The organism is Bacteroidota bacterium, from assembly GCA_020402865.1.
Taxonomy (GTDB): domain Bacteria; phylum Bacteroidota; class Bacteroidia; order Palsa-965; family Palsa-965.
In genome coordinates, this window is record JADBYT010000013.1 from 1 (window position 1) to 57671 (window position 57671).

Annotated in this window: 41 protein-coding genes and 1 tRNA gene (1 of these 42 running past the window's edge); 15 read left to right on the plus strand and 27 right to left on the minus strand. The window is 49.9% G+C overall.

The genetic code is table 11. The features are described 5' to 3' along the window. Positions 1-122: 122 nt before the first annotated feature. The 3 genes from recR to IM638_10420 all read right to left on the minus strand — a co-directional run bounded on the left by recR (position 123) and on the right by IM638_10420 (position 2105). Positions 123-746 carry a recombination protein RecR gene (gene recR / locus IM638_10410; GenBank protein MCA6363440.1) on the minus strand — a complete coding sequence of 208 codons (624 nt, stop codon included), beginning with the start codon at positions 744-746 and terminating at the stop codon, positions 123-125. Positions 747-1308: 562 nt separating this feature from the next. Beyond that, positions 1309-1842: a hypothetical protein gene (locus IM638_10415; GenBank protein MCA6363441.1), complete on the minus strand. Its 534-nt coding sequence runs from the start codon at positions 1840-1842 to the stop codon at positions 1309-1311. Between the two features lie 2 nt (positions 1843-1844). Beyond that, entirely contained in the window at positions 1845-2105 is a 261-nt protein-coding gene (locus IM638_10420; protein ID MCA6363442.1) for a hypothetical protein, read from the minus strand. A gap of 305 nt (positions 2106-2410) precedes the next feature. Between IM638_10420 and IM638_10425 the strand changes: the two genes are divergently transcribed. From IM638_10425 to IM638_10440, 4 genes are all read left to right on the plus strand, one after another. After that, positions 2411-2725: a hypothetical protein gene (locus tag IM638_10425; protein ID MCA6363443.1), complete on the plus strand. Its 315-nt coding sequence runs from the start codon at positions 2411-2413 to the stop codon at positions 2723-2725. A gap of 162 nt (positions 2726-2887) precedes the next feature. After that, on the plus strand, positions 2888-3583 hold the full coding sequence (locus IM638_10430; protein MCA6363444.1) for a hypothetical protein: 696 nt from the start codon (positions 2888-2890) through the stop codon (positions 3581-3583). Continuing rightward, entirely contained in the window at positions 3511-6003 is a 2493-nt protein-coding gene (gene hrpB, locus IM638_10435) for an ATP-dependent helicase HrpB (protein ID MCA6363445.1), read from the plus strand. Before IM638_10430 ends, hrpB begins: the two co-directional genes overlap by 73 nt. 45 nt (positions 6004-6048) lie before the next feature. Next, entirely contained in the window at positions 6049-6513 is a 465-nt protein-coding gene (locus tag IM638_10440) for a hypothetical protein (GenBank protein ID MCA6363446.1), read from the plus strand. 48 nt (positions 6514-6561) lie between these two features. Here IM638_10440 and IM638_10445 read toward each other — a convergent pair whose 3' ends face one another. From IM638_10445 to IM638_10455, 3 genes are all read right to left on the minus strand, one after another. After that, positions 6562-6894, minus strand: coding sequence for a hypothetical protein (locus IM638_10445; protein MCA6363447.1), 333 nt, complete (start codon positions 6892-6894; stop codon positions 6562-6564). 201 nt (positions 6895-7095) lie between these two features. Then, entirely contained in the window at positions 7096-10110 is a 3015-nt protein-coding gene (locus IM638_10450; protein ID MCA6363448.1) for a hypothetical protein, read from the minus strand. A 491-nt stretch (positions 10111-10601) separates the two neighbouring features. Then, positions 10602-10674 (minus strand) — tRNA-Lys (locus IM638_10455). A 209-nt stretch (positions 10675-10883) separates the two neighbouring features. On the opposite strand from IM638_10455, the gene IM638_10460 reads away from it, so the two are divergent. Together IM638_10460 and IM638_10465 are read left to right on the plus strand one after the other, a co-directional pair. After that, the gene (locus IM638_10460) at positions 10884-11342 is read left to right on the plus strand and encodes a hypothetical protein (protein ID MCA6363449.1); all 459 of its coding nucleotides are present in this window, start codon (positions 10884-10886) and stop codon (positions 11340-11342) included. Positions 11343-11372: 30 nt separating this feature from the next. Beyond that, complete coding sequence (locus IM638_10465; GenBank protein MCA6363450.1) at positions 11373-11930, plus strand: shikimate kinase; 558 nt, start codon at positions 11373-11375, stop codon at positions 11928-11930. 73 nt (positions 11931-12003) lie between these two features. On the opposite strand, the gene IM638_10470 is transcribed toward IM638_10465, so the two are convergent. After that, on the minus strand, positions 12004-12513 hold the full coding sequence (locus IM638_10470) for a phosphoribosyltransferase (GenBank protein MCA6363451.1): 510 nt from the start codon (positions 12511-12513) through the stop codon (positions 12004-12006). A gap of 114 nt (positions 12514-12627) precedes the next feature. Here IM638_10470 and IM638_10475 point away from each other — a divergent pair, with 114 nt between their 5' ends. The 6 genes from IM638_10475 (at position 12628) to IM638_10500 (ending at position 17539) form a co-directional block, all read left to right on the plus strand. Beyond that, entirely contained in the window at positions 12628-13611 is a 984-nt protein-coding gene (locus tag IM638_10475) for an MCE family protein (GenBank protein MCA6363452.1), read from the plus strand. A gap of 66 nt (positions 13612-13677) precedes the next feature. After that, positions 13678-14997, plus strand: a complete 1320-nt coding sequence (locus tag IM638_10480; protein MCA6363453.1) for a (Fe-S)-binding protein — start codon at positions 13678-13680, stop codon at positions 14995-14997. 18 nt (positions 14998-15015) lie between these two features. After that, positions 15016-15441: a phosphoheptose isomerase gene (locus IM638_10485; GenBank protein MCA6363454.1), complete on the plus strand. Its 426-nt coding sequence runs from the start codon at positions 15016-15018 to the stop codon at positions 15439-15441. A 6-nt stretch (positions 15442-15447) separates the two neighbouring features. Then, a complete protein-coding gene (locus IM638_10490; GenBank protein ID MCA6363455.1) occupies positions 15448-16242 on the plus strand; it encodes a (Fe-S)-binding protein in 795 nt (264 codons plus the stop codon). 28 nt (positions 16243-16270) lie between these two features. Then, the gene (locus IM638_10495) at positions 16271-16762 is read left to right on the plus strand and encodes an ABC transporter ATPase (protein ID MCA6363456.1); all 492 of its coding nucleotides are present in this window, start codon (positions 16271-16273) and stop codon (positions 16760-16762) included. Between the two features lie 252 nt (positions 16763-17014). Continuing rightward, positions 17015-17539 carry a hypothetical protein gene (locus tag IM638_10500; GenBank protein ID MCA6363457.1) on the plus strand — a complete coding sequence of 175 codons (525 nt, stop codon included), beginning with the start codon at positions 17015-17017 and terminating at the stop codon, positions 17537-17539. 8 nt (positions 17540-17547) lie between these two features. On the opposite strand, the gene IM638_10505 is transcribed toward IM638_10500, so the two are convergent. Next, a complete protein-coding gene (locus IM638_10505) occupies positions 17548-18696 on the minus strand; it encodes a hypothetical protein (protein MCA6363458.1) in 1149 nt (382 codons plus the stop codon). Positions 18697-18771: 75 nt separating this feature from the next. Further along, positions 18772-20490: a peptide MFS transporter gene (locus IM638_10510; protein ID MCA6363459.1), complete on the minus strand. Its 1719-nt coding sequence runs from the start codon at positions 20488-20490 to the stop codon at positions 18772-18774. Positions 20491-20634: 144 nt separating this feature from the next. Here IM638_10510 and IM638_10515 point away from each other — a divergent pair, with 144 nt between their 5' ends. Continuing rightward, a complete protein-coding gene (locus IM638_10515; GenBank protein ID MCA6363460.1) occupies positions 20635-22575 on the plus strand; it encodes a hypothetical protein in 1941 nt (646 codons plus the stop codon). Between the two features lie 174 nt (positions 22576-22749). Here IM638_10515 and IM638_10520 read toward each other — a convergent pair whose 3' ends face one another. The 12 genes from IM638_10520 to acs all read right to left on the minus strand — a co-directional run bounded on the left by IM638_10520 (position 22750) and on the right by acs (position 43261). Beyond that, positions 22750-23949 (minus strand): hypothetical protein, encoded by a 1200-nt coding sequence (locus tag IM638_10520; protein ID MCA6363461.1) that lies wholly within the window; start codon positions 23947-23949, stop codon positions 22750-22752. Positions 23950-24074: 125 nt separating this feature from the next. After that, positions 24075-25382 carry a hypothetical protein gene (locus IM638_10525; GenBank protein ID MCA6363462.1) on the minus strand — a complete coding sequence of 436 codons (1308 nt, stop codon included), beginning with the start codon at positions 25380-25382 and terminating at the stop codon, positions 24075-24077. Positions 25383-25425: 43 nt separating this feature from the next. After that, the gene (locus IM638_10530; GenBank protein ID MCA6363463.1) at positions 25426-27258 is read right to left on the minus strand and encodes a hypothetical protein; all 1833 of its coding nucleotides are present in this window, start codon (positions 27256-27258) and stop codon (positions 25426-25428) included. A 38-nt stretch (positions 27259-27296) separates the two neighbouring features. After that, a complete protein-coding gene (locus IM638_10535) occupies positions 27297-31553 on the minus strand; it encodes a hypothetical protein (GenBank protein ID MCA6363464.1) in 4257 nt (1418 codons plus the stop codon). Then, complete coding sequence (locus tag IM638_10540; protein MCA6363465.1) at positions 31550-32458, minus strand: hypothetical protein; 909 nt, start codon at positions 32456-32458, stop codon at positions 31550-31552. Before IM638_10540 ends, IM638_10535 begins: the two co-directional genes overlap by 4 nt. Next, on the minus strand, positions 32455-33945 hold the full coding sequence (locus IM638_10545) for a hypothetical protein (protein MCA6363466.1): 1491 nt from the start codon (positions 33943-33945) through the stop codon (positions 32455-32457). Before IM638_10545 ends, IM638_10540 begins: the two co-directional genes overlap by 4 nt. Positions 33946-33969: 24 nt before the next feature. Next, the gene (locus IM638_10550) at positions 33970-37140 is read right to left on the minus strand and encodes a hypothetical protein (GenBank protein ID MCA6363467.1); all 3171 of its coding nucleotides are present in this window, start codon (positions 37138-37140) and stop codon (positions 33970-33972) included. 12 nt (positions 37141-37152) lie between these two features. Beyond that, on the minus strand, positions 37153-37647 hold the full coding sequence (locus IM638_10555; GenBank protein MCA6363468.1) for a hypothetical protein: 495 nt from the start codon (positions 37645-37647) through the stop codon (positions 37153-37155). 5 nt (positions 37648-37652) lie between these two features. Beyond that, the gene (locus tag IM638_10560; protein MCA6363469.1) at positions 37653-38807 is read right to left on the minus strand and encodes a hypothetical protein; all 1155 of its coding nucleotides are present in this window, start codon (positions 38805-38807) and stop codon (positions 37653-37655) included. Between the two features lie 165 nt (positions 38808-38972). Continuing rightward, positions 38973-40061, minus strand: a complete 1089-nt coding sequence (locus IM638_10565) for a hypothetical protein (protein MCA6363470.1) — start codon at positions 40059-40061, stop codon at positions 38973-38975. Between the two features lie 44 nt (positions 40062-40105). Further along, the gene (locus IM638_10570; GenBank protein MCA6363471.1) at positions 40106-41164 is read right to left on the minus strand and encodes a hypothetical protein; all 1059 of its coding nucleotides are present in this window, start codon (positions 41162-41164) and stop codon (positions 40106-40108) included. 180 nt (positions 41165-41344) lie between these two features. Then, entirely contained in the window at positions 41345-43261 is a 1917-nt protein-coding gene (gene acs, locus IM638_10575; GenBank protein MCA6363472.1) for an acetate--CoA ligase, read from the minus strand. A gap of 151 nt (positions 43262-43412) precedes the next feature. Here acs and IM638_10580 point away from each other — a divergent pair, with 151 nt between their 5' ends. Both IM638_10580 and IM638_10585 read left to right on the plus strand, forming a co-directional pair. Then, positions 43413-44948: an MHS family MFS transporter gene (locus IM638_10580; GenBank protein MCA6363473.1), complete on the plus strand. Its 1536-nt coding sequence runs from the start codon at positions 43413-43415 to the stop codon at positions 44946-44948. Between the two features lie 22 nt (positions 44949-44970). Beyond that, positions 44971-45210, plus strand: coding sequence for a hypothetical protein (locus IM638_10585; GenBank protein ID MCA6363474.1), 240 nt, complete (start codon positions 44971-44973; stop codon positions 45208-45210). Between the two features lie 9 nt (positions 45211-45219). Here the strand turns inward: IM638_10585 and IM638_10590 are convergent, their stop codons facing one another. The 6 genes from IM638_10590 to IM638_10615 all read right to left on the minus strand — a co-directional run. After that, the gene (locus tag IM638_10590) at positions 45220-45603 is read right to left on the minus strand and encodes a DUF3037 domain-containing protein (protein ID MCA6363475.1); all 384 of its coding nucleotides are present in this window, start codon (positions 45601-45603) and stop codon (positions 45220-45222) included. Continuing rightward, positions 45581-46369 (minus strand): aminotransferase class I and II, encoded by a 789-nt coding sequence (locus IM638_10595; protein MCA6363476.1) that lies wholly within the window; start codon positions 46367-46369, stop codon positions 45581-45583. The genes IM638_10590 and IM638_10595 overlap by 23 nt, the downstream gene beginning before the upstream one ends. A 134-nt stretch (positions 46370-46503) precedes the next feature. Next, positions 46504-47484: a DUF1016 family protein gene (locus IM638_10600; protein MCA6363477.1), complete on the minus strand. Its 981-nt coding sequence runs from the start codon at positions 47482-47484 to the stop codon at positions 46504-46506. A 178-nt stretch (positions 47485-47662) separates the two neighbouring features. Next, a complete protein-coding gene (locus tag IM638_10605) occupies positions 47663-49432 on the minus strand; it encodes a hypothetical protein (protein MCA6363478.1) in 1770 nt (589 codons plus the stop codon). Further along, positions 49432-54774: a hypothetical protein gene (locus IM638_10610; GenBank protein ID MCA6363479.1), complete on the minus strand. Its 5343-nt coding sequence runs from the start codon at positions 54772-54774 to the stop codon at positions 49432-49434. The genes IM638_10605 and IM638_10610 overlap by 1 nt, the downstream gene beginning before the upstream one ends. A gap of 13 nt (positions 54775-54787) precedes the next feature. Continuing rightward, positions 54788-57671, minus strand: partial view of a hypothetical protein gene (locus tag IM638_10615; GenBank protein MCA6363480.1) — the 3' portion only. The gene runs 377 nt beyond the window's last position; only the last 2884 of its 3261 coding nucleotides appear in the window; the start codon falls outside the window, past its right edge; the stop codon is at positions 54788-54790.

The following is a 57671-nucleotide window of genomic DNA, read 5'->3' on the forward strand; positions in this document are numbered from 1 at the left end:
AACGGCCAGCGGGGATTTTCTGCACTGGTCGTTTCGGCGGGCTCAACGGCCAGCGGGGCTTTCTGCACTGGTCGTTTCGGCGGGCTCAACGGCCAGAAAAGAGGCACCGGAATGTACAATGGCTATTTCACCTGAAACGTGCGCTCGTAGGGCACGCGGTTTACGATGGAGCGGCCGAGCGTCACTTCATCGGCATATTCCAGCTCGTCGCCGATGGCGATGCCGCGGGCGATGGTGCTGACGGGAATGTTGAAATCCTTGAGGCGGCGATAGATGTAGAAGTTGGTAGTATCGCCTTCCATGGTGGTGCTGAGCGCCATTACAATTTCGTGTACGGTGCCGCTTTGCACGCGCTCTACGAGCGAATCAATATGCAAATCGTTGGGGCCGATGCCGTCCATGGGTGAAATGATGCCGCCGAGCACGTGATAGACGCCGGTATATTGCTGTGTGTTTTCGATGGCCATTACATCGCGCACATCTTCCACCACGCAAATGAGGCCATGATCGCGTTTGGTATTGGCGCAGATGCTGCATTGATCGGTATCACTGATGTTGTGGCAGGTGCGGCAATACTTGAGTTCTTCGCGCAGGCGGATGAATGTGTTACCGAATTTGCGCACGGCCTCTGTATCCTGCCGGAGCAGATGCAACACATAACGCAGCGCCGTTTTGCGCCCCACGCCCGGCAAGGAGGCCAATGCCTCTACCGCTTCTTCCACCAGCTTCGACGGGTAATTGATCATGACGTGTAAAGATAAGACATACCCGTTTAGCGGCACGTGCCAAAGATCATGAGTTCTGAACAGCCGGGCTGTGAATTGCGGGCTTAGCGTGCATGTTTACGGCGATGCCGAGAACACAGGCAAAGGCGCAGCTGCGTGAGGGATGGAGGCGGCAGCTTTTGTGGCGCACGGCGATGTGATGCCATAGCGAGGAGGCGGTAGCCCCCGCAGCATGAGCAGCACACGCCGGGCGGCGCAAAACTATAGCCGACAGCCCGGTGCTGTTTGCGGTGCACATTGCCTTTGATGCAGCATGCAAACAGCACACGCCCCCCATCCCCGCAACAGCGCGATGCTCGCGCTGCGCGACCCAATCCCGCGCTGCGCGACCCAATCCCGCGCTGCGCGACAAAATCCCGCGCTGCGCGACCCAATCCCGCGCTGCGTTAAGCAGCCGCCGCATCAGCACGATACTCGCGCAGCAGTACCTACGCTCCGGTAACTATGAAGGAATTCCTGCTCTGTCACATCAAGCAGAGCTCTGTCACATCGAGCCCCCGCAAACGTTGCGGGAGGAGATGTGTCAGAGCTTCCCCAGCAACAATTTAAGATGCGCCGCATCTTCCACTTCGGCCACCGGCGAAAGCTCAAGTTGCGCGCGCACAGCATTGAGCGCATGCGTATCGGGCAATGCCGTGCTGTGCGAAGTGGCGCGCCAAAGCAACGCCGTTTTAAGCACATTGGCTTTGGCACGAAACGTAAACGCCGCACCGCGCCCGGGATGGATGTGGATGTAACGCTCATACGTATCGCCCGGACGAAGCACCCAGCGCGATTTATCGGTGAGCGTAAGCTCGCGGTAGCCGGCGGTGCCAATCCACGCCATAAATTCGGGCCGGCCGAAATGGCCTGCTGCAGTGAGCTGCGACTGAATTCCGGCTGCAATTTCGGAAGGTGAAAATTGCCCTTCATACACATCCATTACCGATGTGCCCAGCTGCAGGAGTTCGTGGAGCTGCGCCGCGGCATTGGTGAACTGTGCAATCCACGCACGCTGCACCTGCACATGATGCTTGAGCGCATTGTAGCGAAACGGAACAGGAACAGACTCGCTCATATTCAGGACAATTCAGTAAGGCGGATGAAACGCTGACCCAGCCAGCGGTCGAGATCCTTTTCGTTTTGAATAATACGCATTACGAGCGGTTCATCGTCGGGATTGGGATATTCGAGCTGAAGTGTATTGTCCATTCGCAACTCATACCGCATGGTGGAAATGGCAGCCTGCAAACGCTGAAGCGCACCTGCATCGTTGCGGGTGAAGGCCTGACGGTAATCATCTTCGAGCTGTGCAAGGTCTTTGCGGACGGGTGTTGCCATACTGCGCTAAGGTCGGGAATTCTCTTAGAAACTGTCCAAATTTTATCCTTCGGTTTTGTTATGGCCCATTTTCCTTCATACTTCGTTGGTCTTTTTGCCCGTATCTATCTCCGATATGGGCTGCAAAAACCGCCTCGTCTGAAGAAAAATGGACGCATAACAAAATTCAAAAACAAAATTTGGACAGTTTCTAAAACAAAAACAAAATTTGTGTGGGTTAAGACCTGCGAGGTCTTTGAGACCTCGCAGGTCTGGCTGTAGTATAATTTTGTTTTTGTTTTACGGCAAGTGATTAATTTTAGCTGATGGATGTATGCAACAATAACCCCAACAGCCGCCGCTGGTGTGAAATGATGCAAAGGAATTGCAGCGATGATTACAACAATGCAGATACACCGATTTATATCAGCTATAAGTTCAATGAGTTTGGATTGAAAATAATGGATGGCGGCTCATCCTACATTCTGATAAGTCATTGTCCGTTTTGCGGGACAAAGTTGCCGGAATCGTTGCGGGATAAATGGTATGCTGAAATGGATAAACGTGGAATTGATACGTGGGCGGATGAGATACCGGAGGCGTATAAGACGGATGCGTGGTACCGCAATGAAGCAGAATAATTTTTGGTTTATTAAAATTGGTTTATTAATTTATCAGATCTTAATCGTTGTGTTGGAATTTATTTCAGCTCAAAGGTTGTTTTGATAGAAGAATTAACATGAAGGCTGTTTATCCCAATTGACGAATTTTCTATCTGTTGAATTTTATTCAACGAAATTTTCATGATGAAGAAATATAGTTTGCTGGCTTTTTTGCTATTTATTGGGTTTGAAGTTAAAGCCATTGGTGATACTGTTATTGCAGTTATTTCTCATCAACAATTTAAACGACACATTATAGATGAAATAGGCGGTATTTCTAATTTTTATTTAAAGGGAGATACTTTAGTTTGGGGGCAAAAAATTTACTTAGCACCTCGTGACACCGGCTTAGTTCGCAGAACAGAATTATTTCACAAGTCTTGTTTTGGTAAATATTTTATTTTTAAAACACGCTCTGGAATTAAAGTAGCAGAAGGGCGCTGGTTTATAGAGTCATTTATTGGTCCGTTTAAAGCATATCATAAAAACGGTAAAATTAAAGAAGAGGGCACTTTTAGCGCTGACACTGCGCGTAAACCGATTGGTATTTGGCATTACTATTCGAGAAAAGGTGTAAGGTACAAATCGGTTAATTTTTCAAGTGTAAATACGTTCTCGAAGTATAATCGATCTTTTGTCAATCGCGCTTTTGAGACAAGTAATAAAAATCTGTGCTACTTCACTCACATTGATATAAAACTTTTTTTAACCAGAGAGGCATTCCCTGTTTTCATCATTTCTCCCGATCTTCGCCCCACACTGCAATGGCCACCGATTTCCCGATACACGATATACTGCCCGAAGTACTTGAGGCTTTGGAGAAACACCGCACCGTAATTTTGCAGGCACCTCCGGGCGCAGGAAAAAGTACGGTGCTGCCACTGCATTTACTGAAAGCCGACTGGTTAGGCACACAGAAAATACTGATGCTTGAACCGCGCCGCCTTGCTGCGCGCGGCGTGGCGCAGCGGCTTGCGGCACAGCTTGATGAACATGTGGGTGAGACGGTTGGCTTTCGGGTGCGGTTTGAAAATCAGGTGTCGGCGCGGACGCAGTTGGAGGTGCTTACCGAAGGAATTTTAACGCGAAGGCTGCAAACCGATTCATCGCTTGAGGGTGTGGGGCTGGTGATTTTTGATGAATTTCACGAGCGGAGTCTGCATGCCGATCTGGCACTGGCTTTGTGCCGCGAGGTGCAGGATGTGCTGCGCGATGATTTGCGCATACTTATTATGTCGGCCACGCTGGATGCGGCTTCGCTTTCGGGGCTGCTGGGTAATGCGCCGGTGCTTACGAGCGAAGGCCGGCAGTATCCGGTGGCGCTGCACTACCGTGCGCCCGACGTGGATGCGCGCCTGCACGAGGCCATGGCCGATGCGGTGCGTAAAGCGGTGCGTGAATTTGAAGGCGATGTGCTGGCCTTTTTGCCCGGCACGGCAGAGATACACCGCACACAGGAAATACTGGAGCGCACGCTGCCGGATTTTCGCATTTATCCGCTTTACGGCGATTTGCCCCTGCGCGAACAACAGGAAGCACTGTTGCCCGATGCACACGGGCAACGCAAAATTGTGCTGGCCACTTCTATTGCCGAAACCAGTTTGACCATAGAAGGCATAGGCATTGTGGTGGACAGCGGCTATGCACGTGTGCCTAAGTTTGATGTGCGCAGCGGCTTAACCCGTCTTGAAACGGTGCGTGTAACCATTGATGCCGCCGACCAGCGCGCCGGCCGTGCAGGCCGTTTGGGTCCGGGCGTGGCGGTGCGGCTGTGGAGCGAAACCACCCAGCGCGGACTTACCAAACAACGCGTGCCCGAATTGCTGGAAGCCGATCTGGCACCGCTTATGCTTGAACTGGCGCAATGGGGCGTGAGCAATGTAAACGACCTGAGCTGGCTTACACCGCCGCCGGCTGCCGCTGTGAAACAGGCTGTGGATTTGCTGGTGCAGCTGGATGCGCTTGATGAGCAGCACAAGATTACGCCGCGCGGCAAAGAAATGCTGCGTATGCCGGCGCATCCGCGCATTGCGCATTTGCTGCTTGAAAGTGTGCCGCAAAAGCAGGAAGCACTGGCCGCCGATGTGGCTGCACTGCTGGAAGAACGCGACCCTTTTCAGCGCGGCGCCGAAAGCCAGGCCGATCTTGTGCTGCGTGTGGAGGCCTTGCGGCGGTGGCGAAATAAAGATTACGTGCAGGCCGAGCGTGCGCGTCTTGAACGTATTGAAAAACTGGCGCAGCAATGGCGCAAGCTGCTGGGCGTGAAAGCAGAAAACGAATTGCCTGCGCACACGGCTGTGGGGCTGCTGCTTGCGGCGGCTTACCCGGAACGCATTGCACGGCGTTTGGAGCAGAACGGACGTTACCGGCTGGCAAACGGACGCACGGCACGCGTGCAGCAAAACGATCCGCTGGGCGATGAAGAATGGCTGGCGGTGGCGCACCTTGATGCAGGCAGCAGCGGTGAAGGAAAAATTTTTCTGGCCGCTCCGCTTGATCCGGCCGATGTGCTGCACACCGCAAAGCCACGCCGCAATGTAAGCTGGGATGCACAGAAAGGCGAACTGGTGGCCCGCACCGAAATGCGCATTGGCGAAATGGTGGCCGCCAGTACACCGCTGAAAGACATTACCGATGATGAACGGCAGCGCATTCTGCTTGAAGTGGTGCGCAGCGAAGGCCAGCGCCTGTTTAACTGGAATGAAGCCATTGAACAATGGCAGGCGCGGGTAATGTGTGTGCGCAAATGGAGAAGTGATGATGAATGGCCCGATGTAAGCACGGATGCTTTGCTGCAAAGTGCCGGAGAATGGCTGCTGCCGTGGCTTACACAAATTCGCCGCCGCGACGATTTTAAACGTGTGGAGCTGTTGCCGCTTTTGCAAAACAGGCTCCCGTGGGAATTGCAGCAGCAGCTCGACAAACTTGCGCCCGAAAAAATTACCGTGCCCAGCGGTTCGCAAATTGCACTCACCTACGCGCCCGATGGCAGTGCACCCGTGCTGGCAGTACGACTGCAGGAACTTTTTGGCCTGCCCGAAACACCCGCCATAAACGAAGGCCGCACGCGGGTAATGATTCACCTGCTTTCGCCCGCCTACCGGCCTGTGCAGGTAACGCAGGATTTGCGCAGCTTCTGGCAAAATACGTATCAGGAAGTACGCAAAGAACTGCGCATACGCTATCCCAAACACCACTGGCCCGAAGATCCGTGGACGGCAGAAGCGGTGAGGGGCGTGAAACGGAAGCCGCAGTAAACAGCACTTGCATGTTACTTATTTCGTGTTGATCGTTATAGTGATATGCGCACACACCTTATTATTCTATTCTTGCTGTTTACCGCTGGACGCATTAAAGCGGATACACTAACGCTGTATCTCGAGTTCAGTCTTGAAAGCAACGAGCGGCTTGTAATTATGTCCGAAACAAAATGCCTTTATCAGTCGCGTGAGAAGGTGAGTTACCTGTTTGATAGTGTGAAATTGTTTGTGGATTCAGTAAACGGGGCAGACAGGTTGCAGATTTATATTGTACGTAACCGGCTTTTGGGTGGAAAATGGGAGCCGGTGCATTACAACATCCAATCCTTAAAGGAATTTAAACATGTGTTGCTATTTCAACGCACGTACCGTAAACGTGTGCATGTAGCTGCGACTTACTATTTAAGGGAACCGTTGAAAGAAGGTATTTCCATTCATTGCGGTTACCGTCGTTTCTGGTTTTTCCGCAAGATGATTCACCGTATTCGTTTCTGGTTAGAAACGTAAAAAAATAAATCCCGGACAAATTGAGCCCGGGATTTAATTACTGCGGTATTATCCGTTTGAGGCGTCGATGAGCAAACCGGTTTTGGCCTGAGTAACGGTAATGGTGTTGTTTGTGTTAAACAAATCATCCACAAATCCGCCACGGCTGATCACCTGCCAGTTGCCTTCGAGCAGGCTGGTGCCATCGGTTTTAGAAGAGGCCGTCATGCCGTTCATAAACGGATTCTGGTCGTTACCATAAGTTACTGTCTGCGACTGTCCGGCAGGGATTTCAAACATTACGGGCGGGCCCGACTGTTGAGGATTTGAGCCGATGCGCGGTGTGATTGAGCCGACCAGCAGTGAGCTGGTTTTGTTTACGATGTTTTTAATTCCTGACATGGGTTTTAATTTTTAAAGTGGATAAAATTGATTTAATTCAATAAAATACATCCGGTGATATTCACAATTGCGCTGCGGATACTGCTCATTGAACAGTACAAATAGAGTAAAAGAAGAAAGGAAAAAACAGCGCGGAAAGACGCAATTTCAATTTGCGTAGTTTTGCGCAAAGGCTGTTGAAAACCCGAATGTCTTTTTCGGTCAGCTTAATGTGCGGAAGGAGAAGCGGGAAATGAACGGGATGTATTTTCTTAGTGTACTCATTTCAATACGCTCTTCAAGCTCTCCAAGCTGCTGCAGCACATTGTTAAGCGCTTTATTTTCGCGCACGGCATTAATGTAGCCGGTATCACTTACAAATTCGCTGAATGTTTCTTTTGGCGATGATGCCAGCATTTGGAAAAGTGCGGGAGCCACCTGATTACAACCGGTAACCACAGCCAGCAACAGCATTATAGCCAAATGATCGGCGTGGGTGGTGATGGAATATTCAGGCACATCGCTGTGTACGCGGATGAGGCGATAGATGTTTACAAAGCGTTTAATGGTTCGCGGCGTGTTGCCAAGCAGGTTTGAAATGCTGTGTATGAATTCGATTTCCTGAGCCGTAATTTCCAGCTGATTTCGTACGGTGACGGCTGGTACAAGCTGGTTGGTTTCTTCGGTGAGGCTGGATGAGGCAGATTCTGATTTATTGGTGATGATAATTTCTTCTGTGGTTTCTGTTTGATTGGGAATGGGAGAGACGGGATCGTTTACTTCGATTTTGGGTTGTTCGGTTAAAGCGATTGTTTCATATGCCGGTGAAATGTCGGTTAGTACTGTATTTTCGGCTTTTATAGTTTTTTTATCAAGCACTTGGGTAAGATAGCTTTCAAGAAGTTTTTTCCGGCTACCATCGTTAAGCGGTTTAAGTGTAAACGGAATCTGGAAAATCTTTTCGAGATAGTCGAAAGCGGTTGCACGCTCGCTTGTGGTATCGGTTTCTTCGCGCAGCAGCTGGGAGTTTTCGTTGAGCAGCGCATATTTTACCCAGCGAGCATCCACACCCACCACTACCACAAACAGTTTAAACGAAAGCAGCAGGTGAATGGCTTCGAGTACCTGCTTCACGCGGTCGGGCGGGCAGCGGTCGAGATCGTCGATATAGAGCACAATGCGTTGGATGCCGGGCAGTGCGGCAAATTTTTCCTCTTCTTTTGCATCAGGCACGTAACTCAGGTTTTGCGAAAGCAGGTCGCTGAGTTTTTGAAGGTCGTTGCGGATAAGCGAAATGAGGCCGAGGTGCTGGTTGTAGTCTGACGACTGGCTGCGTTTATTGATGAAGTCGGTAAGCTGTTTGCGCGGATTGTAATTGTCTATGGCCAGTTCGAGTTCTTTCTTGCGTTGTTCGGCTTCGGCCTTTTGTTGTTCAATGCGTTGCTGTTCGGCTTTGAGGCGGTCAATTTCTAACTGCACTTTTATTTCTGATTCGGCCAGCTCCCTGCGCTTTTGTTCAATGAGTGCGTCAACTTTATTGCGTGCCTCTTCAATCTTGTCGAGCCGCTGGTTGAGGCGTCGCAACAGCGGTGTTCCCCAGGCCACAATTCCTAAGCAAACAGAAGTGAATGTGGCCACATACCCTTTCAAACCGGTAAGAAAGAGTTTTATCTGACCGTGCACTCCATCTCCGTAACGCAGATAAAGCACAACAAACACAGGCAAAAGCACAAACAACGACCACAGCAATTTCTGTTGCCAGCTGCTGTTTACAAACCTGTTCAACAGATAGGCAAAACGTCCGCGCGTTTTTCGGATTTCATTCAGAAAATTGTTCAGACTCCTTGCCGCCAGCTGTGCTTTTTCGAGGCCCAGTTCTTTTGAGAGTTCCGCAAGCTGATCTTCAATTTGCTTGCGCTGAGTTTCATCTATTGCATTCCAGATGTCGGCCGGTTTGAGGTTGGCAAGTTCCTGTGCCTTTTTATCATTGGTGGCCTGGAGTTCAGCGAGTTTTGTTTCGTATGCAGAAATATCTGCTGCAAGCTGTTTGAGTTGTGCATGCTGCCGTGCAATTTCGGCTCCGGCCAGTTGAAACTGTTCGAGCAATATGGCTTTTTCATCGCGCTGTTTCGGGGCAATTTTCTCATTCAGCTTCTCAAAAATGGTCACCATGAAATTTGCCCAGAGGTTGGCATCGGAATAATGCCAGGCATTGAACTCAATCTGCACAATTTCCTTGCAAAACCCGTTTGGCGCGGCTGCTTTAGCGGCTGCGTCTTCGTATTCGCTTATTTTTTTACTCAGCAGCTTCATAAAGAAGCTTTTCCCCGAACCCCAGTGCCCGAAAAGGCCGATGGAAAGCGGCGGATTGAGTTTTTCATACGCAATTAGTGCCGCCAGCGCATCCACATCGGGCGTAATGTTAAGCTGGTCGGTGTGGTTGTCGATGCTGTCGGAATGATAGCCGGCGAAGAGGAGGGATTTTTCGGGCTGGATGGGTTCGTAGTCCCAGAGCGGGCGGTTTTCGTGGCGAAGCAGGAGTTCGGAAAGTATTATTCCGGTATTTTGAGGATTGCTGCATTTTATTCCTGCAGCTTCAATCCATTCAATAATGTCGGTATCAAAAGTTTGATCGTTGTATGGCTTTTGCAAAAGATGAATACTGATTCTTGATTTTTGCTGCGTCCACTGCAACAATGTTGATTCGGCCGGATTGCTGAGGTATTCCCAAAACACCGGATAAAACGGATTGGAGACAGAAGACGTTTTTACCGTTGCCAGCTTTTCGAGTATGAAGAACGTAAAGTCTTCCATCGAAAACAGATCAGGATCGGTTGATTCTATTTTTCTGTTTGTGACCGAAAAAATGAGTCTGAATATTTCCAGTGTGGATGTACATAAATTCTGAATGGAGGTTAGCAATGCAATATCTTCCCTGCTCATATCAGGCATAAGCAGTTTATCAGTACCCGAATTGCGTCTGATGAACTCATTCAGCGTAACATCAGCTTTCCGAAATTCATTTAACAGTGCTTCAACATCAACCTTTGCTTTTTCGGCTTCAGGTGCAGTTTTCTTTAACGTGCGCGATTTTTTCTGGTTAAACGTTTGAAGTTCGAGGAAATAAGTTTCGGCACGTTCAAATATGTATTCATCAATCTGGCTAAGCATTAAAAGCCCTGTATCATTTTTCAGGCTTTCTAAAATCTGTTCAGCGGGCGAAATGTCTTTATTCATAGCAGTAGGGGAAATAGAAAAGCCAAGTTACCGAACTGTGCGGGAAGATGGATTGTGCGGTGGAAACTTTTTGGTGGTTTGTCGCGTCTCGACTCTGCTCCGTAACAAAGGCATTTTTGTTTTTGGTTAATTTATTTAATTCACTCTGCCTTCGATCCCCGCAGAAATTGCGGGGACTCAGGCTTCGGGGAGAATAATGCCACCGGTGGCTGAGCTTGTCGAAGCCACCGGTGTACTTTGCCTTTATGAAGCATTCTCGTTTTAAAGTCAGGAATGAATAAAACGAGCAATGAACCAGTTGTATAATAAGTAATATGTCCCTGTCATCCCGAGCGGAGTCGAGGGAGACAGGGGCAAAAAGCAAAAACACCTTCGTTTGAAAAGCGAAGGTGTTTCAGTGCTCCCGCTGGGGCTTCCCGACAAAAATGTCGGGACCCCAGCGGGAGCATACAACAAAAAAAGCCTTCGCATTGCGAAGGCTTTACTTTCAGTGATCCCGCGGGGGCGCGAACCCAGGACCCCAACATTAAAAGTGTTGTGCTCTACCAGCTGAGCTACGGAATCCTTTGCGTAAAACGGAAGTATTACCGTTTTGCGGGTGCAAATATACGGGCATTTTTACATTCACCAAATCGAAAATGCATTTTTTTTAACATTGCGCAGTTTTCGGTTGTTCATAACTCGTTTTTGTCAATTACACGGGAACGAATTTTGAGTATTGGCGGGCATTCTGGGTAATTTGATGTACTTTCACGGAAACGAAAGAAAGTTGTATGAAATCGTTTGATATTCGTTTGCAGGAAGGTTTTGGCGGACTAAAATTTGGTTCTTCGGTAGAAGAGGCAGAACAATGTTTTGGTGTGCCAGATGAAACCGATGTGCTTGAAGGCCCCGACGGGTCGGAGGCTTTGGTGTGGCATTACCTGGAGCACGGCTTTTCATTGTTTTTCGATCGTGCCGGGCGCGATGTGTTTTCAACGGTGGAGCTTGATAAACAAACCAATCCGTTGCTTTGGGAGAAAAATTTGTTTGAGCTGGATGAAAAGGCGCTCAAGGCGCTTTTCAAGGCAAACGGATTTACGGAAATTGATGAAGAACGCCACACCTGGGGCGAAAAACGAATTACCTTTGACGAGGCCCAGATTGATTTCTATTTCGAAAACGGGCGGATGATTTCAATTAATTTTGGTGTAATGTTAACATCCGAAGAATTGAAACTATTTTCCAACTAATATTGCAGTCTGTACTGAATACATTTTTCTATGCGCATATTTCTGATCGGCTACATGGGTAGCGGCAAAAGTTCAATCGGTCCTGCGGTGGCGCAGGAGCTCGGTTTACGTTTCGTGGATCTCGATAAAGCAATCGAGGAGCGTTTCGGCAAAGACATTACAACTATTTTCCAGGGTGAGGGCGAAGCGCACTTCCGCGAACTCGAACAGCAAATGCTGCACGAATGGCTCGAACAGGATGATTATGTAATGGCCACCGGCGGCGGCACCCCCTGCCACGCCGACAATATGGATCGTATGTGCGATGCCGGTATTACCATTTACCTGAAACTGAGCACCGAAACACTTTACGACCGCCTCAAGCTTGATCTCGCCAACCGTCCGCTCCTGCAGGGCCGTGCTGATCATGAGCTTTTCAACTACATACACGACACCCTGCTCGAACGCGAGCCCTATTACCTTGATTCGCAGTATCGCGTAAAAGCGAAAGACCTGAAAGCCTCAGAACTGGCCGAGTTTATCCGCCTTTTTGAGCTTAAGCAGGAAGAGCCTGAGGTATCGGAAGAAGAGCAGGCCGAAGAAAACTAATCGTTTTGCATACAAAATGCGAAGCCCGAAACATACTGTATGTTTCGGGCTTTGCTGTATGGTTACTTTACAATCAGTTCAGATATACAGTGGCGTCGCCGTTTTCGTGAAAATCAACCTGCACATGTTCGAGCAGGGTGGTGGCCAGTGAAAGCCCTACGAAATTGGTCTTTACCGGAAACCGGTTGTGATCGCGGTCAACCAGCACAAGGGTAAAAATATTGCGCACCGTATGGTCGAGGAAGGGTTTTACGCCATACATCAGCGTGCGGCCGGAGTTCGATACATCGTCCACCACAATAACCGTTTTCCCGTTCAGCTCGGCAGCAGAAAGGGCGAGGTGGGGTGTGGCAGAAAGCGGCGCTTCCTTATTAATAGGCAGTTCAATAAGGCGGATGCGTATTTCGGAGATACTTTCGATGGTGGTTTTGAGGCGTTGGGCCAGTTTGTAGCCGCTGGAAGGAATGCCGGCCATGATAATTTCGGTTTCGCCGAAACACTGTTCGGCCACCTGCCAGGCTAAGCGGTTGATGCGCTGCTGCACCTGTTTGCTGTTCATGAGCAGCTTCTGGGTGGTTTCCATGCGGTAAAGTTGGGAAAAATAGGCCATCAAAAACTCATTTCCCCTACCTTTTTTGAACATCATAAACCCAAAAAAAACGCTACTTTTGGCTTTCCGAAAACAACCAGCATATTTGTGAAACTCTCCAAAGAAGTAAAGGCCGGTATTGTCGTAGTGGTAGCACTTGCGCTGCTCATTTACGGCTTCAATTTCCTCAAGGGCCGCGATATTTTTTCCACCAGCCTCGATTTATATGCACGTTACAAACACATTGACGGATTAACAGCCAACAATACGGTTCAGATTAACGGGTTTAAAATCGGTACGGTGCGTGATATTCAGCTCGATCCGGCCAGCAACGAGCTGATTGTTCATTTTATTGTGACCGATAACGACGTAAAAATTACCAAGGGCTCGTCGGCTAAAATTTTCAGCGACGGATTGCTGGGTAACAAATCGCTGGCAATATCCATTAAGCCGGGTGCGCCCGAAGTGGAAGACGGCGATACGCTGGTGGGCGATGTGGAAGGTTCGCTGAAAGATGCGGTAAACGAACAGATTCTGCCGCTCAAGGCCAAGATTGAAGAGCTTGTTGGCTCCGTTGATTCGGTAGTGACCGTGTTTCAGACTGTGCTCAACAAAGAAGCCCGCGAAGACCTGATTGCCAGCTTTACCAGCATACGCAACACGCTGCATAATTTCGAGCATACTTCAAAAACGCTTGATACAATGGTGACTGCCGAACGCAAAACGTTTTCGCAGATTATGGCCAATATTGCTTCCATTACCACCAACCTTGCTGCCAACAACGAGCCGCTTACCAAAGCCATTAATAACTTTGCCAACATCAGTGATACGCTGGCCAAAGCCAACCTGAAAGGCACCATTGAAAATGCCAATGCCTCGCTCATGCGTGTGTCGGAAGTAATGGATAAAATTAACCGGGGCGAAGGCACACTTGGTTTGCTGGTGAACGATAAAAAGCTTTACAACGATCTCGATCAGGCCACCAAAGACCTGGATGCGCTGGTGGTGGATCTGAAAAAATATCCCGGACGCTACCTTTCTATTTTCCGCAAGAAAGACCGTCCGCCCCGCAAACAAAACACACCTAACTGATGCGGCCGCGTGCCGTGAACTGTGAAGAAGAACTGAAGTAGAAAAGGAATAAATACCCTGTGACAAATGGCTTACATTGACAATATTCTGTTTGCGCTTCTGCTGGCTGCAGGCACAGTATTATTTGTGCGCAATGTGCGCAAAGTGCGCCGCAACATCCTCCTTGGCCGCGAAGTAAACCGCACCGACAACAAAGCCGAACGCTGGCGCACCATGATCCGCGTGGCGCTGGGGCAGTCGAAAATGACTACACGGCCGGTGGCAGCCATCATGCACCTTTTTGTGTATGTAGGCTTTGTGATCATTAACATTGAGGTGGTGGAAATCATTATTGATGGTTTGTTTGGCACGCACCGCATACTTGGTTTTCTCGGACCGCTGTATTCGTTTCTGATTGCGTCTTTTGAAATACTGGCATTTCTGGTTGTGCTGGGCTGCGTGGTGTTTCTGGTGCGCCGCAATGTGCTCAAGCTCAAACGCTTTATGAGCAACGACCTGAACGGCTGGCCGCGCTCGGATGCGAATTACATTCTGATTACCGAAATCCTGCTCATGTCGGCCTTCTTTATGATGAATGCGGCCGATTTGCGATTGCAGCAACTCAACTTTGATCATTACACCGTAATGCCCGAAGGCGCATTCCCCATCAGTTCGCTGCTGGCGGGCTTGTATGGCAGCGCATCGCCCGAGGCGCTGGTAATGGCCGAGCGTTTCTGCTGGTGGTTTCACATTATCGGTATTCTGGCTTTCCTCAACTACCTGCCTTATTCAAAGCACTTCCACATTCTGCTGGCATTCCCCAATACATTCTTCTCCAACCTGCGCGCAAAAGGTGCTTTTACCAACCCGGAGAATGTAATGGTGGAAGTGAAAGCCATTCTCGACCCGTCGTTTACACCGCCGCCGCCGCCCGAAACACCACAACGCTTCGGAGCGAAAGATGTGCAGGATCTGACCTGGAAGCAATTGCTGGATGCTTACACCTGCACCGAGTGCGGACGCTGCACATCGGCCTGTCCGGCAAACAACACCGGCAAACTGCTTTCGCCGCGAAAAATTATGATGGACACCCGCGACCGCGTTACGGAAGTGGGCGCTCACATGGACAAAAACAACGGCGTATTTACCGACGACGGTAAGGCGCTGCTGGGCGATTACATTACCGCTGAAGAACTCTGGGCCTGCACCTCGTGCAATGCCTGTGTGCAGGAATGCCCTGTAAACATTGATCCGCTTTCAATCATTATTGATCTGCGCCGTTATCTTGTAATGGAGCAGAGTGCAGCGCCCAACGAACTGAACATGATGTTTACCAACATCGAAAACAACGGTGCTCCGTGGCAGTTTTCGCCGGCCGACCGGTTGAACTGGGCTACTGAAGCATAATTTAACGCATTGTTGAAAATGGGAACCATTTATCCGCTGGTGGAAGCAGAAGAAAACGGCAAAAAAATAAGTCCGCAGCTTCCTGAAAATATCAAAAATTTCCTCATCGACATTGATGGTACGGTTTGCGAAGACATACCCAATGAAGAACCCTGGCGCATGCATGATGCCGCTGTTTTTCCGGATGCGCTTGTAACCGTAAACAAATGGTATGAAGAAGGCCACGTGATTACCTTCTTTACCTCACGTCTTGAAGAACACCGTGAAGTAACTGAAGAATGGCTGCTGAAAAACGGTTTCCGTTTTCACGGACTGATAATGGGTAAGCCGCGCGGAGGAAATTATCACTGGATCGACAATCACATTGTGCGCGCCACACGCTATGAAGGTAAGTTCACGGATCTTACTGAGCGAGAAGTAACCATTCAGGTATTCGAAAAATAAAACAACATGGCAAACGAACCGCTGCATGTGCCCACCATGGCCGATTTCGCGGCCCGGGGCGAAACTCCGGAAATTCTGTTCTGGGTAGGCTGCGCCGGAAGTTTCGACGACCGCGCCCGTAAAATTACCAAAGCCATTGTACGCATTCTGAACCATGTGGGGATGAAGTTTGCCGTGCTGGGTACCGAAGAATCCTGCACGGGCGATCCGGCTAAACGCGCCGGAAACGAGTTTCTGTTTCAGATACAGGCCATGAACAACATTACGGTGCTCAACGGTTATGGCGTAACCAAAATTGTAACCGGTTGCCCGCACTGTTTCAACACCATTAAAAACGAATATCCTGAGCTGGGCGGCACTTACGAAGTGATTCACCACACACAGCTGGTGCAGCAACTTATAGACAGTGGCAAGCTGAAAGTGCAGGGCGGCGAGTTTAAAGGCAAGAAAATTACCTTTCACGATCCCTGCTACCTGGGCCGCGCCAATGGCGAATACGAAGCACCACGCCGCGTAATTGAAAAACTGGATGCCGCGCTGAGCGAAATGAAACGCAGCCGCGCAAATGGTTTTTGCTGCGGTGCCGGAGGGGCACAAATGTTTAAGGAAGCCGAAAAAGGCAACAAGGAAGTAAACGTGGAACGCAGCGAGGAAGCACTGGAACTCCAGCCCGATGTGATTGCCGTAGGCTGCCCGTTTTGCATGACCATGATGACTGACGGTGTGAAGCACTTTAATAAGGAAGATAAAACCAAAGTGCTGGATGTGGCTGAGCTGATTGCACAGGCGAATGACCTTTAATTGCGGCAAGCCATCAAACTGAATACTCATGAATCATTTAAACGATATGCCGCAGCACAGCCGTATCTGGATTTACCAGGCGGCGCGGGAACTGAGTGTGGTGGAGATTGCGGAGACGATGACAAAGTCAGCCGCATTTCTGGCTGAGTGGACATCGCACGGAAGCAAGATGAAGGCGGCGGTTGACGTGATGCACAAGCGGTTTATTATTGTGGCGGTTGATGAGCAGGCGGCTGCGGCAAGCGGTTGCGGTATTGACAAATCGGTGCGGTTTATGCAGGAACTGGAAAAGCAGCTCGGCGTGGCTTTGTTTGATCGGATGCAGGTGGCTTACCAGAACGCGCAGGGCGAAATTGCGGCTGCGAAGATGGCCGAGTTTGAGCAGCTTGCCGCCGAAGGCCGTGTGAATGCCAATACACTTGTGTTTAACAACATGATTCAGACGCTGTCTGAACTGCACGCAGGCTGGCTGGTGCCAGCACACGCAAGCTGGCATGCGCGACTGATTCCGGCGTTGTGAACTTGTGTATTATGCGGTGAAAAGGATTGATTTTTTGAAACACGTGACGATTTGATTAAATAGCCCCGGGCGCAGCGGCACCCCGCAGTTGCAGTATGTACTTTTTGTAGTAACTACGAGGAGTATAGCGGAGCACGGGAGCGGACGGTATTTTAATGCACCTTACTTTCGCTCCGGTAAACAGTGATTTCCCCGGCTGTTTTCAAACTTTTAAGGCATGCGTTTGTTGTGTTTGCATTAACTTACAGCGCAATGCTTACACTTACACAACGCCGCATATTGCTGCTCACCACCTTTGTATGGGTGGTAGCCTATCTTTTTATCCCGATCCGCAACGATGCGGTGAGCAGTGTGTACGAAGGCATATCGCCTGAAACGCTTAAACTGCGTGCTGAAATTTCAGACAACTACAGCTCGTTGCTCAATTTTAACGGGCATCCGGCGGGTATAGCGGGGATTATTTTTTTTCTGATGATGCCGTTTTTTTTGGTGTGGGAATCTTTCAGCATTATGCGTCCGTTTGCTATTCCGGTGCGTGCATTTTTGCAGTTGCAGGCGCTGCTGCTTTTTCTGGGTGCTCCCTATACTTTTTATATGATTACCTACCAGCACGGCGTATTCAGGGATACGGCGCATGAAACCGGCATGGCCTGGGGCGGCTGGCTGCTGTGTGTGCAGAATGTGTTGCTGGCTGTGTATTTGTTTTGGGTGCTGGCTGTGCCCGAAGGAAAGGCCGCCCGCTTTTATAACGAACGGCCTCTGGAACTGCCTGCGTAACGCACTAACTACTGCGCCAGCACATCGACCTGATTAATTCCGATCAGATTTACATTGAAATGCTTTACGATGAGATTCATGAGCGGATCGTTTTCAATTTTTTTAATGATACGCTCCGTCTGAATTTCGTCGTAACCCATAACCAGCTGATCGGTAAGATGCAGATGTTTTACGGCGTAGAAAAATCCGCAAATTACATACGGCCCGAACGGCGTAAGCGGCAAATCGAAATTGCTGCCGGTGATGTTGAATAAGAGGTTGGGCATGTAGCCGCTTGTATGCAGTTCAATGCCTTTCATGCCCAAGTAAAAACGTGCAGCTGCCGTGCGCGACGACATGCGCGGGTCAGACATGCAGAGCAGGCCGGCAAGCGGTTTTTGTTTTTCGGCCTGATGGAAAAGAATTTCCTTGCTCATGCGTTCGCCGCCGGCGTGTTTGCGGATAAACTCCTGCACTTCGTCCCAGAAAGGCACGGCCGGATCGCCACCATCTACACGGATAAGCGAGTGAATGGAATAATCCTGAATACCGGCCGTGATGGCAATATCGAGCGTTTTTAAATCGGCATCGTTTTTTATGGCGCGTTCGAGTATGGTGCGCTGGTTACGCGGATGTGTACGCAGCAGGTCGATGCTTTTGATCCAGTCGCCCGCCAGATAACCATCGTGGTTGTAAACCATGCGCAGCAGTGTGCGTATGTCTTCATACTCATTTACATGAAGTGTTTTGCCTTTTACGGTAAACGCTGGTTTTTCTTCGAGCAGGAGCTGTTCAATTTCAATAGCCACGGCCGAAGCGCCCAGCATACCACAATTTAAGGGCGAGCCGTCCACAATATGCAGATCATGTACGTGGCTGATGTATTCTTTTGACGAGTCTTCGGTTAAGTGGCCGTGACTTTGAATGTGCACGTAGAAACGTACCGGACGGTTTGCATTGCGGCTTTGGCGGAGTTCCTGTTCAATGGTGCGTTTAATATCCATCACCACATCGGGCGTAACAAACGAGCCTGCAGCGCGGATGACGTGAAAATCGACATCAATCTGCCGCATGTGAAAGCGTGCAATTACGGTATTGATGGCATCAATGTGAAGTTGCGAAAGGTCGCGTGCATCGGCACAACCGAGGAGAATATGTACTTCGTGTTCGCGTAACATAAGTGGTTGGGGGAGAATGAGTGTGAAATGAAAAAAGACGGTAAGGTGCTACCGTCTTTTTCCACGAAATAAAAATCAGGAATATTGTTTGAGAATGGCGTTGAGCCGTTTGAGCATAAACAACATAATAAGCGTGGCAAAAATAAGCAGCCCGAAATTAACCAGGAAGAAATACGCTTTGTTATCATAGCTGTCCCACATGGAGGCCAGCACGCCCGAAAGTTTGTTGCCAAGCGAAGTGGCGAGGAACCAGCCGCCCATCATTAACGCTGTAATGCGCGCCGGACTTAGTTTTGAAACCAGCGAAAGCCCCATTGGACTGAGGCAAAGCTCGCCCACGGTTACTACGCCGTAAGCACCAATGAGCCACCACGGACTTACTTTCACTGCGCCGTTGCTTCCTGCATACACAGCGGCTACCATTACTAACGTGGAAAGTCCGCTGATGAAAAGGCCGAGTGCAATTTTTGAAGCGGTGCTGGGTTCTTTGCGCCGGCGTGCCAGCCAGGCAAACAAGGCTACGATAGGGAAGGTGAGAATAACCACCCAGCTGGGGTTTACCGACTGGAAGATTTCGGTGTTAAGTGTTACTACCGGTTGGCCGGGAGGGGGCATTTTTTCGGGCGGAAGGTTTTTGAAGTAGTCGTTTTGGGCCACCACTTTTTTCTCTTTGGGCTTTTGTTCTTGGGTGAGATCGGGTTTGCCGTCTTTGCCTTTGGGATAGATCATTACTACTTTACCGGCCGCATCTTTTTCATACTGCTTGCGGAAATGCGCATCGGTAAGTGTAATGGTATCGGGCTTGGAACTGATTTTTTTGGCAAAGCCCAGCCAGTCGAGCGGTTTGGCTACGGCAGCGGGCATTTCGCGGTCGGTATATTTATTGGCCCAGGTGGTGAGTGCGGTGCCGTTTTGTTTGAACACGGCCCAGAAAATAACCACTACGGCAAAAATGGCGAGCATGGCGCCCACGGGTTTTTTCTCGTTGGCATTGCTGCGCGCGTAAGTGGCCACATAAAAGCCAACTACCGGCAGGGCGCCAATAAGAAATGCATCGGTTGAATCGCTGCCGAAGATATTGCCCGGAATCATCCAGCCCAGAATACCGGCCAAAATGGCGGGCATAATGGTGGTGCCCATAATTTGCATCATGCTCATATCGCCCTGCTGAACGGGCTTGAGTACATCGGCATGTTTGTAGTGGCGGTTACCGGCCACAAAAATCAGTACGCCCAGAAACATGCCAATGCCCGCACACATAAACGCAGCGCCCCAGCCATAGTGGTTGCGCAACGAGGCTGCAAAGAAATTGCAGATGCAGGCGCCAATATTTATTCCCATGTAAAAAATACTGTAGCCCGAATCTTTCAGCGACGCGTATTTTTTCTCGTTATACAAGTTGCCAAGCAATGTGGAAATATTGGGCTTGAAAAATCCGTTGCCGATGATGATAAGCACCAGGGCCGTCCAGAATGCAAACATGCCGTTTACCGCCAGCAAACAGTAGCCTGCACCCATGAGCAAACCACCTACTACAATTGATTTGCGGTAACCCATAATACGGTCGGCAAGCAGGCCGCCCACAAACGGTGTTAAAAATACCAGCGCAATGAACGTTCCATATATATCGGCCGATTCGGTGGTGGACATGCCAAAACCGCCTTCTTTGTCGGATGCTTCAAGGTATTGTGTAAAAATGCCAATGATGAGATAATATCCGAAGCGTTCCCACATTTCCGAAAAAAAGAGAAAGGGAAGCCCGGCAGGATGTCTGAGCTTTTCAGTTGTTGTCATGTGGTGAAAATAAGAAAATCGGGCGGACTTTGGTGGTTGCAGTAATTAGTTCTGGGGTTATACCATCCTCTGATCCAATGAATATGTAGCATGGGACCCACAAACAAAAACTGAAGCCTGTGAATTATTTATATTCGAACAATCATGTCTATGTTATCCCGCATCCTGATCAGAATATTTCCGGCTGTATTGTTGTTTGCAATGCTTCAGGCATTCTGGATGCCCAAAGTGGGTGGCGGCGATGTGAAGCCACGTATTTTAAACTATCCGGACGATAAGGAGCATTATCTGCAACTCATCAACGCAACCTATCTGGGCAATGAAAAACGCAACTACTACGGCGATTCGCTGCCTGATTCGTTAGGTGTGGTGTGGCGGTGCTGGCTGGGAAAAGGCACCACTGTGGTGAGCAGAGAGAAAGGGGAGGAGGAATGGTTTGGTGCCGGCTGGACCGGGCAGCCGCTGCTGGTGCGCGAGGGCGGGAGGCTTATGCTTTTGCAGGGTGCATTTGATCACCGGCTGAAGAAGATTGATGCTTTCACGGGTACGCTGGTGTGGGAATATGCGTTTGATGATGTGATAAAGGGCACGGCCACACTATGGGAAAATGCAGCGGCAGCCGATACACTCAACAGGTTGGTGGTGATGCAGGGCAGCCGTGCCGGGTGCGGGCTGCAGCGTGAACGGGCATACAGTTTCAGGGCGGTGTCGTATTACACGGGCGCTGAGCTTTGGCGTATGAACATGGTGCACGGCCCTAGTTACAGCCGCGACTGCGATGCATCGGCGCTGGTGCTGGGTGATACGGCCTACATCGGGCTGGAGAATGCCAGCTTTGTGAAATTTATGCCCGGCCACACCACCCGCGATACAGTGCAGCAAAGCGTGTATGCCGTGCCGGAAATTGTGCAGCAGCTGCCGCTTTCAACCGACCGCGATGCGGCGCTGCACGGCGGCAATCTGGTTACGGAAGCCTCGCCGGTGCGCATTGGCAACCATTTGTACATTGCCTCCGGCGCGGGGCATGTGTTTGGCTACAACCTGCACACACAATGTATCGACTGGGATTTTTACATTGGTGCTGATCTCGACGGTACGCCGGTGGTTACAGCCGACAGCTGCCTGCTTGTGCCGGTGGAGAAGCAGTACATTGCCGGCTGCGGCGGTGTGTTTAAGCTCAATCCCCGCCGCGCGCCGGAGCAGTGTGTGGATTGGTACTTTCCCACCGGCGATGCCGTGTTTTCGGGCTGGAAAGGCGGTGTGGTGGGCAGCGTGGCTGTGAATGACGCTTATCGAAAACACGATGATTCCCCGCTGGCGGCTTTTACCGGCATTGACGGTAAGCTATATGTGGTGGAATGGAACAACATACGCCGCGACACCACCGTAACAGGCCCCGATGGCGAAACACAATTCCCCTGTCCGAAACTGGTGTATAGCATAGTTACAGGGGCTTCCATTTCCACACCGCTGTTTACACAAAACAGACTGGTTGCCGCAGGTTACAATGGTATTCGATTATTTGAATATAACCGGGAAGGCCGGTTTACGCAGCTTGCACATCATACCGGTATATTTGAAGCCACGCCTGTTGCACATCAGGGCCTTGTGTACGTGGCCTCGCGCGATGGGTATTTGTATTGTTTTGGCGGGCGTAAAACAGCACTCCAACTGCTGGCTAAGGCTAATGATCCGGTTCCGTTACCCGTTTTGGCTGCCCAAGTGGAACGTGAAGTTCAGCAAACTGTTACCGTGCATTCGATGCCCGGAAAATTACCGGGTAATTCAGCTCCGAAAAAGATTAATACACATCAATTACCCGAAGAAAAGGTAACACCACCAGCCGAGCCAGACATTACCCGGATTTCAGGTAGTGAACTACCTGTGCTTGTGGTGGGCGTTTTCCGTTCGCCGGCCAATGCCGGAAGAAGCCGTGATTTATGGATTTCGCGCGGCTATAAAGTAGCTGTGGAGACAAAAAACAATGAGTTGATTTATATTGTTATTCAGGCTGAAGAAATAAATAGTGTGCTGGCTGAACTTAACAGGAAGTATAATGCAAATGCCTGGATAATGGATAAATAGTTGTTTACTACGTTTATTTCTGTAAAAAAGATAACCCCGCTTCCAGACCGGAAGCGGGGTTTTGCATTTGTGTTTCGTCTGAACTGAATCACGACAAAAAGTACGAATGCCGGTATTTGGACAACTGAACGAGCAGGAACATTATTTTTTGTATCCAGCACGTTCAATTTTGAATTAGTAAGGCTGTACCGATATGTTAGCCGGGCTTCCGGGGAGCATACCGTTTTGGCCGGGTACACCCAGATTACCTTTGCCACCGGGTCCGGAAGAATTACCGTTACCATTGTGTTTGCCACCGGTACCGCCGCTGCCGCCGTTTCCGCCGTTTCCACCTTGTCCGCCCTGACCGCCTTGTCCGGCAGGAGCAGGAATAGCATTGGTGAGTACTTTACTGATAAAGCTTTGCGGCACATATACGAGTACGTTGCCCTGCGCGTTGGCGCCGTTTCCGCCTGTACCGCCGGGACCACCATCGCCGCCTTGTCCGCCGGCGGCACCGCTTCCGGCGCCATTGCCGGTGCAGCCGCAGGTTACACCGTTACCGCCGTTACCGCCGTTTCCGCCAGTTCCGCCAGTTCCGCCGGTTCCGCCGGTTCCGCCGGTTCCCGATTGAGTGAATACAGAAAGTGCATTGCCGGTAACGCTGGCAAACTCCAGTGTAGCCGCCAAACTGGCAAGGCCCGTGCCGCCATTGTTGCCATATCCGCCGGTTGTACCTCTGCCGCCGGGGGTGCCGTTGGTACCGCCCGGTCCGGCAATACCCGCGCTCGAGCAGTAGCCATTGTTGCCGTTACTTCCCGGTGAACCGGTACTTCCCTGTGAACCGGTATTTCCGTTCGCACCTGCCACACCCAGCACATTGAAATCACTGTTGGGCGAAAGGGGTGAACCGTTACGCACCAGTGAATCAGCTGTAAGTGTAAGCACGGTGTTCTGTACAACGGCATACGACTGATCGTTCATGGTAAGTGTGCCGATGTTCAGAATTACCGGGCTTGCGGATGTACCCAGGTTTTGCATGCCGTTCCAGGTCACATTATCGTCCGATTCAGCGGTAACATCCATGGGGAACAAGTGAGCAATGGCACTGCGGTCGGTATCAGACAACGTGGCATTACCGAAAATAAAGGCATTTACACGGCGTGTAATGGCATCAGAGCTCATATCATCGGCCGGGCTGCTTATGGCAATGTGGCCGAATAATGCTGCTTCACGTTCTGCTCTTTCGGCGGGCGTATAAGCGAAATCATATAGTTCACACAGTGCGTCCACATTGGGAACAGAAATAGTGCTGCGAATTTTCATTCCGCTTTTCAGCGCATTTACATTGTGCCCGAGTTTTTCGGCACGTTGCCAGAAATTGAGTTTTGACATTTGTGTTGGATTTTTTTGCAGGCATTGTACAATTGCTTTCGTATAAACGGGCCCTGTTTTACGAAACCAGCACGGAAAGCCAGCTAAGGTTAATTGAATTAGATTGAGGAAAGAACGAATTGATATTATGATGCGATTGAAGTAAGCCGTGTGGATTTCCGCACGGGTTTTTCGTTCACATACATCCACGGGGCGTGACGCGTGCGGCCTTGTTTTCCATTTGCGCCACGCACACCTTTTGATGCAGGTTGTCCGGCTGTTCCGTTTTGCGGGCCGTTTCCGGGCATGCCCGGAGTGCCCGCGTTTCCCGGGTTGCCTCCGTTTCCCGGTTCGCCGGGAAGTGATTCAACGGCAGTGGTGATGATGCAGTGTTCCTGACCGGCTGCAGTAGTGATGTAGATGTTTGAGGCAAGTCCGCCGTTTCCGGCGTGTCCGCCTTTGCCGCCATCACCGCCTTTTCCGGCATGGCCACCATTTCCCCCGTTTAAAATTCCGGTAATGTGTTTGCAGCCATCAGCGCCGTTACCACCGTTTCCACCGTTTCCGCCGTTTCCGCCATGCCCGCCGTTTCCGCCATGCCCGGCCTGCGCATACACATGCACTTTTCCTTCGATATGGCGGAACGTGAGTTCGGCCAGTTTGCACATACCGCCATTGCGGCCAGGTTTGCCATCAGTGCCGGGAAGTCCGTGTGCAGCGTCTTTTCCGTTCAGTGCATCCTGTGTGGTTTCTTCGAGCAGGCGTTTGCCCAGAAATGAATTTTCAGTGCGCAATACTGTGCCATGTTCGCCGTGTTCGCCGTGAGTGCCGTGTTCACCATTTTCGCCATCGTGTGTACCGTTTTTAAGATCCACAGAAAACGGAGTAGGCAGAATGCCAATCTGATAATCATTTCCCATATCAGGATCTGCGAGGTGAACCACACGCTGGCAAATCAGCGAAAACACATTGCCGCGCACCACTACACGGGCGCCGGGTTCGAGAATCAGTTCACCCACATTTACGGTGGTGTACAGTTCTTCCAGATCATCAAGCCCCCAAATGGAGCCGCGTACGCTTACATCCCATGTTTCGCCGGCTTTCACTGTTTTGCGCAACACGCTTACTGATTTCACATGCAGCGGCAAATGATTGTTGAGCCCCATGCGGTCGCGTTCTTCAATCTGCATATCGGCAAATACCATGGCCTCGCCGCGGTCGTGTTTACCTTGCCCGAGACGCTGCCGCGCTTCAATTACGGGATTGAAAAACAGTTTTTGCCTTTCCTTTCTTATTTCGGGTGTGGCGTTTGAGAGTAAGCGGCGACCTTCTTCGGCAGTAGGAAGTTCGTGATAGGTAATTACTTCTTCGCCGTTGAGCAGAGCCAGTGTCTGATGCCCGAAAAGCGAGGCACGATTGAAAAACTCTTCGTAGTCGAGCAAATGGTTTTTCATGTGTCGGAATTGAGTGTGTGAATTATCGTGTGAATGAGTTTACTCAGCTTATATCGCGCACATACCTTACCGAAAGCAGATAGTTGTTTGGAAACGATCCGGCTGTGGATACTGTTAAGGAACGACTGCTGAACTGTGCATATACATTGTTGCTCCCCTGTCCGGTTTGTGTCCAGTAACATCCCAGCAATGTAAGTTGCGATGAGTTGCCTCTGTTGTCCATATATCCCCCAAGCTGTGCGTTAAAGTTTGCACTTCCGCCCGCCAGCAAATCAGCATACGCCTGATCGCCAAAGGCACTGATAAGGTTGTTCCAGTCGTTCTGATTCGGCAGGCGCCAGCCGGGTGTGATATTTGTACTTGCGGCACTCACTGTATATAAACGTCCGTACTGTGCTTCGTTCGATTGCTCATTGTTGTAAAAAGCCGAGCCGGAAGGAGCTGCATAGTCGAGATTTTGCGCCATCCACAGTTGTGATCCTACCTGTATTACCGGATATACTTTTCCATCGCGCGAATCAACAAAAATGTTCGACTGGAGGAACACCGTAAACTGCATGCTGTTCAGGAAACCACCGTTGCCGTTAAATGCCTGCATGGTTATGGTTACTGCCGTACTGGCCGTGGTGCCGGGAAGCGTGATTTGCTGTGTGCCATATTCCAGCGGCGAATCGTTTGTGATGGGCACCGTAATCGGATCCATTCCCGGATACGCTACAATTATGGTGGCGCGGTCCACTTCAAACGTGCCCCAGCGCATGTCAAGTGTTAAGGGGGTATTCGGCGCGTTGATCTGTATAACGGGCTGCGGACAGAAGAAACTCACCAGTCCGCGGGTGGGTGGCGGATCAAGCTTTACAATGTCAATTACAAAAAGTTCATCGTTGTAAAGTGTCGAATCATTTTTCGGAAAATTGCTGAACTGTACATACATCTGTGTATGTCCGACAGGTGTTTGCGAAATGATCTCGCTGAAGTCAAAGCTGATGTTTGCCTGATTGCCGGTACCGATTATGCCTGTTCCGGTAGTGAGCGGTGTAAGCTGCCATTGCGGACTGGGGTTTATTCCGCCCGACTGCGGATTCTGTATTTGCCATTTATTGCCCTGCGCGGCATATACACCGCCATTGATGTTCCATGCCGAACCCGGATTACTTCCGGCATCGGCAGGAGCAATAGCGCCGGCTGTTCTGCCATATACAAAACTTACAATTACCTGCGGAGAAGTTGTCCACGGATTATTACCGCTGAATAAATCCGAGGTTCCTGTATTTTTAAAATTCAGAATTAAAGTATTCTCAATCGGATCGCCTGCGGTGGATACATATACTGTTCCCTGATTATCGAGCGTAACCTGAAGCACATCAGACAGGGTCGCGTTACCCGGTACCGGCTGATCCTGCAGGGTAAGCACAGTTTGCTCCATGTAGGGGAATCCGGGTACATTGAATCCGGTGAAATAAACCACCATTTGCTGAACGGATTTGTTTCCGTTGGAGGTGCAGTTGTCTATTTCAATAATGAGTGATTCCTGCTGTGCCCAGTTGTAATTATTTTCACCAATCCAGGCAAGAATAATGCTTTGCGAGTTTCCCTGTGCCGTAAACTGCCAGTTGGTGTTGGTAACCGTCATTGCATTAATTTCATCGGCCGTATAAAACTGGGGCATTACAATGGTCAGTGTAGAAGCTCCGCTGCCGGAAATTAAGCTCACGTCGGAGCCGGTGTTGTTGGTTAGTGTAAGCTGCAGCGAAGCAGTAATACCTACATAAACAATTGGAAGTTGATTGGATAAATTAACCAGTTCAAGTTCTACCGGATCGCCGTCGCTTTGTGCTTGAGAACCTGCCGGTGCTTTAAATATGCTTGTGCCCATTGTGTGCGGTATTAATGCGTGTGATTGGGTAGGTACAATTAGTTTTCAGGAGTGGTTTGGAGTTGTGTCCAGCCTTCGAGCAGTGTTTGCGAAGAGTATCCGTAGAATGTAAATTCATTTCCGGCTGCTGATTGCAGTGCCACTGTTCCCTGATTGCCCGGATTAATCCACGACCACGCATAATTTTGTTCCTGCGGAAGCGGAATAATTAATCCGTTTTGCTGTTGCAGAATGGGATGCGTGAAGAAAGTGGCTTCGAGCGATTGCAGCGTTTCCGAATACTGATCGGGCGGAATGCGGAGTTCGTCAACAGGGAGTATGCCGGTGGTGGCATGCACTGCGGCACGCGGATCGAGCAGGATGGAGAATGTTTGGAGTGTGGTGTTGTTGAGTGAGAGCAGGATATTGGTTTCGGATGGTTGCTCTACTCCGTTTGAGGCATCCTGCGGAGCAGCCGGCGAGTAGAAGTTATTGCCGAGATTGCCCTGCTGATCTTCAATGATGTACCCAACCAAACCATCGTCGATATTTGGAAGATCGCCGAGACGAAGCGGAAACTGCACGGTACTGAGTGCTGCCGTGCTTGTTTGCTGGCGCTGGTTGTATTCGTAGCGGTTATTGATGATGTCTTGAGGTAACGGATCTGTTGGTTTTACATCGGCCTGACTAACCGGCAGTACGTTACCGGCTGTTTCCATTGAAGCCACTGCACGCGCCAGAGCAAGCGGCCGGCCTATGAGTACGGCGAGCGACGGATCCTGTGCAAAGTTGGCAGGATTGATAAATGCGTCTGAAGCAAGAATCGTACTCATCAGGTCGTTGAAAAACGCCACTGATTTTCCGTTGATGTACCACATAAAACTGGCTACGCCCGGATTTACCGTCGGGTCCTGCGGTGTTCCGATATCGTCTTGCAGTGTGCTATTGCCATTGCCGGGGCGTGTGTGGTACACCAGCGCATTGTGTTCGATACCAAATGTGCCGATCGGCGATCCGTCTGCGTTGTAAAAGAACAAGAGGTTATCGAGGTGATTGGGCATAATCCAGCCGGTAATTGGCGATGTGGCCGGGTGCGAATTCATTTCTACAAAATCGCCCGTAAAGCCCGGTACTGAAGGATCATAGGCCGCAGAAAGCCATCGGAACCAGAGGCGGGCAGGAGCCATAATGCGCGGAGCCATATATATTTTCTGCGCATTTACCGTGTCGCCTTGCTGGGGTTTCATGCTTGCCGCACAAATTACCTGCATACTGCCATCGGTATTCCGCTGCGGCGTGCTCAGCACCATTGTTTGCCCGAACACATCCACAACAGTTACGTTGTTCACTACCATAAATCCGCCGCGCAGTGGTGTGAAATTATATTGTGCCAGCGGGCCTTTCGAAATAGGGGCAACCGAGTTAAACTGATCGTAATACCAGTTATCGGAGGTGTTGCTTACTGCTGCATCGTTAATTTGCGGCGTAATCCGGTCGGTAGCACCCGAAACCAGATTCACCACTTCCATGCGTGCGAGGTAATTACTCAGCGTCTGGCTGATACCGAAACTGCTGATGGCCTGCGCCAGAAAATTGCGGTTCTGCAATCCGTCAATGGTATTCTGCAAGGCCTGGTCTGCACGGTTGTGTATGCTATCCGGATTATTTTGATCAGGCGGATAGTTATTGATGTAATTCTGTATTTGCTGCACAATACTGAACGAGGCCTTTGACGAAAGTGTAATCCAGTCGCCGTATTGCCCGCTGAACGGCGAGGTAAAGCTCACCGGTGTTCCGCCGTTCATCAGGTATTCATAATCAACTCCCTCGGGGTTGAGTGTGAAATAGTCGGTAATGTTGCTGCTGTTGTAATTACTTCCGTTGTTTGTTTTAAGCGGCCAGTAAGTTACCTTCCATGTCATGGATACCGGCAGGAACGGATCCACACGTGTGGCGCTGAGTTCGGGCAGGGCCGTTTGTGCATTCCATGCCGAAGCATCGGCAATCCATCCGTTGTTCTGGCTGTTGGTAAACGTGAATGTGATGTTTTGCGGACTGCTTACCGTTTGCTGTGCATTAATGGCCGGCACATATCCGGCAGCACGAATGGCGGCGTATAACCCTGCCGTTGTTGAAGCTTCGAGCGGACTCAATCCGCCTTGTGCAGTTTGCAGGGTAAGAATAAAATTATTCAGGTTTTCGGTTGCAGGATTATCGCCTCCGCCCACATTCAGCAGCCAGTTGCCAATGAGTATGGCCATGGAAGGAATAAGCGCAAATGCCTCGTAAGTGAGTTGTGTTACATCAGCAGCCTGCGGGGTAGCGGGGTTTATCACCGGCAGGTTTTGAAGCTGGCTCATGCTCACACGATAGGGCGAACTTCCGTAGGCCACTTCCAGCATATTGATGATATCGTTGCTGGTGCGCACAAACAAAGCTCCCTTGTCATTATTTCGCCGGGCAGGCGCTACGGCATCTCCTTCAAGCAAAATGACCGGTTCGGTAGCTGTCCAGAACGGAGGTGCCGGTGCGCTGCTAATTTCCCACCCCGGATATTCCGTCAGCGCATTTTGCAATACCGTAAATGCACTGTACACGGCAGCAGCCAGCGATGTAGCTTCTCCTCCGGGCTGCTGTGGCGATATCACCGAGCCGCTTGAAGTATCCGTATTATATTGTAATATGCCAATGGTATTGCTTTGTGCAATTACACTGTACAGTTCGCCGGCATTATTCGATACCAGAAAATTGGCAATCTGACTGAGCGAAAAATTATCTTTTATTGCCGGATTCACAAACATTTTCACGAAATGCAGCCAGTCCATAAACAACTGTTTTCGTGAGGCGGTAAGCATTCTTCGTCCCTGATCGTAATTTTTCTGCGCCACGTTGAGCTGGTTAAGCTGCTCGGCCAGCGCAAGCGGCAATGTAATTTCGCTGTCGGGGTTGGGTGCCTGTCCCGCGCCCGATTCCTGTTGCGTGATGATCCACAGCAGTCCGCCATCCTGTTTGGCAAATGCCGCCGAGTGAAGGGCTTCCTGAAGGTTGATAAGCTTCGATGTCTGGTTTTCGAGATCATTCAGTAAACCCAGCTGCAGCGCATCAAGCAGGTATTCGTAATTGTTCAGTACATTATCGTTTATCGTATCGGTTTGGCCAAGATCGTTTTTGAGCAAGGCCGAAAGTGCTTCCTGTACCGTATTGCCAATAGCCACTTCCACTGTACCTGTCCACACGCCATTGTTTGATTCGGCCGAGTTGGGGTTGTTCAGGAAGTACGCTTCCGTATTGGTTTCCATATTCCACACCACTTCCTGCATAATGCCTGAGCAAAGTGTGGACTGCGGAATGTTCAGCGTTTTAATGGTATCATCGCTGTTGAGTGTCCACGTAATATCATCCGCTACGAAACACCAGTTAAATTCATCCTGCATGTATCTGCTAAACACATCGCCTGGTGTTTGCACTACGGGCGTGTTTTGTGTTTTGCAATTGTTTACATACGTATTATATAATGAGGTAATGGTTTGGGTAAGTCCGTTGAGCGGATCGCTGTCTGATTCATTAATCCATCCGGTAACCTGATAGGAAACCTTGAACTGAATGGGTGTGTTGCTGTTGATCGCTGCGTATATATTTGGCTGGTCCTTGAAATGATCCCAAAAGCCAAACACACTGTTGCATTCCGGATAGTAGCTCGAAAAGGAAGGTCCTACAAAACCAATGGCGGTGAGGTAAAGCGGATTACCGGCGGCATCGGTTTGAGCGGGCAGGTAGTTGATGAGTGGTTCACCAGAGGGATTCCATGTACTGTAATTTACCACACGGCCCATGTACCGGTAAGGCTGCTGGCCTGCCGTGGGCAATGCGGGCAGCGGCACCGGCACACAGGGGCGGATCACGCCCCAGGGGTCAGGCTGCAATGTACCTGCAATGTAATCGCTTTCTACCATAAACGTAGTAGCCTGCGGTTCGTTGTACGAAGTGCCGTTCCACATACTCAGGTAGCGTGTAACCAGCCAGCGGTTGGGAGCCGCAGGAAACACCACACTGCCTGAACTTTGCTGCACACCTTTTTTGAAATAATCGGGCAGGAGCCAGTGTACGTGTACACCCGTACCTAAAGCCACGCCCGGCGAAGCCTGCTCATTGAGCGGCGCCACAATCATATCGCCCGTGCTGCTTTGTTTGGAGGTGCTGGTAAACGGTAATTTATTAAACACCGCAGTAGCGCCTTTAAACTGCTGCACGATATTGCTTTCATCGTTGTTGTTTACACGTATCGCGGTTACGTTGAGCGGAACAATGGCATTCATTGCGAAGAAGAATTAGAATTGATAAAACTCACATTACCCACACCTTGTGTCATTTCGAAACCCATTTCGGCCGAATTGATTTCAGTCACGGAATTCATTGTGGCAATTTGTGCCGCCAGCGTATTCATCATAATTACCCGTGGCGATACGGTGCGGAAACAGGCATTGATGTTCATGGACACGGCCTGCGGATTCATCGTTACGTTTGAACCGCTACGTGTAAAGGTGTGCAGCATTTTAATCGAATTGCCTTGCCCGGGCGCAGCATACGTGTCGATACCGTAATGCAACGCTTCAGGCGCTTCGTGTATGTCGATCTGAAACGCATCGCCATCAATAAGGCAAATCATAGTGTCTGATTCGGGTCCGAGCTGTTCGAGGCGGAGAATATTCAGCAGCTGAATATTGGGCGATGTGGGCGTGCCGTCTTTTGGGTACGCATTCACGCCAAGACCGGGATAATTGAGCACGAGCGACGAACGCAGAAGAAAACCGGAAACCACTTTGAGCGAGGCTTCCGGCGCCTCTACGCCCAGTGCGCGGGCACGTATGTTGGTGAGATTACTGTCTAGTGAAGTATTCAGATTCGGAGCTACTGCCCGGTCGAGCATCAGTGTGGGAGTAGCTGCAATGGTAAGATTACGGCCCAGGCTGAATGCCCCGTCGGTTAATGCGTCGATCCAGTTCGGATCGAGGTAGAAAAAACGTATCGACTCAGGCGGCAGCATCTGCTCGTCGGGCACGAGGTAGTTAAAGGGTACACCTTTGAGCAGTTGCAAACGACTCATCCAGTTGAGCAGCTCGGCAGGTACTTCGGTGTCGGAAACCACATCGGTGTGGCGGTTTGCATTCAGCATCGTTTCACCGATTTTCTGGCTGAACTGTGTGCGGCTGAAAGTTCTCATCGGTTTATCATTTTACTCACTAACTCAATGGTTTGATGGAGCAGCGCATGCCCCGGACGTGCTTTGGGTTGTGGCGTGTCCGATTCTTCCTCCAATGCTGCAGCTTGTATTTGCTGCATGGGTAAGCCCATGGTCCGGTGAAGCAGCTCTTCTTCGGCTGCATTGATTACCTGTTGCGAGAGCCCTCTTTTCCAGTTGTAAAGTGCAGTGGAAAATGTTTTATCCTGAAGCGCCGTTAAACGCCCTATTGTCCACGCTGTGGCATACGACGTATCAAGCATGCCGGTAGTAGGATCAAACAGCGTAACCTGATCGGGCGAGGCAATGGGAAAGTTGAGTTGTACGGTTGGAATGTTGTAAGGCAGCAAAGGGCCGCGATACCACGACACCGTTTGTTCGCCGGTGCGCAGCAGGTGATTGAGCGGTGTATAACCCATGCTCAGGATATTGCCCACCAGTTCATTGCTTCCGGTATAGCCGATGCGCAGGTTGGTAATGGGCGCTTCTGTATTGCTTTCCGGATCTCGTCCGTTCAGGCTCAGCAGTTGTGTCGTGAAATCAGATGGTGAACCGCTAACCGTAAAATACGACCAGCTTCTGAGTACGGCCAGCCTGATCATTTTTGTGCCGTCGGTAGTGGGCGATGAACCGGGCATGGTGCCATCTTCATTCGGTAAAAAATTCTGCATCATTTCAAGCGATACAAAAAATACCGTACTGCGTCGTTCCTGTTGTGCAAGCCGGTTGCCAAACACAATTGAAAAAGAACCTACCGGCTCGCCTACATCACTGATACCGGGCATGGTGGCTTTGTCGGTAAGACTCACCTTACGCACATGCGCAGTCTGATACATATCGTTGAGCGAAGGCGCTACCTGCCAGAACAGACTCAGCGGAATGTCGATAATCTGAATCGTATCGGTAACACTTGTACCCGGTTGCAGATTAATTGCGGAGGCATTGTAGAAATAAGAATAATTGCTGCCCAGTGTGGACTGCGGATACAGCGATGGCGGATACAAATCGCCGATGGTGGCATTTTTCAGCGAGAGATCAAGCGCAGGAAAAGCTGCGGAGTCGTCTTCATCAAACGTAAGTATCGCCAGCCATGTAGGCACATTCACATCGCTGTCCTGACCCGGATCCAGGCCGGTTACCGGCGGCGTATTGGTCGGGTAGCGTGTCCACGGAAACGTAGGTTTGGTAAGTACCACGTGCGGCAACACCGTTGAATATTCGCCTGATGAGTTGTCGGGAGGGAAAACGGAATAAATCGTTCCCGGATTTTGCAGGAAGAACTGATCGCCGGTTACTGCAAAATGGTAGGTGTTGGTGAGCGACGAATCGCTGATGGTTCCGCCTTCGCTGTTTTTGATGGTTTGCGAAACGGTAAGCTCATAGTTGCCGCTTCCGAGGCCGGGCAGGGCATGCTGGACAAACGATACCTGTTCGTCGAGGAGCGGATTGGAATTGGTAATTGTGCTCATGCGTGTGTGAGGTTTCGTGTGTGATCAGCTGATGGGCGATGCCGGTTGCATGGAACCAATTTGTTCTACCACAGGCCAGTTGGCAAGCGGTGTTTGTGTAGCGAATTCGGTAATGTTTACCTCTGCAGGTGCAAGCGTGTTGAAGTTGTTGTTCACCAGATCCGTGAGAATATCGTTGCGCTGCGAGGTAACCCAGCTGTCGGTAAGCGTGCTGAGGATGTAATTGATGTTGGTGAATGAGGCCGTGTGGCCGCCGCTGATAGTAATGAGTAAATCCTCACTGCTGTTTACATCGGCATTCACGGTATATACGGTATTTACCACGGCTTCTTCGTAACTGAAACCGGTATTGAAACCGGATGCAAACAACAGTTGCAGCAGCGGTACATTGTTTGTCTGAGCCGGTGTGCGCGGCACAGGTGTAATGCTGAAACCCGTGAGTGTGGATTCCACAAAACGCGGATCGTTGGGACCGGGATTGCTGGCAGGTGTTCCCCACAGCGACCACGATGAGCGGCCGATTACAGGCTGCACGGCAAAGCTGGTTAATGGTGTGCCGTTTTCACTGAGCGTGATGCTGTGTGTGGACTGAATGCCGCTTACATTCATCGGCGAAATGTGGAGCGCGGTATTCCATACTTGTGTAGGCGAATAGGTTTGTTTGAGTGTATCGTCCGACATCCACATCCACGGATTGGTGGCGGGCGCATTGGGCGGCGTTACATTGTAATCGCTTACGTTGTTGCTTACGGTATAGGCGTTGCCGGCGGTAGCCCAGGTGGCGTTGTTGGCCGGAATGGTGGAGTTGGTGACAATCTGGAAGTGATCGGCATCGAGAATCCAGTCGTAGTTGGCCGTGTCAGATTGCAACAGGCCTTCGGCAGCGCTGGCTTTCACCACGTTGCTTACGGTAACGCTGCTGTTTTCATCGAGCTGCAACGCACGTGCTTTTGGTGCCGCATCTGAGCTGGGAGAAACTGTGGTGTCGGGCGGGAGGAAAGTAGATTTGAAGGTGTTCCAGCCCGGCACTTGCGGCATGCTTGAATTGCCGCCAAAGTAAATGGTGAATGAAACCACATCGAGATCCACTTCGGCAGTGCCGCCAAACTCAGGCCCCCAGATGGCAAGCATGGCGCCGGCGCTGAGGTTGAGTGTAAACAGACCCATATCCACCGAGCAACCTACGTTGATGTAGAAACTTGCTTCGTAGTGGAACGGCGCCCAGCGTATCATAAAATCAATACCGGTATTGAACCAGGCTTTAATCGGTCCCAGATTCCATGTGGCACTCAGTGAACCACCCGCCATCATGGCGCCGGCTGTAAGTGCAAAGTAAGCCTGACCAATAACCGAGAACGGGCCGAGGTTGAACGACATGCCCAAACGCGGCACGGTGGGATACCAGGCTGGTTTCTGGAATGCAGGATGATAACCGCCAATGGTCATCACAAAATCGCCGGCATGTTCGCCCGAGAACCAGAGGTAAAATGCAAATCCGCCGGTGAGTTTTACAAAACCGCCCCAGATAAACGACGAAGGCGAAATTACACCCGCTACCGCAGCCAGTCCGCTTGCCGGAATAATGGCCGCCATAATATCAATTTCAATGTAGGCTACCGGCGTGCCCACAGCAGGCGGCATACTCATGGAAGCCGTACCCAGCAGCCCCACCTGAAAATCAACACCGAAAGTAACCGTGGCCAGAATAAAGGCCTCAATCATTTCGTAGGTAGTAAACTGAATGCCTGCCGCCAGCCAGTATGCGCCCGGCGAATAGGTAAAAATACTGCCCAGCGCAGGCAGCACGGTTGATATGGTGGAAGCCGGATCACTGCCCACCGGAGGTGCATTGCCGGGCAGCAACGGGTACGACGAAAGCGTTTCAATGGTGGGCATCACCAGCGCATTGTTGATGCCGAAACCACCGGCCAGTCCGGTAATGAAAAACTCAGGCGGCCCGCCCAGCGGCACGGTAATATTGGCGTAAATAAAGAACGACGCCGGATCATTTTGCTGCGCAGGTGTATAACCGCCCAGCGCCTTGAACCCGAACTTGCCCATGCGCAGCATCGCCTGTCCGTAATAGTTGGTGCGTTCCCCGTCGTTGTATTTCAAAAATGCGCCGCCAATCTGAAACGTGCCCTTTTTAAAATCCATCCCCATACCCTGAAGGTCAAAACCCACACGGTTTCCGGCCGGAATACCCGGCAACGGCATCGGAAATGTAATGGCAAGCTGATCGAGGTACATCGAAAAACCACCCACCGCAAAACCCGCCGAAAAGCCAAACGTAGCTTCTCCCTCACTGTAATTAAATCCAATCTGATTGAGCGTAACCGGCCCGAACGTTTTGTTCAGCTTCATCCAGTTTACCGGCGAATCAGGCGGACTTGTTTTGCCGGGGTTGAATGTGGTGGGAATCTGTGTAGGATTGGGCGGAGCAGGGTTAAGATTTACGGGTAATGAAAAATTGTTGAGGTTGTTGCCGGTTGAATTATCGGTAAGACCAACCGTAAACGAAAACCCGTTTTTATTAATGGTCATACTCTTTTTCGGACCATCGGTATTAATTGTATATATTTTGCTGTTGCTGGCGTGTTCGGGGCTGCGGGTATAAAGCGGGTTAGCTGATTTCGTTACTACCGGAATATTAAATTCCGTGCCTTTATCAGACGGTTTTAAATTGGTGTAGCTGAATCCGAGATTGGTAAGCGTAAGGTCTTTAAAGCCGGGAATGGAACCAACGAGCGGCAGTTTACTGAATTCAAGATTAGTATCAATGGACGCGCCAATTACATAGGGATTTCCGCTATCAGGCGAACTGCTGTTTAAAATGGTATCGGCATAGAAATTGAATTTAAATAAACTGTCGCCGTCTTTAAACAACTCAAATTCGGCAGCCACACCAAGTTCCGTGGTTGTGTTTCCCGAAGTAGGAATTGAGTAAATAATTTGCCCCGATACATAATTGAACACAGCTTTCACATCCAGTTCAGGGGGCAACATTACGTTTACCCCAAATTGTGTAGCCACCAGGCTTATGAATTTGCCAAGATCAATATCTGCGTTTTGCAGGCAGCCGTCAAACGTGTACACTGTACCCGTGGAAGTACTTTCCATTTCGGCGCTCAGCGAAACCGGTATGCTGCCAATTTCGAGGTTGATACTCAGCAGAAGATCTACATCTGTTGCCATGCCTGATGATGATTAAGGAGTTGAAGTTTGTGCGGTGAATGACATCGACATGCTGTCTATTCTCAGCCACGAGGAAAGCTGCGGAGGAAGCGCAATAAGTCCCACATTCGGATCTGAGCCCTGCACACTTACTGCAATGGAGAAAAGAAATTTGCTGGATGTGGAATTGAGAATGAAATTATTAATCTGGACCAACGTGGTATTTTGCGAATTAAAACTTTCGCCGTCCTGATTGATGTAGGGAAACTCTTCAAGAATGGTGCTCACACCGGAATTCGAGGCTAAGGAACCTGAACCGGCACCAAGCGAGTTCTCGATAAACGCAATAATTTCACCCAGATTAAGTGTAGGCGGAAAATCGCCCGGGCCAAGATCCAGTTTGAAAAGGAAACCGTTTTCCACACCGTCCTGCGAATTTCCATCGCCAAACACGAGTTCCGACGCCAGCGGCACAATCTGATCGCCAATGCGTAAACGGGTTTTAAATGCAATTTCTGTGGTGCTCATCGGTTTCAGGGATTACTGGTGTAAGCAAAAGTCAGATCAAAAGATTCGATGTCGAAATTTTCAAACAGCCCGAAACCACCCGACATGGCTACTTCAAATCCGAAATTGGAAATGAGCCCGGTAGTGGTGCTGGCTTTGGTCTGAAATTCGAGTTTATCTACGGTAAGCGTGTCGGATAAACCAAAACTGGTTCCTTGCCCAAGTACGTCCTGAATCATGGTGTTCACAGTTACATTTTGCCGGTTGTCGAGCGCAGCCGTCAACGAAAAATCAACAAGATTCATATCACAGTCCAGCGAAAAGTCCGGATTGTTCGGGTCGCCTGTCCGCTCATAATTACACACCACTACTGATCCCTGTAGTCCCCAGGTTACAGTTGCATTGGTAGGATATTGCGGATTCGACATGCTGATCCATACAGCCAGCGGATTGAGATAAATGCGGTCTTCGTAAATCGGCAAATTGGAAATACCGATAGAAACGGTTGCATCGGAGATATTGATGGCTTTTTTGTTCAGATCGGTAAATACAGTAATGTCCATTTGCAGCAAGCCTAACTGAGTGGTGTTGCTGTAATATGGTCCAAGTTCGCTTGAGGGAAACCAGGTGTAATCGCCTGAGCTGCCACCAAACAAAAACGACAAATCACTCAGATTGATGCCTGCATTAGTAAATGTGCCGGTAATGGTAAAGAAGCCACCATTTACAGGAACAGGAGAAGTAATAGTGAGTAAACTTGAGCCCACGGCAAGTACCATCTGGAAGTTGAACTCATCTTCAAGCGGATCTTCTTCGTTACTCAATGCCGCAGGTACATTGGTAGAAAGCTGCAGCGTTGCACTTTGTGTTACATCACCTCCGATAAGCGGAATGTTTGAGGCCATACCCGAAGTGAATGCCGCCTGATCACTTTCTGCTAACTGAAGGTTGATCACCAGCACATTGTTTGTGGTGGTAATGGTACCCGTAATGTTCCACGAGTTCATGCCTGATAACCAGGCCAGCGTGGATGTGGCTAAACCCGATGAAGCTGCATCGAGCACACCGGTAAACGTGTTCCCTGAAATGGTATGCTCACTGAAAAACAGAAAACTCAGGTTTGAGTTTATCAGTGCGGGATATTGTGTACCGTAATCGTCGAAAAATGTCCAACCTGCCATTGGGTATGTGTGGTGTTTATTTGACGTGGGACCAAGAGAACTATTTTTCCTTTAATAGTTCAAGATCTGTTTACAACTCTGCATTTTTGCGTATTTCTTCGTGCGTAGAAATACGTATTTGAGGGTATAGACTTACCTGAAAATTCATCTGCCTGTTCATTTGCATCAGGGATAATCAAACAGGGTAGTGGTTGGTAAGTGATCACTTATGTTTTTGTATTGTTTAAGTAATGAGGGTAAATGATTAGTAACCAGCAGACCGTTTTGAATGGTTTGGTTTCCGTTTTGCACGGCACCAAGTGTATTCCGGGCAGTACCGATCAGATTATCTACCTGCTGTACAATATTCAGTTGCGGAACTAAATGATACAATGCGGTATCATATGCTTCACTCAGGTAGTTTAAAGGAGCCGGAAAGTTGTTATTTACTCCTCTCCTTATGGTGCTGTAAATTGCGGCCGGAGGGGCATTCTGAAACATCGGGTTGGGTATTTGGGTTGTATAGTTTAAATTGACTAAAGCACCAAATCCCCAAGTTCTTGTGGCTCTCCTTACCCCATTAACAATAATTTGTCTTTTAGACTTCGAACAGGTACTGCAGTTAAAATCACCGGCAATAATTACCGTTTCATTCTGCTGAATCACTTCCGGAATTCCGGCAAGTGCATCAGCATATCTGAGTTGTGCATCATACACATGATCCATTCCGCCCTTGTTATCTCCTTTTTGCGGCCCGTGTACGCCAATTATATTTATGGGTGTGTTGGGTGCTGTAACCGTGGTAAACCTTGCCCAGAATGGTGTACGCGGTAAAAGAAATGCGTTTTGATTGTTTCGCAGCACACCCGAACCAGTCATTGCAAGCACTCTGTTGTTGTATATTATACTCATGCATTCAGCACGATTAATATTCAGTAAGGGAGCTCCTAAATAATTATACTGGTTCCCCATATTCAAATTATTTATGGCTGCATTGAGTGCATTAATCAGTTGCTGTACCGATAACGGACCTTGCCCGGTTGCATTCTGACCCTTACCCTGATTTCCGCTTTTGGGTTCGATAATGATAATCACATCAGCAGGTACGCCCTGATTACCGTTATTCCAAACCGGACTTCCGGTGATGAAGTTTGTCATGTAGTGCAGCGTAGTATTTCCCAAACCACAGTTGCGTGTTACATTGGATAATCTCCGGTTAAGCACCCGCGTGCTCATTTTATCAATATTCCAGCTTATCAGTTTTAGTGTAGGCATGGTTTTACATATTTTGTATTAGTTGAAAACAGCAGATGCCTTTATCAGAATGTCATTGTTACCGGAAAGTGATCACTTACCAGATTATACACTCTTAAAAGCGTAGCCAGGTGGTTCGGATAAAGCATATCTAAATTGTTTATCTGCCGGTTTCCTTGCGCTACTTGCCCTACGGTATTTTGCGCATTGGCAATCAGGTTATTTACATTTTGTGCAACAATGGCCGGAGGTACTAAATGATAAAGTGCTGTATCAAACGCATCACTCATATAGTTAAGCGGAGCGGCGTAATCATTGTCCACCTTCTTTCTTACCGAACTGTAAATAGCCGTAGGCACCGGTTGCTGCCGCATCGGATTAGGAATTAAGGTGGTGTAGTTGAGATTTCGGAGGTCAGTAAAACCATAGTTGTTTACCCGGCGCCGTTTTCCATTGTTAACTTCCTGAACAATTCTTTTCGAACTGGTACTGCAATTGTAATCACCCATAATTATTACACTTTCGGCCTGCTGAATGATTTCCGGCACAGTTGCCAGATAATCGGCATATTGCAGCGGACTGTCATATACGTCTTCTCCATTTTTGGTTGGGGCATGTATGCCTAAAATATTAATGGGAGTATGGGGAGGTGCTACCGTTGTGAAGCGCGTAAGAAAAGGTGTACGCGGATTCAGCCAGTGCAAATTGTTGTCCCTGACTGAGCGGGCAGCTGTATTATTAAGTGTAACCGTATTATAGATTACACCCACCGTTTCGCCCCGTGAAATGTTTTGCTGCGCAATGCTGGCATAATTATACTGCCCCTGAATATTTCTTGCAATCATTGCATTATTCATTGCGTTTAATAAACGCTGTTGCGTGCGCACGGCAGAGCCCGTGGCTGCCCGGCCTTTGCCCTGGCGGTTACTTATCATTTCGATAATGATAAATACATCAGCAGGTACTCCGTTAACACCGTTGTTCCATACTGATGAACCGGTTACAAAATTTACGATGTAGTCGAGCACAGTATTGCCCAAACCGCAATTCCTGACTACACTGGTAAGTCGTTTATTCACTTTTCCGCTGCCAATTTTTTGGATGTTCCAGCATATTACTTTCATGCAAAGGAAATTTTTGAAGGATGTGATAACAATTGCAACTGCGACGTGCGAAATATATTCAGGCGTAAAGAAAGGATGGCGTGATCTGTTGATAACCCGCCTTATTCCCGTATTTCTACGCATAAAAAAAGAGGCCGTCGGTAATGACAGCCTCTTTGCGGAACTACGTAAAGCAGGTATTTACAACCGTCTGTGTTTAATTTCATCCACCACCGCAGGGTCGAGCAGGGTAGAGGTATCGCCGATGTTTTCGAGCTCGCCTTCGGCAATTTTGCGCAGGATGCGGCGCATAATTTTTCCGCTTCGTGTTTTGGGCAGCCCGCTTACAAACTGAATTTTATCGGGTTTGGCAATGGCGCCGATTACACGGGTAACGGTTTGCAGAATATCTTGCCGGGTGAGGCTTTCGTCGGCTTCGTGGTTGCCGGTGTACACCACAAAGGCGTAAATGCCCTGCCCTTTTATATCGTGCGGGAAGCCTACAACGGCACTTTCTACCACACCGGCGTGCATGTTTATGGCATTTTCTACTTCGGCTGTGCCAATGCGGTGGCCGCTTACATTCAGCACATCGTCAACACGGCCTGTGATGCGGTACATGCCGTTTTCATCGCGCAGGGCACCGTCGCCGGTAAAGTAAAGGTTGGGATAGGTGGCAAAATAATTGGTGCGGCAGCGTTCATGATCGCCCCAGGTGGTGCGTATAATGGAGGGCCAGGGCTGGCGGATGCAGAGGTTGCCGCTCACGTTGTTGCCTTCAATAATGTTTCCGTGTTCGTCAACCAGCACCGGATCCACGCCGGGCAGGGGCAATGTGGCAAACGCGGCTTTGGCGGGCGTTACACCGGCCAGATTGGAAATGAGTACACCGCCCGTTTCGGTTTGCCACCACGTATCTACAATAGGACATTTCTCTTTGCCGATGTGTTTGAAATACCATTGCCAGGCTTCTTCGTTTATGGGTTCGCCCACCGTGCCCAGCACCCGCAGCGAACTCAGGTTTCGGCCCTCAATGGGTGCTGTGCCAAACCCCATCAGACTGCGAATGGCCGTAGGCGCGGTATAAAGCACATTCACGTTGTACTTCTCCACAATTTCCCAGAAACGGCCTGCATCGGGCCAGGTGGGCACCCCTTCAAACATGAGCGAAGTGGCCCCCGCACTCAGCGGCCCATATACAATGTAGCTGTGTCCGGTAATCCAGCCAATATCGGCCGTACAAAAATGTACATCGCCGGGCTTGTACTGAAACACATTTATAAACGTGTAGTTGGTATAAATCATATACCCGGCACAGCTATGCACCACACCTTTCGGTTTGCCTGTAGAGCCGCTGGTGTAGAGAATAAAAAGCGGGTCTTCGCTGTTCATTTCTTCGGCTTCAAACTCATGCAGGCCCAGCGTTTCCACTTTTCGTATTTCATCCTCCCACCACACATCGCGGCCTTTAATCATACTCACCGGTGTGCGTGTGCGGGTAAACACAATTACTTTCTTTACAAAGCTGCAGCCCACCAGTGCATCGTCAATTACACTTTTGAGCGGAATGTCTTTCGCTCCGCGGTAGGCACCATCGCAGGTAATAATATACTCGGCCTGTGCGTCAATCAAACGGTCGGCAATGCTTTGTGCACTGAAACCGCCGAAAATTACCGAATGTATTGCTCCCACTCGCGCGCAGGCCAGCACGGCCACAGCCAGCTCCGGAATCATGCCCATGTATATGCACACCCGGTCGCCCTTTTTCACGCCGTTGTTGCGCAGCACGTGTGCAAACTGGCATACTTTATCATGCAGTTGTTTATAGGTAAGCACACGGTGTGCTTCTTCGGGATTGTTCGGTTCCCAGATAATGGCGGGCTGGTTGCCTCTTTCGGTAAGATGCCGGTCGATGCAGTTTTCGGTGATGTTTAATTTACCGCCCAAAAACCAGCGCACATGCGGCTCGGCAAAATTCCAGTCGAGGGCAATGTCCCATTTCTTTCGCCATTGAAATTCAGACGCAATTTCGGCCCAGAATGCGGCAGGGTTTTCAGTGCTTTTTTTCCAGGCAGCATCGTATTCTGCCTGTGTGCGTATCTGGTAAGGGTAGTTCATTGTGAGCAGTATTGTTACGAAGCATACTTCGGATAAAAATATTCAAAATATATGATTAGCTTGTGACTGTAAATAAAAAACGGAAAGTAGTGCTATTCACGGCCGTATTTATTTTCTTTACTGCCTGCACAAAAACTACCACACAAGCTGTATGGGTACACAAGCCACATCGCAAAATCTCCGGCAGGTTATTACAGCCTCGTCTTTGGGCACGTTAATCGAGTGGTACGATTTTTACATTTTCGGCAGCCTGGCCGTGCTCATGGGCAAACACCTTTTCCCCACCGGGGCAGGCGCTTCGGCATTGATAAACACGCTGGCTATTTTTGCCGCCGGATTTATCGTGCGTCCGTTCGGTGCATTGGTGTTTGGCCGCCTGGGCGATCTGGTGGGGCGCAAATACACCTTTCTGCTTACGCTTGTGCTTATGGGCGGCTCTACGTTTGCCATTGGCATTATTCCCGGCTACGAAACCATTGGCTATGCGGCTCCCGTTCTTGTACTGATCATGCGTTTAATTCAGGGGCTGGCATTAGGCGGCGAATACGGTGGTGCGGCTACATACGTAAGTGAGCATGCTCCGGCACACCGGCGTGGTTTTTTTACAAGCTGGATTCAAACTACGGCCACACTCGGCTTGTTTCTTTCGCTGGGCGTAATTCTGCTCACTAAAAGTTTGCTGGGCGACGAAGCTTTTTCAGATTGGGGATGGCGGGTGCCGTTTCTGGTTTCCGTGCTGCTTGTGCTGGTATCCATATACATCCGCATGAAAATGAGCGAGTCGCCGGCGTTTACCAAACTCAAACAGGAAGGTAAAGTTTCTGCCAGTCCGCTCAAAGACAGTTTTTCAAAACGGAGCAATTTCAAAATGGTTTTGCTCGCCTTGTTTGGTGCGGTAATGGGGCAGGGAGTGGTGTGGTACACCGGACAGTTTTATGCACAAACATTTATTGAAACAGTGTGTAAAGTAAATTTCGAGCAAACCCGTACCATTTTGTTGTGGGCCATTTTATGTGCCACACCTTTTTTTATTGTGTTTGGTAGTTTGAGTGATAAGATCGGGCGGAAATGGATCATGATGGGCGGAATGTTTCTGGCTGTAATTTCATATCGCCCCATTTATTCTTTTTTCCTGAATGCCACCGGCGAAAATGCACTTACAGAAATTGTTTCGCCACCCACAGTTACACGCACTGCCTCATTTAACAAGGCCACCGGCGATTCGGTAATAACGGTTACCACACACACGATATACGCCAGCGGTATTGAAGTAAAGCAGGTGAGTAAGGAATTTGTGGCTGTTACATCTTCACATACTCCGCAAAAGCCCGAAATATTGATCTCCAAAACATTACCTGCAGGTACTTACGCACTGTTTATATTGCTCGTATTTGTACAAATTATTTTTGTCACCATGGTGTATGGTCCCATTGCCGCATTTCTGGTTGAACTCTTTCCGGTACAAATTCGTTATTCGTCCATGTCGCTGCCGTATCATATTGGTAACGGTGTGTTTGGCGGGTTGGTGCCATTTCTGAGTACGCTCATTGTATCGTTTACCAAAACACCCGAAAACCCCAACGGATCGCCACTTGCCGGCTTGTGGTACCCGATTGGGGTGGCCGCACTTTGCTTGCTTATCGGAATTGTTTTTCTCGACAATAAAAAACGCAACCACAGCCTCTAACGCAATCCGAAAAACTGAACGCATGAACACCGTTAAAAAACTTATCGGAGCAATTTTACTGCTGCTGGCTCCTGCATTGGTCTGGCTTATGACCGGGCAGGCAATGGATAAAATAAGCAAGGCGGCAGAAGGCACAGACCGCACCAATGTTTCGCTTCAGTGGGGCATTATCCTTTTCATTTTCATTCCCGTTTCAATCGGAATGATGATTTTTGGCTGGTATGCGTTGAAAGGGGAATATAACGAAGAAGTTGAACACTGAGGTGGCTGTTTACCGCACCAGTTCATCCATCAACCGTTGCAGCATAGCTTCAGTATCATTGCAAAAGCCCGGATGCGGCCTTGAGGTTTGTATGGCCGAACTCCTTACAGCGGTAAGCCAGCGGAAACGTGAAGCGGCATCTTCCTGTGCAATGGGGCCGCCGCTTTTCTGGCCGGTGGCCGTTGCGGCAATGGCGTTCAGATAGGCTTCAATTTCATGCACATCAGCATCAGGCGCGAGGCAACGAAGTTTTGCCGCATTAATGTGCCAGCTTACTTTCACACAACGCTGCTGCTTGCAAAGCAGAATAATGCCCACGTTCATGAACTCTTCACGTTCTACGCGCGGCACGTAGCGGATTACCGCGTATTCATACAACAGCTTTTCTTGCATCGTTTGCAGCGTTAATGAATACGTGTGCGTGTTCGAAACGGGTAAGCAGAAAATCAGCATACACGTTTCTGATTTCGGCGGGCGTTAATTCGCTGCCTTCCCACTCAAGCCAGTTGTCGGGAATGTGTTGCGGCAGCTGTTGCAGAAACGCGGGTGTAAGCAGCTGTTTTATCTCTTCGTCAGCCGCTTCAAGTGCCGAAGCCTGCGGCAGCAGCACATGGTCTTTGATCAGCGTAAATGCACTGCGGGCATGATTTTCCCAATTGCTCCAGCTGTGATGAAAGTACAGCGCCGCGCCGTGGTCGATGAGCCAGAGCTGTTTCTGCCACATCAGCATATTGGTATTGCGGAACGTGCGGTCGATATTGGTCAGAAATGCATCAAGCCACACAATTTTTGATGCCGTGTGTGCATCAATTTTCGTCACGGCCGGATCAAACGTTACTGCGCCCGAAAGAAAGTGCAGCGCCAGATTAGTGCCGTGGCTGTTGCGTAAAAGCTCCTGTATCTCCTCGTCGGCCTCGGTGCGCCCGAATGCTTCGTCGAGTTCGGCAAACACCAGCTCCGGCACACGAAGCCCGGCAGCACGTGCTATTTCGCCGCCAAGCAGCTCGGCTATCAGGGCCTTTGTGCCATGCCCCGCACCACGAAATTTCAGCACATACGTAAAGCCGTCGTCTGCCGCTGCCACTGCCGGCAATGAGCCGCCTTCGCGGAGCGGTGTAATGTAGCGGTTTACGTGAACGGTACGGATTGCGTGCCCCATGGCACTAAAAGTACACAACATTAATCAATGTTGAATTGTGCCCTGCCGCGTGTATTTTCAACGTAGTAAACCGCACATAGCAATACACCGGAAACATATGCGGTACATACCTTCGGGCAGGGCATGTGATTCACTTACGCACTCTCATTCAAACGCCCGATATTGCTGTCGAGTAAGGCCTTCAGCTCTTTTTCTGAAGGCATATAAAGCCGGTATTTGCTTGCAAACAGGTTTTCATTTTCGGCCAGTACCGAATATTTTACCACGGTTTCGTCTTTCTCCGTGCATAGTATGATGCCGATGGTTGGATTGTCATCATCGCCCTTTTTCAGGTCGTTATACATCCGCACATACATATCCATTTGCCCGATGGCTGCATGATTGAGCTTATCCATTTTCAAATCTACCAGTACAAAACATTTCAGGTAATAATTGTAAAACACCAGATCAATGTAAAAATCGCTGGTGTCGGTTACTATGTGCTGTTGCCGGGCTACAAAGGCAAATCCCTTTCCAAGCTCCATCATGAATTGCTGCAAATGACTGATTAATGCAGTTTCAAGATTCAGTTCGCTTAAAGCGGGTGTTTGGCTCAAACCCAGAAACTCAAATATGTACGGATCTTTTACAATACCCGCCGGCATGGCGGTTGCATCATCGGCCGTACTGATATACCGCGCCATGTAATTGGTTTGGATATTGCGCTGCAGCGTTCGGGTGTCCCAACTGTTGTCTGCAGCATGTGTCATATACAGCTGTCTTACTTTCGGGTCGTCTATCCGGCTTAACGTGCGATAATGCGTCCAGCTCAATTCATGACGCATCGCGTCACAATTTGGGAATGCCAGATAAAATTGCCTGATATTGCGCAAGTTAGACTCGTCAAATCCTTTTCCGAACTCAAGTGTAAGTTGTTTGCTGAGCTTATTTAATACCTGCTTCCCGTAGGCCGCCCGCGCTGCCCCCTTTAATTCATCTTCCACAATTAATTTCCCGATTTGCCAGTACAGTTTAAGTAACAGGGCATTGGTTTGCTGATACATACGGGCACGCGCAGTATGCACCAGTTCGCTGATCTGTTTGTAAAGTTGCTGGCCTTTAAGTTGCTTTTTCATGAGTAAATAAGATAGAGTGAATAAATAAACCGGCCGCGAACATATCACATAAAAAAACAACAGCCCGGAAATAAGTAATTATATCCGGGTGTTGTCAATTGTAAACGGTTAAACGGGTTTATGCCTGCCGCATTCAGGTATGGCCAGCATGAAATCCTGGTATCAAAATGCAAAGTGCTTATTGCGAGAGGTCGTCAATCTGATCAAATTTCAGATTGCTGTTGCCTTCTCCTTTTCCGGTAGTACGTTTCCGCCCCATCCAGATAAATGTTTCTCCGTTGTACCATCGCGTACGCTGATAGGTACGGGTAAGAATAGTGCCGGAATAGGGTACTTCTTCTTCATTTACGTAATAAGGCGAACTTACTTCGGTGAGTAAAACACCTTTGGCTTTCACCACATCGCGTGGCGGAGCTCCAAGTTTGGGCATGGATGCCCTTTGCAGATAAATGCCCTGATCTGATCCGTTTTTATGAACGGGTAAAAACGGAATCCAGTTTTCGGGAACGGAGGTGCCAAGCAAATAGCGCACGCCGGCTGTGGAGTCGGGAAGCGGTTCGGGTAAAATGCCTGTTTTATCAGCCGCTTCATCGCCGCTTATGCCTTTTCCGGTGGCATCGGGAATAATGTTTTCAATGGCCCACACCATGTTGGTCATTTCATCGCGCATGAAATTTACTTTTTCTACCGGCTCGCTTTCTAATGTTTGGCTCAGTGCGGCAGGCAGGAAAAACTGTTTGTTGTAATAGCCGGTATTTCCGCTATTGCTCAAATTAAACATGCTCCAACGTTCCCAGTTGTCTTCAGCCCCGTTGCCGGCAGCAGTGATCAGTGTCCGGTCTCCGAATACATCGGTAACCACAAGTCCTTTAATTTCACAAAGCCTGTTTACTTTCATCGGATAAGGAATCACACACCAGTCGTTGCCGTAAATAAGTCCGAGTTCGGCAAAAACGAGCATGAGCTGGTCGGTTGTGGTGGCATTGAGATTGCCGAAGTTCACCTGCCGGTCTTCAAATTCCCAGAAGCGCGGATTGGGCATACCCTTAAAGCTGGCCGCAGCAGGCAAAAACGAAAGCGTCTGATCTTTAAACTCCGGTTCCGGTTCGGGCGAAAGTGTAATACGCTCAGCGCCTGCCGCCAGATCAAACGAATACCAGTCGAGCAAACCTTCGCCGTAGCGTTTAGCTTCGAGCAGATATTGCCTCGAAGCCATGCGTGGCGCAGCCAGGTTGATATCATAACTCAGTTTTTGCGGATCCCAGGCATTGGGTGTGTTGCTGCCGGGCTGTGCATATTGCCGTGTAAACCACGCTGTAAGCTGAATTCCCAAAGTGGTAATCTCTGCTTCATCGGCTGCTGCTATTCCGGCTTTGGTAAGCAGTGTGCCATCGGCCACGGCGGCCAGCAACTTCTCGCCATCAATACCGCGCTTTTTAACAGCCTGATAAAAATTGCTTCCGTCGGTTTGCCCCCGGTAAGCCGCTTCATCGTTTTCCGGCAATGCAAAAGCCGTGCGGTATGCCGCTTCATAGGCTGCCCGCAAGGGAGCAGGATGCAAACGCAGAAAGTAGTGCCCCACCTGCACTTTCAGCGCCGTAGTAAACGGCACTTTTTCGCGTTCGGCAATTGTTTCGAGCGGCATCTCGTTGCTATAAATCTGCCCCTGCAGCCCTTTTATTGCAAAGCGGTCAATAGCTGTTTCATGCGTCAGCAGCCGCGCATCAATGGCCGATCCGGCATCTTCGGCTTCAAATTCGCCCATCTGCCACTGGCGCGTAAGCATCCACATGGCATCGCGCACCTCGGCACGCAGGCTGCGTGTAAAATCTTCGGTGCGGGCCCGTGGCTCCAAACGGTTGTAGGCAATAATCTGCGGCTCGCGGTATATGTAGCTGAGCAGTTCGGGCCGGGTACTGAAAATCTGATTGAGTTGTATGGGTTCCATCAGTTGCCGGGTTGTATGGTTGAAATTAATGCTGCATTGTTGTAGAACTGTGAAAACTCAGGCAGCATCAGCGCCATATCAAGCGAAATGGTGCTCTTGCCTGTGCTGAACTCTGAGAGTACGGCCGGAAGCAGTGTGCTTATTCCAGCACGGGTTTCCAGTTGATCAGGTTCTACCGCGCGGAGTTTGGCACGAGCCATCGTATCGAGCACCGATGAAACCAGATTATTCCATTTCCACTGTCCGTTCAGTTCGGGCGAAAGCGTGTAGAGCAGCGCCTGCGGAGGTGCACTGTCGGGCTGGTTGTAATGAAACGCAATGCCGGTTGTCTCTTCCTCGCGCGGCATCGATTCGGTCCATTCGTCAATCACAAGTCCGCACAACGTACCGGCCGGTGTGAAGTATTCGGTTTGTAACTGCATTACCGAAAGTGTGTCGTGTACAATACTTGTGCCTGCCGGAAATTCGCAGCCTAACCATGAGTCGTTTTCACGCCACGGAAGTTGCACCGGGCTCAGCGTGACGCCGCCGCTGCCGAGCGTTTCGTGCAGCGTAAATATCATTTGCAGTGTGTGCATCAACGGGCGTACCAATGCGGTGCCATGCAGCCATTCTTCGGCAGGCAGTGCAATTTGGCGTGTGCTGGTGGCATACGCCAGAAGCTGGCTGCGTGTGGCGTGCGCCTGCGCGGCTTCTTCCACATTGCGCAGTGTAAAGCGCGGCAGCAGGCAGTAATCGGCACCTAAAAACAGGCGGGCCATATCGGTATAGCCGGTAAGCTGCTGCTGAATGTTTGTCAGAGGATCGGCGGCAGTAGCTGCATACGCTTCAAATTTCTCTTTCAGCAATGCAAAGCGATTTAATACCGAATCGGTTTGTGCGGTAAGTTCGGCAAGCAGCGTATCACTGTAACCGTTGCTGCTCATCGGCCATGCGTGTACAAGTCCGGCGTCGGTAATAGCAGCAAGTGCATCACGCAGCGCATTAAGTGCCACGGCAGTTTCAAGATTCACAGCATTGGTGCGCGCGGCTTCCAGTTGACTGTGCAACGATTCAAGCACCGGAAGCATGGCCAGCACCCTCACACGAAGCTCATTCGTATCGCTCATGCCGGGATTGCCGGGCGCATCGCTTACTTCCTTCGATGCGGTGAGGTAATCTTTTGCCGTAGCCGGACGGGCTTTGGTAATAAGCTGGCGGATGTAATCGGCCAGCGGCATGATTTCGGCAAAACTTCGTACTGATAAATCGTTGCTTCCGCTTTGTGTAAAAGTGATTTCAGTAATGATGCTTTCGTCGAGATCTTTGCCGCGCAGAAAAGCAAACCGGATACGGCTTTCGAGTTCGGAGAAACTTGTGCTTTCGGCTTTGCTGCGAATGATATACACAAAATCAATCGCCTGCATATTCAGGTCGGCCAGTGTGATAATGCCGGTTATGGGTTGTGCGGCATCATCAATCAGTGTATTGCCATCTTTATCTATTGCCCGCACACTGCATCGTATCGTATCTGCATTTCCCAGCAACGATGCGGCCCAGTTATTGAGTCCGGGTTCAGTAGCCGCGCGAAGCGTGTAGGCAATGCCCGGCCAGGGATTGCCGCCGGGAAGCGGATCGGTATGCAGTATTACGCGATTGGTAAAACTCAGGTCGCTGCCGTGTGTGCTTTTAATTACGTCAATTTCAGGAGGCATACTTCCGCCCGAAACAGCCTGCACCACCGCCGCCGCCCGGTCGAAATTGCCCAACGCAAGCTGGTAGGCACTTTCCGAAAGCAGCAAATCATGCAACGCATCAAGTGAATTTTCGATGTTGTTTTTCTCTGCTTTCAATGCCGCAGTTTGTGCAGCACTCAGCGCCGGAAAATCACTTATTCCTTCCGGAAAGCTATCGGCGGTGTTCACTATTGATAGTCCGTTCACCACGGAGAAATCATCCGTTACTTCTTCCGGTTCGGCTATTCCCCTGCGCGGTACTTTGGTGCGCTTAATTGGGAATGCACTGCGTAATGCAGGTTTCAACTGGTTGAGAAAAACCGGATTCACTTCTTTGGTGCTCCAGTCGTGCATGCCCCGCTCAAACTGATAGCCGAGCAGTGCTTCAAGCGTTTGTCCGTTTCGTATTCCCTCAATCAGCATCATGGCTCTGCGCACACGTTCGCTGGAAAGATTTACCGAAAGTTTTTCGCGTTCGGCAGCGTTGGCGTGGGTAAGATAGCCGTTGCGCAGCAGTGTGGCGGCTGTGGCATGGTTCAGACTTGGCGCGTGTATGTAACCGCCACCGGCAGGCACCCGGTAGAGGTTGTTTTTGTTTTCCTGCATCTCCACCGGCAGCATACTCTCCGGAATTTTCACGCGCGAACTTCTGTCGGGCTTTACATTTTCCAGATAACCGTATGCGCCGATATATATTCCATTATCCGGGCGCTGGCTGCGCTGCTGCATTAAACGCATATCAAACAATCCGGTTTGCCACGCATCCAGACGGTAGGTTAGCAAATCAATATGTTCGGTGAGGGCGCGTTCGAGGCGGGCAGTGGGAAGGTTGCGCAGCACGCGCATGGCTTCTACCGTATCTGTAAAATTCCGCGCTATCTCAAACTGTATGCCTGTGGTAAACTGTGGCTGCTGCATAAATTGCAGGAGCGGAAGGGTTGACGTTTCGTTTTCAATAACCATACTTGCCGGCGCCCTGAATATTTCCCACGGCGAAAGATCGGGCGCGGTACTCATGTTGAGGAACGTACGCGAACGCAACAGTTCATCGGCACGTATGTTGTTGTTTGCCAGCAAACGGTTTATACTGAATTTCGCTTCGTGCAGCAGCGCATGATGCAACAACATAAACAAAAGCGTATCCGGCGCTTTGAGCCTTGCACCAAAATTGCGCGATTCAAGTTTATCGGTATCCCCCGCATTTTCAATCAGCCAGTCGATATAATTTACATTTCTCGCCTTGTCGTAAGGAACAATCAACTCCGTTTCCGAAAAAGGCGTGGAGTCGATGAGTTTTTTCGGATCAAGCCGTGTGTGATAGTGGCGGAAAATGAGTTGCAGCAGATGCGGAACTGGTTTGGTGGTGCCGTTGCTTCGTTCGCTTTCGTAACCCAGACTGCGAAGAAATGCGCGTGCGCTGCTTTGCTCAAACGCAGCCATAATTACATCAAACATATACTCTCCACCGAAACTAAACGCTTCAAGATTTTTCAGATAATCGAAACTATAGCCTACGCGTTGATGAAACTGAACGGAGCCCGGATGCAGCCCCAGCACACTCATCAGGTTTGCCCCCGGGTTGCCGGATTTACTGATGTGGGCCAGTTCGGGTAAAAACTGTTTCCAGTAGGCGGCCAGTTTTTTCAGTAAGAGGTGGGTCTGATTGGCAAAGACACTGTCGAAAGTAGGTTTAGGTGTACGCGGCCAGGTCCATTTCTCAAAATCACTGGTAAGCAGAATGCCGTAGGGTTGCCGGCCCACGCGCAATGCAGGCAAAGGGCCGCGACCGGTTACGTGGTTGCAGAACATTTCGCGCACATGGTCTTCCTGCGCATTGCTCAGTACTTCATTGAGCATGCTGTTCAGGTAATAGCCAATGGTTCCGGCATACAGCGCACGGTTCATCGCTAATGCTTCGGCGGTATCGGTTTGCCCGCTGCCCGATACATAGTGCAGGGTGCTGTGCGAAATACCCAGATAGTCGCAGAGCCGCTGCCCGTCGGTAATTTTGAGCGGATCGGTTTGTGCGGTGAAATTGGGTTCGCCGGTTTCGGTGAAATATCCCTTTTCCTCTAAAAAATCAACACTGTTAAAGCCTGATTCATCGCCGTCGGTGTTGTTGGTGGCGGCGCCCTGCTGCACCAGACTAAGTCCTTTTTTGGAGTAGTGATGATTGTTGAGCAGGTCTTCGAGCAGCTTAGGCGAATCAGTGTGATCGAAAGAATGTTTCAGACCAATTACAAGAAGCTGATCGAAGCCGGCGGTCACATCGGTTTGTGTAAGCGGAAGAATGAATCCGAGTCCTTGCTGCACGGCAGTTTCAAAATCAATCATCCACTTCATATCGTTGCCGTATTCCAGTCGGTTTTCGGCATTGCGCGAAATAGACGGATTTTCGTCGGTTGACATCGGCGAGGGTCCAAGCACAACCTGATCGTTGATCTGATTGCCGGTTTTTGAATGAATGAGTGCACCTGCGCGGAAGGTGGTCAGTACTAATCTATCCGGTAAAGTGCGGGTATGCGGAGCTTGTGTCCAGCTATCGGGTTTTACCAGTGTTTGTTCGGAAAATTCGAGTTCGGAGGTGGTGGCGGGAGCTGGTGTGGCGTTCCAGTTTTTGGGTTTTGTGCTTAACGCTACCCATGCACTTCGGTTGGAGCCAAAACGTTCGGCAAGCATGCGCCATGCTTCTTTTTTGGCGGTGTCGGATGCAGCATCAAACAGTGCTTTCCAGTAGGCTTGCCCGAATTCGTTTTCGCTGTCGGTAAGTGTTTTTTCATGCGTGTTTACTGCAATTTCATCAGGGAATACACGCACCCAGAGTTCGGCGGGGCGGAAACGTACTTCCACACGCAGCGGCAAGAGCAGAATGGGTAATGCGTCGTTCCATTCCTCGATCAGCTGCATGGGTGTTTTGTTCTGAAAAAGTGTGTTGAGCCATTGTGCAACGGCTTGTTCTTTTTCATGCAGCACGGATACTTTTTCTTTTACCTGCTGCTGTGAGGCGGCAAACTCATTGCGCTGATCGGGTTTGCGTGGTATTTCTGCGGTTTCACGTTCCAGTGTGCGCCGGATACTGTTTACCTCCTCCTGCAATTTTGTTTGCCGTGCAAGCAATTCATCGCGTTCATGCTGCAGTTGCTGCAGGTTTTGGCGGCATTCGTGCATGGCTGCTTCCAGCACAGGCAAACGCTGCCCGATTGCCTGAAACTGCGCTTCGAGTTTTTTCAAACTTTCGGTCAGCTTCCGGTGAAGTGTAGTGTCTGTTTCACTTTGCTGCAAACCGGCCTGTATTTCTTCCATCTTCTGCCTGAGCGCATCACGTTCTGCCGTAAGTTGTTTGATAAGAGTTTCCAACTTCGTGCAGTTTTCAATGGCATTGTTTGCACGGTTTACAGCATCGGCAGTTTCACGAAGTAGTTTTTCGGCTTCGCGCAAATTTTGCTGCAATTGTGCAATGCGCTGCTGCAACGCATTGTCTGAGGCAATTTCGCCGGCCAGTGCTTTGCGTTGGCTGCGTTCAAGCCGCAGCCTTTGTAACTGTGCGGCGTAAAGTGATGCGGCTGCTTCGTCGCGGTCAATGCGGGCTTTGCGCAGTGCGGCAAGTGTTTGAGTGTATTCGCTCATGGCAAAGAAAAAATCAGGCGTTAATATTTTCAAGCATTTCGCGGGCATGTACCGCAATCATCACCGGTTTCTGAAAGGTTAGCGCAGCCATATCGGCCGAATGCCTTCCCCACTGCGCCTGCTCGGCGGCTGTAAGCTGATTCCAGAACTGATCTTTTGGCCGTACCGAGGTATTGATAAATTCCTGCGGTGTACTGAAACTTTCCCACGAAAGATCATCCCACGTAACGGGTGTTTCAGGATCTTCATCCGGCTCAAACGTTACATCCATACCAAAACGCGGCTCTCCCGGCATTTGCTGAATGATGAAATACCACCCCCAGTCGTCGGCCGGTGTTTGCGGATCTTCATCGCCTTTTACCTGATCAATGTTCATGTCGAAACCAAAGAAGCGGATGTCAGGATCAATTTCGGCTCTGAAAATCGGGAAGCGGATTTCGGTTAGCATATCGGCTTCGGTTTGCACCTCTTTCACCACCGGCTCTTTCTGCGGATCGGGCGTGCCGTCGGCTTTCCGGGCAATATGAGCTTTCTGCGCATAAATAATTGTGTTCGGATATTTCTTGAGCAGTTCGCCGCGCACCACCAGCACAACCTGTTTGCCGGGCGGTCGTTGCGGATTACGGTGTGTGCCTAATGACGAGGTGGAATACCACTTGTCAAGCGGCGTAATGTCTTTGTAACGTTCACTCAGTTCTTCGGCGGTAAGTTCACTGTCGTCGGCAATAATGCCTTTTACATCCCAGAACTGTCTGAAATAACTTCCACGCTGATCGGTGGGATATTCGCGCCACAACAGTTCGCGCCCCATTTCGTGATTGAGCCCCACCATGTACGATTCAATAAATTCGGGATTAGTAATGAGCAGCGAAATAGTATTGGGCGGAATCAGTTTCAAATTGGGAAGAAAAAGTTCGGTGGATATATCGCGGAGTTTTTCATACATCGGATCATCAAAATCAGGATAGGCCATGGCAGGCACCAGATTTTCGGGGATAAGCAGCCAGCCGGGATTGAACGTGAAATTGATTTGCCCGGCCATCATTGCCGGATAGGCTTTGCGCGGGGCAAGCGCCTGTTTGAGTTTTGTTTCGGCATTGTTCAGGTTGAATGGCATGCGCAGTTTTTCCTTCGGTTCAATCTTTAATCGCTGATTGAGGTTGATGGCTGCTTTGCGGAAATTGGCCGCTTCAAGACTTTCTGCTGCATTGCCTGCAGCGGGTGTGTAAAGTGTGGTGGCATTTAGTTTCAGCGCATCAGCAGAAGCCGATGAACGTATTTCGGTTTGCGATACCGTAGTTCCTGCCGTTGCCACCGGTGCAGAAACGGTATTGTACATGGTGAGCGCAAAATCGGGGCGGGGAGGTGTGTCCTGCAACGTTTCAACGAGTGTGGCCGGTGTAGTAAGTTGCTGAGAAAGTGATGGTGTGTGTACCGGTTTATTATTGCGCAGCATAACGTAAACGATAATGGCAGCTACGGCCGCAATGCCGCATACAATCCACATCAGCAGGGTATTTATCAGCAGCCCGGTTACGAGCAGCACAAGCAATAGAATAAGCAGCAGCAGCCAGCCGTAGCGTTTCAGAAAAGCAGTGCCTGAAGGAGTTGCTGAATCCAGTTCTCCGGCTGTTTTTCGGTCGGTAAATAAATCGGGCGGTGTCTGGTGCGGAGGTGCTGCGCTTATTTTCCCTTCGTTCAGGTCATTCACTAATTGCAGGTTGCTGTAATCCGGTGCAACACGATTGATTTTGCGTGCTACAGCACCGCGCGGACGAAGCAAGCGTCTGAATGCGCCATTGACTACCGCAGGCGGCAGGGCACTTTCTTCAAGCTGATAGTGTAAGGTGGTGGGCGATCCTTTTACCTTTTTCATCACCGGCGAAAACACCGAAATGATTTCGGCCTGATTGAGTTTTACCGAAAACTGCTGATGCAGGTAATGTATGGCATTCATCATCAGCGCCGCCATGCGGATGCGTTTGTTGGCCTCCAGTATTTGTTTCACCTGCGCCCAGGCACGGGCCACATAATCTTCCTGCCCTTTCTGAATTACGCGCGTGCCAAAGCCCGAGGGCACACGGTTGCGCGGGTCGCGGTTGAGCTGATTGAGCCAGCCTGTTCCTGCGCGGCTAATCAGGTAACGCTGCGCATGGTTGGCGCCGTAAATGGGCGGACACACCACCGGGTCTGTTTCTTCGTCAGCAGCCAGCCGCAGGTTTTCAGGGAAGTTGAGTATGTCTTCGAGCTGTTTGAAAAATGGTTTGCCGGTATTAATGGCTTCTGGTTTGGATTTTGTTTGCGGCGATTTCAGCGCACCTTCCAGCCCAACGATGCGCTGATCGAGATCGGCCGGAAGAATTTGCCCGATGTCGGTGCCCGTGGTTACGCCAAAGCCGGGTTTGTTGCCGTCCATGTCGCGTATGCCCACACGCTTGTCAACCGGTCGCGGTTCAAGGAGTTTGACTAACGATTCAAAGTCTTCGTTTTCGCCGGTACGGAAAAACCACTCATGATAAAACGGAAACTCCACACCCGCCGAAGTGGCTGTCCACGAGGGTTGCTGCGAATCGGTGGCAGAAGGATCAGCACCCAGCCCGGCCAGCCGCCCGGTTTCAAATGCAGGCACCACAAATGCGCGGTAGGCTTTATTGGGTTTGAGTTTTCGCGGACTCATCAGCCGGCAGATAATTTTGTCGGCATTCGGATTGTTGGTATCGTGCAGCGAAAGCAGAAATTCTTCAAACTCATCGGGGTTGGCATAGCCGTCGTTGGTATGCACATGTCCCCAGGCCCAGTACTGATCGTTGGGCGGCAATGCGGCCGCATTTTTTACGGTTACCGTTGGCAGCGGAAGTTTTTGTGTATTCACTTCAAACTCGCTTTCGTCGGGATCG

Coding starts and splice junctions, on each gene's coding strand:
- recR (MCA6363440.1), bottom strand. CDS start 746: ATGATCAATTACCCGTCGAAGCTGGTGGAAGAAGCGGTAGAGGCATTG.
- IM638_10415 (MCA6363441.1), bottom strand. CDS start 1,842: ATGAGCGAGTCTGTTCCTGTTCCGTTTCGCTACAATGCGCTCAAGCAT.
- IM638_10420 (MCA6363442.1), bottom strand. CDS start 2,105: ATGGCAACACCCGTCCGCAAAGACCTTGCACAGCTCGAAGATGATTAC.
- IM638_10425 (MCA6363443.1), top strand. CDS start 2,411: ATGGATGTATGCAACAATAACCCCAACAGCCGCCGCTGGTGTGAAATG.
- IM638_10430 (MCA6363444.1), top strand. CDS start 2,888: ATGATGAAGAAATATAGTTTGCTGGCTTTTTTGCTATTTATTGGGTTT.
- hrpB (MCA6363445.1), top strand. CDS start 3,511: ATGGCCACCGATTTCCCGATACACGATATACTGCCCGAAGTACTTGAG.
- IM638_10440 (MCA6363446.1), top strand. CDS start 6,049: ATGCGCACACACCTTATTATTCTATTCTTGCTGTTTACCGCTGGACGC.
- IM638_10445 (MCA6363447.1), bottom strand. CDS start 6,894: ATGTCAGGAATTAAAAACATCGTAAACAAAACCAGCTCACTGCTGGTC.
- IM638_10450 (MCA6363448.1), bottom strand. CDS start 10,110: ATGAATAAAGACATTTCGCCCGCTGAACAGATTTTAGAAAGCCTGAAA.
- IM638_10460 (MCA6363449.1), top strand. CDS start 10,884: ATGAAATCGTTTGATATTCGTTTGCAGGAAGGTTTTGGCGGACTAAAA.
- IM638_10465 (MCA6363450.1), top strand. CDS start 11,373: ATGCGCATATTTCTGATCGGCTACATGGGTAGCGGCAAAAGTTCAATC.
- IM638_10470 (MCA6363451.1), bottom strand. CDS start 12,513: ATGGAAACCACCCAGAAGCTGCTCATGAACAGCAAACAGGTGCAGCAG.
- IM638_10480 (MCA6363453.1), top strand. CDS start 13,678: ATGGCTTACATTGACAATATTCTGTTTGCGCTTCTGCTGGCTGCAGGC.
- IM638_10485 (MCA6363454.1), top strand. CDS start 15,016: ATGGGAACCATTTATCCGCTGGTGGAAGCAGAAGAAAACGGCAAAAAA.
- IM638_10490 (MCA6363455.1), top strand. CDS start 15,448: ATGGCAAACGAACCGCTGCATGTGCCCACCATGGCCGATTTCGCGGCC.
- IM638_10495 (MCA6363456.1), top strand. CDS start 16,271: ATGAATCATTTAAACGATATGCCGCAGCACAGCCGTATCTGGATTTAC.
- IM638_10500 (MCA6363457.1), top strand. CDS start 17,015: ATGCTTACACTTACACAACGCCGCATATTGCTGCTCACCACCTTTGTA.
- IM638_10505 (MCA6363458.1), bottom strand. CDS start 18,696: ATGTTACGCGAACACGAAGTACATATTCTCCTCGGTTGTGCCGATGCA.
- IM638_10510 (MCA6363459.1), bottom strand. CDS start 20,490: ATGACAACAACTGAAAAGCTCAGACATCCTGCCGGGCTTCCCTTTCTC.
- IM638_10515 (MCA6363460.1), top strand. CDS start 20,635: ATGTCTATGTTATCCCGCATCCTGATCAGAATATTTCCGGCTGTATTG.
- IM638_10520 (MCA6363461.1), bottom strand. CDS start 23,949: ATGTCAAAACTCAATTTCTGGCAACGTGCCGAAAAACTCGGGCACAAT.
- IM638_10525 (MCA6363462.1), bottom strand. CDS start 25,382: ATGAAAAACCATTTGCTCGACTACGAAGAGTTTTTCAATCGTGCCTCG.
- IM638_10530 (MCA6363463.1), bottom strand. CDS start 27,258: ATGGGCACAAGCATATTTAAAGCACCGGCAGGTTCTCAAGCACAAAGC.
- IM638_10535 (MCA6363464.1), bottom strand. CDS start 31,553: ATGAATGCCATTGTTCCGCTCAACGTAACCGCGATACGTGTAAACAAC.
- IM638_10540 (MCA6363465.1), bottom strand. CDS start 32,458: ATGAGAACTTTCAGCCGCACACAGTTCAGCCAGAAAATCGGTGAAACG.
- IM638_10545 (MCA6363466.1), bottom strand. CDS start 33,945: ATGAGCACAATTACCAATTCCAATCCGCTCCTCGACGAACAGGTATCG.
- IM638_10550 (MCA6363467.1), bottom strand. CDS start 37,140: ATGGCAACAGATGTAGATCTTCTGCTGAGTATCAACCTCGAAATTGGC.
- IM638_10555 (MCA6363468.1), bottom strand. CDS start 37,647: ATGAGCACCACAGAAATTGCATTTAAAACCCGTTTACGCATTGGCGAT.
- IM638_10560 (MCA6363469.1), bottom strand. CDS start 38,807: ATGGCAGGTTGGACATTTTTCGACGATTACGGTACACAATATCCCGCA.
- IM638_10565 (MCA6363470.1), bottom strand. CDS start 40,061: ATGCCTACACTAAAACTGATAAGCTGGAATATTGATAAAATGAGCACG.
- IM638_10570 (MCA6363471.1), bottom strand. CDS start 41,164: ATGAAAGTAATATGCTGGAACATCCAAAAAATTGGCAGCGGAAAAGTG.
- acs (MCA6363472.1), bottom strand. CDS start 43,261: ATGAACTACCCTTACCAGATACGCACACAGGCAGAATACGATGCTGCC.
- IM638_10580 (MCA6363473.1), top strand. CDS start 43,413: ATGGGTACACAAGCCACATCGCAAAATCTCCGGCAGGTTATTACAGCC.
- IM638_10585 (MCA6363474.1), top strand. CDS start 44,971: ATGAACACCGTTAAAAAACTTATCGGAGCAATTTTACTGCTGCTGGCT.
- IM638_10590 (MCA6363475.1), bottom strand. CDS start 45,603: ATGCAAGAAAAGCTGTTGTATGAATACGCGGTAATCCGCTACGTGCCG.
- IM638_10595 (MCA6363476.1), bottom strand. CDS start 46,369: ATGGGGCACGCAATCCGTACCGTTCACGTAAACCGCTACATTACACCG.
- IM638_10600 (MCA6363477.1), bottom strand. CDS start 47,484: ATGAAAAAGCAACTTAAAGGCCAGCAACTTTACAAACAGATCAGCGAA.
- IM638_10605 (MCA6363478.1), bottom strand. CDS start 49,432: ATGGAACCCATACAACTCAATCAGATTTTCAGTACCCGGCCCGAACTG.
- IM638_10610 (MCA6363479.1), bottom strand. CDS start 54,774: ATGAGCGAATACACTCAAACACTTGCCGCACTGCGCAAAGCCCGCATT.